Origin of the sequence: Bradyrhizobium sp. U531, from assembly GCF_051710265.1 — a bacterium.
Taxonomy (GTDB): Bacteria; Pseudomonadota; Alphaproteobacteria; order Rhizobiales; family Xanthobacteraceae; genus Bradyrhizobium.
The window spans coordinates 1-57,671 of record NZ_JASVEN010000006.1; the positions used below are offsets into that span (position 1 = coordinate 1).

The window sequence follows — 57,671 nt, forward strand, 5'->3', positions numbered from 1 at the left end:
GTCCACCGCAAGCCCGGCTCGCGATCAAGACGACCTCGAGATCGCCCCTCCTGGTGAGCCGGGATGGACGATAGATACGCCGAAACCGAATTTCGGTAAAGTGGAATATTTTTGCAAGCATGGATTGACAGAGGGCGACACAGGCCGGCGTCCGTCCCGCCATCCCCGGAACGACGGCCGCGGGGAGCGCGGTTCAGTTAAGAAGATCATGCTATGCTGCTCGCCATCGAGGCCCCGTCGAATCGTCCCATGGCTCTGTCGCGCAAGCTGCTTCTGCTGATCGCCAGCCTCATCGCAGCGGCTATCCCGGCGCGCGCGGCGGAATTCTACACCGAGGATCTGCGCATCCCCATGGCGGAGGCCGGGCCGCAGGGGCTCGAGGCCTTTCTGGTCCGCCCGGCGGGCGCGAAACGCTATCCGCTCGCGCTGCTCAGCCACGGCTCGCCGCGCAGCTTCGACGACCGCGCCACCATGTCCGCGCACCGATATTACGGCATCGCGCTCGAATACGCCCGGCGCGGCTTCGCGGCGCTGATCCTGATGCGGCGCGGCTACGGCACCTCGCCTGGTGGACGCGTCGACAGCGTCGGCGGCTGCGCGAAGGCCGCTTATCTGCCTGCGGCCGCGGTCGCGGTTGCCGATCTGCGCGCCGCGATCGACGCGATGGCGCGGCGGGCGGACGTGACGACATCGGGCATGATCGCGGCCGGCCACTCCGCCGGCGGGTTCGCGACTATCGCGCTCACCGCGCAGGCGCCGCCCGGTCTCGTCGCCGCGATCAACTTCGCCGGCGGCCGCGGCTCGCGCGACGATGACGACGTCTGCAATGCGGACGGGTTGGTGCAGGCCTTCGCCACCTTCGGCAAGACCTCGCGCGTGCCGACGCTGTGGGTCTACGCGACCAACGATTCCTATTTCGGCCCGGACCTCGCGCGCCGCCTCCATGACGGGTTTCGCGCCGGTGGCGGCAACGCGACATTCATCGCGGCGCCCCCCTTCGGCGACGACGGCCACTACCTCTATTCGGTGACGAGCCGTCCGCAATGGACGCCCTATGTCGATATGTTCCTGCGCGAGCGCGGCCTGCTCGGCCGCGACATCCTGAGCCTGCCCGATTCCCTGCCGCCGCCGCGCCAGCTCAACGAGGCCGCGCGGGCCGAGTTCGCGCGCTATCTCGCCAGCACGTTGCCGCACAAGGCTTTCGCGGTGTCGCCGAACGGCGGCTACGGCTGGCGTGCGGGGCGCGTCACGGCCGACGAGGCCCAGCGCGACTCCCTGGCCGCCTGCATGAAATGGTCGGCCATTTGCACGCTCTATGCGGTCGACGACCGCCTGGCCGGGCCTGCGCAAGGGACCTCCACCGAACAGAGCGCCCGCGCGCGCTAAAGCGAAATCGCTCCCGGTTGAATCAAGCCGCCGCCGGCTCGGTCACCTCTCCCGCTTGCGGGAGAGGTCGGCGCGCTCCGGACGATGCGAAGCATCGTCCCGCGCGCCGGGTGAGGGTTCTTTCCTCTGGGGGAGTGTCCCATTGCGGAAGCACCCCCACCCCAGCCCTCCCCCGCAAGCGGGAGAGGGAGCGCACCTCCATCGCGGCATCAATCGAGTCTGATCTCACCCCGCGCTGGTTGCCGCGCGGCGGAGGCCGTTTGTTAACTCGGGCGATCTATGACGAAGCCATGCTGTGGGATCGGACAGGCTTTCTTCCGGGCGCAACGTGGCGACATTTGGCGGTCGTCCTGTTGTTGTCGGCTCCGCTCTGCGCGCACGCCGAGGACGGAGCCCCGGACGCGCCGCGCGTGACGTCGGCAATCCCCGGCGGCGGCACGGAACTCGGCGCCGGCGAGACGCCGTCGTCCCGGGCCCTGATCCGCAAGATCATCGAACGAGAAACCGCACGTACCAATCTACCGGCCGATATCGCCGAAGCCGTCGTCTTCGTCGAAAGCGGCTACAATTCGGCCGTCATCGGCAACGCCGGCGAGATCGGCCTGATGCAGGTGCGGCCCGAGACGGCGGCGATGCTGGGCTTCCGGGGCACCGAGGCGGAACTCGCCGAGCCCGACATCAACATCCATTACGGGGTGCTTTATCTCAGCCAGGCTTGGCGGCAGGCCGGCGGCGATATCTGCCGCGCCCTGATGAAATACCGGGCCGGACATGGCGAGGAAGCGATGACCGCGCGGTCGCATGTCTATTGCAACCGGGCGCGCAACCGTCTTGCCGCGATGAATTCGAAGGCGCTGTCGACCGAAGCTACGGCCGCTCCGGAACCAGCGCCTCCGGCTGCGGCTGTTGCAGTAGCAGCGGCTCCCGCCAAATCCGTGAGCCGGCCGAAGGTGTCGGCACAGCCCAAGGCCGTCTATGCCCGCTATCGTCAGGGCACGGCCGCGGCCAGCCGCGCCTATTGGGCCGCGCACGAGGCGAAGGTCAGCCGGATCAAGGCCCGGATCGAAGCACGATGGAAGCGCGTCGCATCGCGCTGAGAATAATGCCCTACAGCCGCTCGCTGAGCGCGAGCTTGTAACCGACGCCGGTGACGGTCGCGATCACGGGTGTGCCGCTGCCGACCAGCTTGCGGCGCAGCCGCGCCACCAGCGCATCGACGGTGCGGATGTCGACCTCGGCCTGGCGATTGCTGACCACCTCGATCAGATAATCGCGGCTGAGCGGCCGCCCGTCGGCGCCGACCAGCGCGGCGAGCAGATCGAACTCGGCCCGCGTCAGCGCCACCGGCTTGCCGTCGCTGCCGAGCAATTCGCGGCGGGTCAGGTCGATGATCCAGTCGCCGAACGCGATCGAATTATGGTTGCGCGCCGCCTTGCGGTCGAGCGAGCGCCGACGCAGCACGCTGCGGGCGCGCGCCAGCAGATCGCGCAGATTGATCGGCTTGGTGACGTAATGGTCGCCGGCGATCTCGAGGCCGAGGATGCGATCGACGTCGGTGTCGCGCCGCGTGACGAAGATGATGCCGGCGTTGCTGGTCGCCTGGATCTCCTTGGCGAGCTCGAAGCCGTCGCCGTCGGGCAACTGCACGTCGAGGAAGACGAGATCGGTGCGCGCGCGCAGCGCCTGGCGGCATTCCGCGCAGGAGCCGGCCCCGACCACGTCGAAATTGTTCTCGCTGAAATAGCCGACCAGCATCGTCCGCGTCACCGGATCGTCCTCGACGACGATCAGCCGCTCGCGGCCGGCGGGACGCACTTCCCGAAGTGCGGATTCAACCACTGTCTTGGATGTCCTGTGTGCCTGCGGGCTAGCCTGAAAGTTCAGGCCATCGCGCAATGCGCTGTCATGTGAACGGACATTCACGCGTTGTTCGAGCCCCCGAATTAGCCGCTGGAATACTAGGCGCGTTGCGACGCGCAAACAATAATGCTCATGGTCTTGAAGTATTAAGTATGAATTGGCCCACAATTCTCATTCCGCGCATCAATACAAGGGACAGCCTATGGCGGCGGCCTTGCGCCCGCCGCGGGCACCCAATCCCGCACATTCTGCGCCGGACTCAACCGCCGGTTAACGTAAAAAAGGCGTTCAGCTTCGGAAAGCCCGGCGCCGCCTCTATTGTCGCACCTGCACAATGAGAACCGTGGAGCAGGCGTGATGCAGGGGCAGGCCCGGTTGGCTGCCGGTCGAACCGAACAGGGCACCACCCCGTTCGCTCGTTCGCACACGCTCGATGTGCTGCGCGGACTTGGCATCGTCGGCGTGATGGCCATTCACGTTTCGCAGGCCTTTCCTTCGAACATCTACGCGGTCGATTACGCCTTCATGTGCGGCTGGACCGGCGTGAACGTGTTCTACTTCGTCAGCGCCATGACGATGTGCCTAATGTGGACGCAGCGCAGCGGCGAGACGGATCCGACCCGCAAATTCTACATCCGGCGTTTCCTGCGCATCGCGCCGTTGTTCTGGCTGGCGATCCCGGTCTATCTCGCCATCAACGGCACCGGGCCGAACGCCAACGCGCCTTACGGCATCGGGCCGCTTCAAGTGATCCTGACCGCGACGTTCCTGCACGGCTTCTGGCCGGACAGCGTCAACAGCGTCGTGCCCGGCGACTGGTCGATCGCGGCGGAGATGACCTTCTACCTCGTCTTCCCGCTCCTGATTACCGCGTTCGGATCGCGTCGCCATCTCTATCTCGCGCTCGCGATCATGCTGCATCTCGTCAATGTCTTCCTGTTCAAGCCCTGGGCCTTCGCGCTGTTCTCGGCCTATTATGGTCCAGGCCACGAAGCGTTCGTCTGGACCACGCTGCACATCAGCTTCCTGAACCAGCTTCCGGTCTTCCTGATCGGATGCGCGCTGTTCTTTTCGCTGCGCGACGGTTTTGCCAGATCGGATGCCGCGATCTATGCCGCCTTCATCGCACTGTCGTTCGCCGCCGATCGCGCGACCAGCTCGCACGAGTTCAATTATCTCATGATCAACCTCGTGCTCGGCGCGCTGGTCGTGGGCTGCATCAAGCTTGCCATCCGCTTCCAGCCGCTCGAAGCGCTCGGCCGCAATTCCTATTCGATGTACCTGTCGCATTTCGCGGTGATCTGGGGCCTGCGTCAGCTCTGGCCGCTCGCGGACGGGCTGGTCTCGCTGCTGATCGCCTATGTCGTGACCGCCGCGCTGAGCTATCTCGTCGCGCGCGCGACATGGCATCTGGTCGAGCGGCGCGCGCAGGATCTGGCGCATCGCCTGACGAAGGCAGGAGCGGACCGGCCGAGCCTGCGGCCGGCCATCGCCGCCGCGGCCGGCCTGCGCTGAACGACTTCCCGTCACTGCCGGCCTGATGCGGCTTGCTTCGCTGCCGCCTTCGACCCTAGTGTGAAGACGCTTCACGCTGGAGAAGGCGCCATGGAGGTCATACTGCTCGGCACCGGCGGCCCACGCCCGGACCCGCGCCGGATGGCGACGACTACGCTGATCAGGCTCGGCGACGAGAACATCCTGTTCGACGCCGGCCGCGGCGTCGTGCTGCAGCTCACCAAGGCCGGCGTTCCGCTCGGCGCGATCAACACGGTTTTTCTCACGCACCATCACTTCGACCACATCGGCGATCTCTACGATGTGATGCTGAATTCGTGGATGCAGGGGCGCAAGGACGCCTTGCGCATCTACGGACCACCGGACACCGAGCGGCTCGTCGACACGCTGATCACGCAGGTCTACGACAAGGACATCACCTGGCGCGACAAGGGCGAGCCGAGTTTCGGCGGCTGGAAACCCGTGGCCGCAACGGACATCATACCAGGGCCCGTTCTCGACACCGGGCGCTGGAAGATCAGCGCCGAACTGGTGTCGCATGGCGACGGCCTCGACATGCCGCCGGCCTTCCTCGCGCGATGGATGTGCCTCGGCTACCGCTTCGAGGCGGAAGGCAAGGTCATTGCAATTTCCGGCGACACGGTGCCCTGCCCCGGGCTCGAGCGGCTGGCACAGGGAGCCGATCTCCTCGTCCAGTGCTGTTTCCTGGCAACGCCGGAGATCACCAATGACAATCTGCGCCGGCTGGCGAAATACACCATGGCCTGCGGCGACACCGTCGGCAAGGTGGCGGCCAAGGCGGGCGTCAAGAAGCTGGCACTGACCCATCATCGCCCGCGCACCGACGAGTCCATGCTGGATGCGCTGCTCGCGGATGTCAGGAAGGATTATGCGGGTCCCGTCGTGCTCGGCGAGGATCTCACGCGGATCGAGATCTGAGCCGCCGCGCGGCACGCATCGCGGTGCGCGCTGCGTGAAGCTTACGTCGATCCGACCTCGATCCGGTACGACAATTGCTCTTCCGCGCCGGCTGCGATGTGCATCAGGCCGGGCTTGTCGCTGAACTCGCCGTCGAAACCGGCTGGACTGGCATAACCGCGCCAGGGCTCGATGCAGAGGAACGGCGCGCCTGACGGTTTCGACCACACGCCGAGTTCGCGGAAGCCGCGCCATGACATGTTGAGCCAGGGCCCGCTGGAGGCGGCATAGCGGACCGCGTTGCTCGCGATCCGGTCGAAGATGACGGCATCGTCGGTGAACAGGGATTCGGACAACGGGAGCTCGCTGCCCTCGACCGGGCTCGGCTCCGTTGCCGGGCGCAGCAATCCGCCGTCGAGACGTCGGACGGGATGCACCTCCGCGCTTGCGAAGGCCAGCGCATAGCTCTCCTTGGCGAGTCCTGCCTGGAGCGGCCAGTTGAACGCGGGATGACCGCCGAACGACGCCGGCAGCGTCTCCTTGCCGGTGTTGGCAATCGTGATTGTAAAATCGAGGCCGGAGGCGTCGAGCGCATAGACCGCGGTCAGCCGGAACGCGAACGGATAGAGAGCCCGCGTGGTCTCGCTGTCCTCGAGCACCAGCACGCAGCGGCGTTCGCCGCGTTCCGTCCACTTGAAACGACTGTCGCGCGCGAAACCGTGCTGGGTCATCCGGTAGGTCTTGCCCCGGTGCCGCAGCGCGTCTCCGGCGAGACGCCCGACGATCGGAAACAGCAACGGCGCATGGCGCGGCCATTCCGGCCCCGCCTGCCAGACGAATTCGGTGCTGCCGTCCTTCAGTGAGCACAGCTCGGCGCCGTGCGCCTTGATGGTCGCGGTGAGCCCGTCGCTGCGGAGAGTGTGGGTGTCGTCACTCATGGCCGACATCTACACCCCGCACTCACATGCAGCAAGGCGGCCCCGGGGCACACAACCCAGGCGTTTCTGCGCCAAGCGGAGCTGCGTCATATTTCCGTACCGAACAATTGCTCCTGTGGCGTTGTCCATCATTTGTTTCCCGCGCCCGACCCGGCCTGACGGCCGATGAACCCTATGGTAGCCAATTGAAGTTCTTCATCAACGGCCGCTTCCTGTCGCAAAAGATCACCGGCGTTCAGCGCTATGCCGCCGAAATGGTCAAGGCGATCGACGCGCTGCTGGCGTCGGAGCAGACGCCTGCCAGCTTGCGGAACGCAGACTGGCAATTGCTGACGCCGCCCGATGCGAGCGAGAGCCTCGATCTCACCCGAATCAAAATCCGCGCCGTCGGCTCCCTGCACGGCCACGCCTGGGATCAAATCGACCTGGCGCGCGCCGCTGCAGGCGGACGATTGATCAGCCTCGCCAATTCCGGCCCCGTCTTGCATCGCGACCACATTGTCGTGATCCACGACGCCCAGGTGTTTCGCCGGCCCGATTTCTTCAACTGGCGCTATCTGACCGTCCATCGGACGATGGGACGGCTGCTGGCCCGAAACGCAACCATTGCAACGGTCTCAGGCTTTTCCCGCAGCGAACTTGCGCAGGTGCTGAATCTGTCGGCAGCACGTATTCCGGTGTTTCCCAACAGCGCCGAACATTTCGCGGCGACGACGCCCGATCCCGGCATTCTCGTAAGGCTCGGCGTTCAGCCGCAGAAATTCTTCCTCTTCGTGGGATCCAGGACCAAGAACAAGAACCTCTCCGTCGCAATCCGTGCGGTCCAGCTGCTCGACCGGGCCGACGTCCCGCTGGTCATCGTCGGAGGAGATAACAGCAAGGTCTTTCAGGACAATTCTGGCGACGGGGTGTCCGGCCTGGTGCTGGCCGGACGATTGACCGACAGCGAGATCGCCGCGCTTTATGCGCACGCGTCGGCCTTCGTGTTTCCCTCGCTCTATGAAGGTTTTGGCGTGCCGCCGCTCGAAGCCATGATCTTCGGCTGCCCGGTGATCGCCTCGACGGCCGATGCGGTCGTGGAGACCTGCGGCGATGCTGCTGCATATTTTGACGCCAATGATTCCGACGCGTTGAAGCAGCTCATGCTCGAAAGATTGGCGATCGGCGCCATCTCGGATCAGGAACGCCGGCGGCAGCAAGCGCGCGTTGCGTTCTTTTCATGGCGAAAGTCGGCGACATCGTTGCTCGATCATCTCGCTCTGAAGGCAGACATTGCCAGCGCTGCTTGAAGTCGGGAGCATTTCGCCTATTGCGCGCATCGGTTTTCGCACAAACAATTTGCAACTGGCTGTAATTCGCGCGCCTACGCTTGGTTCCACGATTCTTTTGCGCGTCATGTGACAATCGCGCGCGCAAATGTGCGGGCGCAACATCACCACATCGCTGCCCCATTATCGCTACGTATTCGAGGAACTGTGCTTCGCAACTCACGAACTCAGAACAGGGATACACGATGTCCAGCTCTCCGATGCAAGCCTTTGCTAGGCAACCGATGAAAGTGCTGCACATCGCCGAAACGATTCGAGGCGGGATTGCGAGCTATTTGAACGAGCTGCATCCGCAGCAGCAGGCGAGCTTCGGCGCGGACAACGTCCATTATGTCGTGCCGGCGGATCATCGTCGCGATCTCCCCGCAATTGATGACAACCAGATTACGACATTCGAGCGTCCGAGCCGCGGCGTCGCCGGACTGTTTCAGATGCTGCGCGCGAGCATGCAGGCGCTGGATGCCTTCCGCCCCGATGTCGTGCATTTGCATTCCTCGTTCGCGGGCCTCGTCCTGCGCCCCGCGCTTGCCGCCCGCTCGGACGGGCCGCGCGTCGTCTATTGCCCGCACGGCTGGGCGTTTTCGCGCGAGACCGGCCGCCTCAGCCATCTCGTGACGAAGGCGGCGGAGAACCTGCTCGCGCGCACGGCGGACCGGATCATCTGCATCTCCGGCGACGAGTTCAACGAAGCGGTCCGCGCGGGCATTCCCGCCGAACGCCTCACCCTCGTCCATAACGGCATCTCGAAGACCCGTTCGCCGCAGCCCGTCGCGGCGGACTGGACGTCCGAGAAGGTCAAGGTCCTGTTCATCGGACGCCTGGACCGGCAGAAAGGCTTCGATCTCCTGATGGAGGCCGCGCGCACGCTGGAGGATGTGCTCGACATTCGCATGATCGGCGCCTCCGTCGTCAACAAATACGAAGGCCCGAGCGTCCCGTCCAACGTGACCCTGCTGGGCTGGCTCGACCGGCCGACCATCGAGACCCAGCTGGAAGCTGCCGATCTCGTCGTGATTCCGTCACGATGGGAAGCCTTTGGCCTCGTGGCGCTGGAAGCGATGCGCGCGGCAAAGCCCATTCTTGCGTTCCGCAGCGGTGCGCTGCCCGAGATCGTCGTCGATGGCGTCACCGGCGTGCTGTGCGAGCCCGTCGCCGTCCAGCCGCTCGTGGACGGCTTTCGGCGCGCGCTCGATTTCGATCTGAAGGTGTTGGGACAGCGCGGCTACGACCGGTTCAAGCAGCTTTATGACGTTCAGAAGACGCATGGACAGCTGCAGCAGGTCTATCTCGAGCTCCTGCAGGACGACCGCGCACCGGTCGCGGCGAAGACGGCGCTGCAATCGGATCTCTCCAAGAACTTCTGATGGCTCCGCCGCTCTCACGCACCTTGGTTCGCGATAGCCTCCGCCTCGCGAGCCTGATCGCATCCGTTCTCCTGTCGGTGCCCGCCTCTGCTCAGCACGCCCAGCCGCTCGATGCCCGATTCCTGCTGGGTGTCGGCACCCATCAGGGGCTGGGTGGAGCGGTGAGCGCGCGCGGCTACGCGCCCGCGGAGAACGTCAACCAGATCAAGCAGCTCGGCCTCAACGCCTTCCGCGACGATTTTCCATGGTCCGATTTCGAGCTGGCCGGGCGACGCATGGGTTTTACGCCGAGGCTCGGCAGGCTCGAGACGCAGGTCAGATCCGGCGTCGCCCGTCCCCTCCTGATCCTGGCGTTCGGTCATCATCTGGTGCCGAACTCTTCGCCGCCGACCACAGACGACGCGCGGCAGCGCTTTGCCGACTATGCCGCGGCGGCGGCGCAATCGGTCGTGGCGCAGCATCCGCTGTTCGAACTCTGGAACGAATGGAATCTGGCGTCCAAGAAGGATGCCGCGTTCTCGCCTGAGAACTATCTGGCGCTTGCCCAAGCTGCGCGGCCGGCGGTCAAACGGGTTGCGCCAAATGCGCCGTTCCTGGTCGGCGCGCTCGGCGACGATCCGGGCTGGACCTGGACGGAGAAGATGCTGCGGACCGGCATCCTGCAATATGCGGACGGCGCATCGATCCATCTCTACAATTTCTGCATGGGCCCGAGCAAACGCACCTCGGCCGAGATCATCGAGCGCCTCACGGCGTTTCACCGCCTCGTCGGCCAGGCGAGCGGAAGCCCCGACTTCCCGATCTATGTGACGGAGACGGGCTGGACCACGGCCAGCAACAAATGCGGCGTCAACGAGCAGGCCCAGGCCGACAATACGGCGCAGCTCATCCTGTGGGCGTCGACCGCTGCGCACTGGCTCAAGGGCATGTGGCTCTACGAGCTCAAGGACAGCGGAAAGAACCCGTCGGAGCTGGAGGACAATTTCGGACTCTATCGCTTCGACAATTCGCCAAAGCCGGTCGCCTGCGCGGCCCAGGACTCGTGGGCCTTCATTCGCTCCAGCCTGAGCGCCGAGCGGCGCGAGCTCGCCAGCGGCGTCGTATCGATCAATGCCGCGACGGCCTCCGGCGGCAGGGTTGCGGTCTGGTCCGAGTCTCCTGACCGGCGGTACGAAATTCGGCTCAAGGGCGATCCACAAGGCGCAAGCTTCGCGATGCCGTGCGACCAGGCGGCCAAGCCTGCGTCCGGAGTCTGGATCCCCGTCTCGAGCACACCTGTTCTGATTGCAGCCAATGACAGTGCCGTTCCCGCCCTGGAGATCAGGCCGGCGCGGTAGCGGCGATTTTGCGAGACATGAGGTTGACGCGATGAAAGTTCTTTTGACGTCCACGCTTTATCCGACGCCTCAGGCATCCAAGATCGTCGGCGGCGCGGAGATCTTTGCCCGCCGTTTCGCCGAAGGCCTGGTGCAACGAGGTGACGAGGTGGAAGTCATCCGGGCCGCATCCACGCCCGGGCAGGCCCCGGAGACATGCGACGGCATCAACGTCTATTCGGCGCCGGTGCAGAACATCTACCTGCCCTTCACCGAGCAGAAGAACGTCGCGCTCCGCAGCATCTGGCACGCGGTCGATGACTGGCAGATGCAAGCCCCCCTGATCGCGGAGCGCATAAAGGCGTTCAAGCCCGACGTGCTGCATTCCAACAATTTGTCGGGGCTCACCACCGCGGTCTGGCGCGTGGCGGCGCAACTCGGCGTTCCCGTGCTCCACACGCTCCACGACTATTATCTGACCTGCCCGCGCTGCTCCCGCTTCGACAAGGGGTGCTCCTGCGAGCACACCTGCACGAGCTGCAAAATCCTGACCTTCCATCGCAAGCGCGCCACCCACTGGCTCAGCGCCGTGGTCGGCGTCAGTGAGCGCGTCCTGTCCATTCACACCGACATGGGCATGTTCGCGGAGACGCCGATCCGCACCGTGATCCGCAACGCCTCGACCGAGCCGCCGCACGCGCCCTATCCCCGCCCGATCTGCACCACGGAGGTGACGTTCGGGTTCATCGGCCGCCTCACCGAGGAAAAGGGCATCGAGAACCTGATGCGGGCTCTGGCCCTGCTGCCGCGAGATCGCATCCGCATGATGATCGCCGGCCGTGTCAGCGACGAGGAGCAACGACGCCTCAGGACGCTCGCGCCCGATGCGCGCATCGAGTTCATGGGTTTCGTCGCGCCGGACGATTTCTACAAGCAGGTCGACGTCGTGGTCGCGCCCTCGATCTGGCATGACCCCGGCCCGCTGGTCGTCGCGGACGCCAAGGCCGCCGGCAGGCCGTTGCTCGGAACGCGCTTTGGCGGCATGCCCGAAGTCATCCAGCACGGCGTGACGGGCTGGCTGACCGAAGCCGATCCGCAATCCCTGGCCAAGAGCATGCTGGCGGTCGCGGCCGATCCGCACAAGATCGACGAGATCAGCCGGCGCCTCGTCGCCGATACCAACAAGTGGATCTTCGCCGACGTGCTGTCGTCGTACAAAACCCTGTACGAGCAATTGCGCGAGCAGCGAATGTCGCACTTGCGCGCGGCGACCGCTGAAGCGCCACAAGGTTCGGCAGTGGTCGGCAAGGAGCGCCTCATTCCGCGATGACACGCCTTCTCGCGATGGCGGGCTACGTCTATCAGAGCGCCGCGGCGATCATCCTGATCTTCGCGATCAGCCATCTGTTGCCCGCCGCCGACTACACCAATTTCTCCCTTGCGCTGGCCTCGAGCCAGTTGCTCTGCGTCCTGATGTTCGAATGGCTGCAACTGGCGGGGCTGCGCTTTCTGGCGGCCGCCGGGGAGAACGAGGCGGCCCGGCTGAGATGGTCGCTGTTTGCGGCAGGCCTGTCGAGCGCGGTCGCGCTCATCGTGGTCGGAAGTTGCGCGTCCCTGGCAAGCTCGCTCCCGACCGCGATCATCGCGCTGGGCATCGGCATCTCCGTCCTCCAGGGCCTGACAGACCTCTATTTCCTCTCGGTCCGTCTGTCCGACCGGCTCGGCATCGCCTCTTTTCTGCTCGCGCTGCGCGCCACCGCCCTGCTCGCCGGAGCCGTCGCGGGAGGCGTGATTTCGGGAACGGCCGAGGCGACGCTGCTGGGTATTGCGACGGGCCACGCTCTTGGCCTTCTTGCCGGCCTCGCCGCCTATCGCACGCCGATGGAGCGCACCTCGTTCCAGACGATGCTGGCCGACTGGAAGGAGTTCTCCCGCTACGGCATGCTGGCCGCGGGCGCATCCGTCATTCATCTGTCGGTGCCGGTCCTGCTCCGTGTCATCGTCATCGGCCGGCTGGGTGCGACCGGAGCCGGGGCCGGATTTTCGATCGCACTCGATCTCCTGCAGCGTCCGTTCTGGGTCCTCAATGCCGCGATCCACACCGTGAGCTATCCCGAGGTCGTCAACGACTTCGAAAACGGCAGCAGCGCGAAATCGGTCCAGTCGGCGCGGCGGATGTTCGAATTCATGATCTGCACGACCGTCGTGCTGCTCGGCGGGCTGATCGGGTTCATTCCGGATGCAGCCCGTATCCTGGTGCCGCAGGCGAGCCTGGATGGATTCCTGGAGACGGCGCCAATTGTTGCCGCCTTCTACTTCCTGCACGCCCATTTGCAGGCGACGGTCGCGGTCGTCCCCCACCTCGAAAAGCTGGCGACCAGGCTCGTCGTCGTCGCGGCCGGTCAGCTCGCCCTCGTCGTCTGCTTCGCGGCGATCGCGACATCGGTCGGCGTCTCGCCCCGAGGGGCGGTCGGTTGTGCCGCGGCCGCCACGCTCGCAACCATTCTGGTCGCAATAGGTCCGACCCTGCGGTTCGAGGCATTTCCGCGCTGGCCCCTGGTCGTGCAGGCCTTCCTGGCCGCGATCCTGATCGCTTCGCTCGGCTCGATGCCGACGGAGCCCGCCGCATGGCTCGCCGGCAAGATCGTGCTCGCCGCGATTGCAACGGCGATCATCGGATGGCGCGGTGACTTCCTGATGCTGTCCCGCCGCGGCTGATTTGTCGCGCCGGTCGTTTGTGACAGTGCATCAGTTCCGATGCGGAACTCTCCCGTGCCGGTCATCCCTAGCCACGAGCGCCTGCTTCATTCATAAGCACATACAACCAAGAGCTGTAAATCGTTTGAACTAACCGCCCATGGAAGCAGCATCGAGCACTTCCCGTGTAGAAAAGGAAGTAAGCTGCACGAATGAGCGAGACGAAGATACGTCGAACGGTGGACAGCGGCGCCACGGCGCGCTCTTCGACAGCCGACAGACAAATGCAGATCCGCGCAGCCTGCGCATACATTCAGCAGCGCAAGTCGAGAATATCTCGAAAGCGCCTTCCTCACGCCACGCTGGCCCGGCATTGCATTCCTATTCGCTGCAACCGAGCGCGTCTGTTCCTGCACAAGGAACCCAAGTTCGCTCACGATTTGTAGCTTCGATTTTTATCTGAAATTCACACTCGACAGAGAAGCTTGAACGCAAATCCTGCGAGCAATTTCGTTCGCGTTGAAATTCGAGTGTGAAATGCCAGACCAGACCATCCTTTCCGCCAGCGGCTTCATCAACTCCATTGGCGTCAACACGCATGCCGGCTTCGGATGGACCGGCTACAACAATCTCGCGCTGATGGTCGACGACCTCAAATATCTCGGCGTCACGCATCTGCGCGACGCGATGGGGACGAGCCCGGCCGCGCAACCCGTCGTCGATGGCCTCGCCGCCGCCGGCTACAAGTTCGACTTCCTGGTGTCGTCGGCCCTGCCCCAGACGGGCACGACCGGGCTGCAGAACTACATCGCCTCGCTCCAGAAGTTCGCGACGAGCCATCCAGGCAGCATCAGCGCCATCGAGGGTCTCAACGAAGCCAACCATCAGCCCTTCAGCTACAATGGCAGCTCGAGCCTTGCTGCCGCGGCCCAGTTCCAGAGCGCGCTCTATCAGGCCGTCAATGCCAACGCCACGCTCGGCAGCATCCCCGTCTACAATCTGTCATTGGCCTACAACGACCCGCAAGGCTACAGCCAGCTCGGCAACATGTCGGGCTCGGTCGACTACGCCAACGCCCACGCCTATGTCAGCACGAGCCTGACGACCGGCAGCTCGATCTCGGCCACGCTGAGCGCGGTGATGGCCGCGGCCCCGGGCAAGCCCGTCGTCATCACCGAGACCGGCTACACCACACAGGCCAACACCCAATATCTCGGCGTCAACGAGACGGTGCAGGCCAAATCCATCCTGAACACCCTGGTCGACGCCTACAAGGCCGGCGTCAGCGCGACCTATCTCTACGAGCTGTTCGACCGCGATTCCGCGGCCAGCAACACCAACCCCGAAGCCAATTTCGGCCTGTTCAATTCCGACGGCACGCCGAAGCTGGCTGCAACGGCGATCCACAATCTGACGACCATCCTGGCCGACGACGGCAAGGGCGGCCTGCAGCCGACTGATCCGTTGAACTACACGCTGGGCAACATGCCGGCCACCGGCAACAGCATGGTGCTCGGCAAGAGCAACGGCGCTTATGAGCTCGTGGTGTGGGCGGAGCCGAAGCTCTGGAACGATCCCACCGATACGGAGGTGTCCAATCCGGCCCAGACCGTCACGGTGAACCTCGGCGCCGTGCATCATTCGGTCAAGGTCTACGACACCCTGACCGGAACCACGGCGATCGCCAGCTATACCGACGTCAGCACGATCACCATTCCGGTCAGTGATCACCCGCTGATCATCGAGATCGACGCGCCCACGACCAACCCGACGCCGCCGGACACCCGCACCGCCGTCAGCGGATCGGCCGCCGAGATCGTACCGCAATTGTCCGACCTCTCGACCTCGACCGCGCTGCAGACCATCAGCCTGACCGACCCCCACGTCCTGCCGGTCGCCTCCAAGGCGACCATGGACTACATCATCGCCCATTACGGCAGCGCCCTCGCCAAGATCCAGGGCGGCTATTCCTTCTCGGTGACGAACTCGGCCGCGACCTGGATCAACACGAAGACCTATAATGCCAGCGGCGCGCTCGTGTCGAAGTCGGACACCGGCCTGAATTCGAGCGGCCAGCCGACCTCGACCACCGTTGTCTTCACCGACGGCTCCCAGGACCTGATCAGCTACACCAATGGCGTGAAGACGAAATCCGTTCACGTCGGCACCGACGCGACCCGGACCACCGACACCTACAACACGGCCGGGACCCTGCAGAGCGAAGTTGTGCAGAAGTCCAGCGGCTATTACGCCACGACGCTCTATACGAACGGCGTGAAGACCGCCGCCTACGTCAAGAACGCCGACGGATCGCAGGACAATTACACCTACGGCATCACGGGCAAGAGCTTCACCACCCAGGTTCAGCATCTCGACGCCTCCGGGAAGGTCACCTCGGTGACCCGCAGCCATGCCGATGGCTCGCTCGACTCCACACAGGTCTACAACAGCGACGGCAGCAGCGTGATCACCACCTATAGCGCCACGGGCGTCAAGCTGGTCGAGACCGCCTACCATGCCGATCACAGCAAGGACGTCTGGACCTACAACATCACGGGCCAGAACTACACCACCGAGCACGACGTCTACAGCGCCACCGGCTTCCTCACCAGCCTGACGCGCCTGCACGCCGACGGCAGCCCCGCCTTCAAGCTCACCCAGACCACCGACGGCACCAAGACGACGGACTGGTACAACGCCGCCGGTAGCCTCACCAGCGAGGTGATTCAGAAGGCAGACGGCTTCACCTCGACCACGCTCTACAGCAACGGCGTCAAGACCAACGCCTATGTGAAGAATGCCGATGGCAGCCAGGACAATTATGCCTACGGCATCACCGGACAGAGCTACACCACGCTGATCCAGCACGTCGATCCCGCAGGCAAGGTCACCGCCGTTACCCGCAAGCATGCCGACGGCACGCTCGACTACACCCAGGTGATCAACAGCGACGGCAGTAGCGTCGTCACCAATTACGATGCCGCGGGCACGCGGACCAAGGAAACCGACTTCCATGCCGACGGCAGCAAGGACGTCTTCCTGTTCAACATCACCGGCCAGGACTACACGATCGAGCACGACATCTATGATGCGACCGGCTTCCTCACCACGCTGATCCGCAAGCACGTCGACGGCAGCATGGCGTTCAAGCTGGTGCAGAGCGCCGACGGGACCAAGACCACCGACTGGTACGACGCCAGCGGCGTTCTCACCAACGAGGTGTTCCAGAAGCCGAGCGGCTACAACTCGACCACGGTGTACACCAACGGCGTGAAGACGGCGGCCTACATCACCAATGCCGACCAGAGCCACGACAATTACAGCTACAACATCACCGGCCAGAGCTACACCACGCAGTACCAGCACCTCGATCCGGCCGGACGGACGACGGAAGTGACCCGCTGGCATGCGGACAACTCGCTCGACTACACCCAGGTCATCAACGGCGACGGCAGCAGCGTGGTCACCAACTACGATGCATCAGGCGTCAAGAAGACCGAAACCGACTACCACGCCAACGGGTCGAAGGACGTCTTCCAGTTCAACGTCGTGGGCCAGACCTATACCAACGAGCACGACACCTACGATACGACGGGCTTCCTCACCCACATCGTGCGCACCCACGCCGACAACAGCCTGGCCTTCACCCTGGTGCAGGGCACTGACGGCACCAAGACCTCCGACTGGTACGACGCCAATGGCGTCATCACCAGTGAGGTAACGACCAAGACCGACGGCTACAGCTCCACCACCGTCTATACCAGCGGGGTGAAGACCGCGGCCTATATCAACAATGCCGATGGCACCTCGGACAATTGGAACTACAACGTCACCGGCCAGTCCTACACCACCCAGCATCAGCACCTCGACGCCGCTGGCAAGCTGGTCGAGCTCACCCGCACCCATGCCGACGGCACCCTGGACTATACCCAGGTCATCCACGCCGACGGCAGCAAGCTCACCGACATCTACAACAGCGCCGGGACCAAGACCCAGGAGATCGCCAACAACACCGACGGCTCGAAGGACGTCTTCCTGTTCAACTTCAACGGACAGGCCGGCACCACCCAGCACGAGAACTACAACAGCGCCAGCGCGCTGCAGTTCTTCGATCAAACCAAGACCGACGGCACCCACAACGTCACCGCCGTCGCCAGCGGCGTGACGATCCAGGGCGGCGCGGGCAACGACGTGTTCTCGGCGGCGCCGAACTCGACGACCATCGCCTACTACCATGGCCAGGACCAGATTCTCAACTTCCAGGCCGGCGATGCGACGACGCATGATACGATCGCGATCTCGAAACTGCTGGCGGCGGACTACAGCCATCTGCAGATCTCTCAGTCCGGCACGAACGCGATCATCACCTTTTCGGCAACCGATTCGATCCTGCTGAAGAACGTCTATGTCTCCAGCCTGACGAGCCACGACTTCGTATTCGTCTGAGCCAGGCGAACCAGCGGACGCACCATTAAGTTGAACGGGCCGGGACTAATCGAAGTCCCGGCCCATTTCATTTGGCGTCTGCCTCATCGAGAGGCAGAATTGGCACGACGAAGATGTTCGTTTCTTCGGCAGGATGACCTGAGGGAACCGTGATCTGCGATCCGCTTCGAACTCCATCCAGCGAACTTGCGTCACAATTCGTCTCTAGAACGGCGACACACCGCGCAAGGACTCCGAGGCCCGATGGAAGCCAGTGAAGCAAGACGTTTTGTCGTTCTCGACTTCTACCGCTTCGTCGCCGCGCTCGGGGTCTTCATCTTTCACCTGAAGCTGATCGACACCGGCATCTCGCCGGCCTGGAACGGGTCCTATGGCCTGTTCGTGGACATGTTCTTCATCCTGTCCGGCTTCGTGATCTCCTATTCCTACCCGTCGGATGCGCGCGGCGTGGCCGCCTATTCGCGCTTCATGATCCGCCGGATCGCGCGGATCTATCCGTTGCACCTCTTGAGCCTGCTCGTTTTCGTGGTGCTGATCGGCGCCGGCCTGGAGCGGACGGCCCGCTCGACCTCGCTGGACTTCGTCTACAATCTGCTGCTGCTGCAGGCCTGGGGCGTCACCGACCATCTCAGCTTCAACTCGCCGTCCTGGTCGATCAGCGCCGAGTTCTTCTGCTATCTGATCTTCCCGCTGCTGATGCTGCTGGCCCGCAAGGTCCAGCCGATCGTGCTCGGCGCGATCGTGGCCGCGCTCTATTTGCTGCTGGCCCACGGCCATCTGCCGATCTGGCAGGAACGGTCGCAGATGTACGGCGCCAATTTCGACTACGGGATGCTGCGCGCGCTGCCGAGCTTCCTGAACGGCATCCTGCTCGCCATTCTATTCCGGATGTCGCATCCCTACCGCCACAAGGCGATGATCTTCGCCGGCATCGGCACGTTCGGTCTCTCCTTGCTGGTCCTCAACGTCTTCGCCAAGCCGGATCTGGCGATCGTGCTGTTCTCCTGTGCGATCCTGCTCACGGCGGTCGGCGAAAGCGCCTTCAAGGAATTTCCGGGCGCCCGCCTGTTCGGCCGGCTCGGCAACACCTCATATGCGATCTACATGCTGCACGATGCGATCCTCATCGCCGTGTTCAAGCCGCTGTGGGCCTGGCTCGGCCTGCGCCCCGATCAGTTCGGCCTGTACGCCTTGGCCTGCTGCGCAGTCCTGACCGTCGTCGCGGACCGCACCTATACCTATTTCGAGAATCCGGCGCGGCGCCTGATCAACCGCTGGGCGGATGCCGGTGCGCCCGCTCCGCGAAAGGTCCAGACCGCCCCCGCGGAGGCATCCATGCGTTTCGACAACACCGAGCGGGCGGTCAACTGACCGCCCTGCCGATGATCTGAGGCGGTTCAGGCGACCTTGCCGCCCGCCTCCGGCGCGATCCGCAGCGCGCTCTCGCCCAGCAGGGGCGCGATGTTGGCGCGGGACAATTCCATGACTCCAGGCAGTGCCTGGCGAACCTGTGCGCCGACGGTTTCGTGCGCGCCGAGGAAGTGCAGCAGAAACTCCTCGAAGCTGTCGCCGACAAGGAACTGCGACGGCGACAGCAACAGGGATTCGCTGACGCCGAAATGCGCGAACAGGCCCTGGAACTTGTCCTGATAGGTGATCGCCGCAACCGGCGTCCCCTGCCCCAGCGCCGCGATCGCCAGATGCATGCGGCCGGTGATCACGCCGTCGACCAGACCGACAACGGCCTTGATCTCGCCCGCCGACAGCGGCTGGTCGACATGATGCACGCAATCGCCCAGCAGGGGCTCGAGCCGCTCGGCGAGCGGTCGCAGGCAGTTGTCGTCGGCGATCTCCGGGCGGTAGTCGTGCGCCAGCAGCAACCAGCTCGCATTGTGCTCGCGCGACAGCCGCTCCATGGCGCCCGCCGCAAGCTCGATCATCTGCCGCAGCTTGGCCGGCTCGGGCTTCTTGAACAGCATCGGGTGGATGTTGAAGACGAAGACCTTGCGACCCCTGGCGCGCTGCTCCGCGATCCCTGCCGCGATCCGCTTCACGGCGGCCGTGTCCGGTTGCGGCGTCAGCATGAACGCCGCATCCGCGACGAGATGGGCACGCTTGCGGGCGAAATCGTCGAACCGTTGCAGCGATATCGCATCGCGCAGGTTCAGGACCACGCCCGGATCGAGCAGCCGGAATACTTCACGCAGCGCCTTCGCCGGGCGGGAGTTGAAGCTGAAGCCGAGCACGCTGACCTTGGCGCCGAACGCAGCCATCAGGTCGGCGACCAGCAGCATGCGCGCGGCATCCACCGGAGAATAATAGCCATCGAGCACGTCGGCGCCGAGAACCAGCCCGAAATCGGGCCTGGTGAGCGACAGCTCCTGCGCCACCGTCTCGTAGGAGAACGGCTGCCTCCAGAGCTCGAGCGGCTTGAAACCCATCGCGCGCACATCCGCGCTGGCGGAGGCGGTCGCGGTGATGATGTAGACCTCGAGATCCGGATAGGCCCGCTTCACCTCCCCCGTGGCCGCCTCGATCATGGCCTCGTCCCCGCGCGATTGACGGACGCTCCAGGGATCGGACGGGAGCACGACCAGCCGGCGCGGATTGTTGCGCGGCGCGCCGTTGACGCCGACGTCCTTGCGCGCGATCTGCCACCTGCGCAGCTCGAGCAGATCGAGCGCCAACGGCGTGTTCTTCGCGCTGTTGAGCCAGCCTCTGAGCTGCCTGCGTACGGGCACAGGGATCAATTGTTTCACGACATCCTCCTCGTCTTCATCAAGCAGTCGCACCACGCTTCACGACGAAATCAATCAAGGACAGAACCTGCTTGCGCCAGAACAGCAGTATGCCCGTCAGATAGGTCGCGCCAAAGCAGGACGACAGCAGTCCGATCCGCAGATAGGGGTTCATTCCCGGCGTTGCCTCCCGGCACAGCACCACCGCGCCGTAGGCGAGAACGATGGCACAGAGGCAGCCCGCGATGGGGCGCAGGAACTGGCTCCAGCTCAGGCCAAGCAAGCGGAGCGCCAGCGCGAAAGTCACCGGGGTCACCACGAGCTGCGAGAAGGCGAAGATCGTAGCGAGCTGGCCGATGTCGCGCGACGGCAGCAGGAACATGGCCGGCACGACCGTGCAGAATTTCAGGATGTTGAGCAGGAAGACGTAGTTCGGCTTGCCCAGCGCGCCGAAATAGGCGCTGTTGACGAACTGCACGGTCTGGACCGCGCCGATCAGCATCAGCGGCCGCATGACCGCTTCGCTGCCGCCCCACTTCGCGCCGAACAGCAGCAGCGAGAATTCCGGCGCGATCGCCGCGAGCAGCACGAAGACCGGAGATCCGATCAGGGCGCCGAGGCTGACGCTGCGCAAATAGGCACCTGCGATGCGGTCCCGCTCATGCGCGATCTTGGACAATGCGCTCAGCGCGACGTCCATCACCGCCTGGGTGAGCAACTGCATCAGGATGAGGTAAACGCGCGCGCCAACCGTGTAGATGCCGAGCGCCGCCACGCCATACAGCGACAGGATGATCATGTCGATCGTCCGCACGATGGCGAAGTCCAGCAGCCGGTTCAGCACGACATGGATGCTGTAGCCGGACAGCTCGCGAAAGCTCTTGCGATCGTAGCCGCGCATCGGCAGCCATCGCGGCTGGCTCCAGAGCCACAGGCCGCTGATCGCGCTCTGAACCACCACCTGGATCACGAGGCTGAGGGCGCCAAACCCGGCATAGGCGCAAGCGATGCCCACGACGCCGGACGCAGCAGTCGCCACCATGGTCCTGACCGCAAGCACGCGAAAGTCCATCTGACGCTTGTAGAGCGCCTCCTGAAACAGGGTCGCGGTGCCGATCGGAAGCGAGAGGCTGGCGGCGGTGAGCAGCGGTGCGAGGCCCTTCACGTCCAGCCAATGTTCGATAGGCGTCGCCAGCAGCGCAATCAGGACGGCGAGGAGCACCGAGGCTGCGAATGAGCAAAAGAAGGGCAGCGTCACGTCAGCAGGCTCGAGCGTCCGCCGCTGAATCAGCGCGTCACCGAAGCCGAATTCCGCGATCGAGCTCAACAGCAACAGGACGAAGGCGACGAGCGCAGCAAGGCCGAAATCCGCTGGGTCCAGCAGCCGGGCCAAAACCAGAAACAGCACGAATGACAGCGCCCGGCCGCCCCAATTCTGGGCAAGCGACCAGAACAGAGCCACCACGACCTGATGTTGCTTGCCCTGCGTGACGTTCATCAACAATTCGACCCAATTCCGACAAATCCAACCACAATCGCAGACTAGACGATGTGGCACGCGACACTGCCACGACGTCACCATCTCCAATCACTGAGAGCAGTGATTGCTCGCGACACTACGGCAGAGTGATGGCAACCAGATGAGAGCCGTCACGATTCCGATTTAGAGTGGAAGTGAGTTCAAATCGTGGACTACACTTCGATCGACATTTGCGATGTGATGCAAAATGGATGCCTTGATGACTTCGCCCGCCCAGCGTTCTCTCCGTAACTCCAAGCGTTTGCGTGTGGCGATCTATGCACCGCATTTTGCGGAATATTCCTACCGGCTCGCCGCAGGACTCGCGCATCATTGCGACGTTCGGCTCGTGCTCAACCGCAAGGACGCCAACCAGCAGTGGGAACTGAGCGATATCGCCGTCACTGCGCCATTCGAGACACGAATCCGCGACCTCAGCCTGCGCCGCGGCGGCGCGATCGGAATCCCGGCCTCTTTTCTCGACATAATTTCGTTTCGTCCGGACGTGATTCATTGTCACGAAGTTCCGGAGATTTACACGTCCAGGCTGATTCAGTTCCTTCGTCCGCTCGGCATCCCCATCGCGCTGACGGTGCACGATGCAATTCCGCATTCGGAAGGCGGCTCCGGCACCTCGGCGCGCGAAGACGGCTGGCGAGAACGCATGCGCGCATCCGCCTCGATCGTCACGACGCATGGCGATAGCTGCATCGCCGATTTTCGCCATGCTTCACCGGGCTTCGGCGGCGAAACGGTCTCCAGCATGCATGGCGTGCTGATGGTTCCCCCCGCCGGGGGCGCGGTCACCGCGCCCGAACCCGCTCGCATCCTGTTTTTCGGACGGATGTGGGCCTACAAGGGCCTCGACGTCTTCATCGATGCGATCGACATGCTGGCCCAGCGCGGCGTGGCGCACGAGGCGATCGTCGCCGGCCGCGGCCCCGAGATGACCCGGCTAGGCGCACGCATGGAGGCGATGCCGACGGTCAAGACCATCAATGCCTACATTTCACCTGCGGACACCGGCCAGCTGTTTCAATCCGCCACCGTGGTCGCGCTGCCCTACAAGGACGCAACACAGAGCGGCGTGCTCGCATCGGCCTACGGGAATGCTCGCCCCGTCGTCGCCAGCGCCACCGGCGGCATTCCCGACGTCGTCACCGACGGCGTCAACGGGCTGCTGGTGCCTCCGGGCGACGCGACGGCATTGGCCGACGCTCTCGAACGCGTGCTGACCTCGAAGCCGCTTGCCGCGACTTTGACCGATGGCGCACGGCAAACCGCGGCCGGCATCTTGAACTGGGACCGCATCGCCGAGGGGCTGCTCGGCTCCTATCAAAAAGTGGCCGGTCGCACCGTGGGCTGACCGCGACGGGCGAGATCTCAAACCGACTGCTCGATCTGCCGCCGAAATAACGTGCCGCGGATCGCGCCATCCAGCAGGCGCCTCAGCCGCACCTCGATCAATTCATAGCTGATCGCACTTGCGATCAGCGACATCACCAGCCCGAGGCTGATGAAGGCCCCCCACAGCAGCCAGCGATCGACGCCGACCGCAACCAGCTTCAGGCCGATCACCTGCAAGGGGAAAAGCACGAAGGGATGCACCAAATAAAGGCTGTAGCTGATCTTGCCGACATATTGCAGGGCCGGCGCACTCAGCACCCGGCCGAAGCCCGTCTCCGGGGCCAGCACCATGCCGAACAGGAGAAATCCGGGAAGCAGCGCGACGAACGGGTGAAACAGCACCAGGCTCGCATACATCGCCGCGCCGCAGGCAAGGCCCGCGATCAGGCCGAGACGTCCGGGAATCCGGATGCGAAAGCCGGTAGCGCTGTAGAGCATGCCGATGCAGAAAAAGGCCGTGATCGGCCAATGTAGCAGGCAGGCGACGCCCAGCAGGATCAGCGGCGCGGCCAGCATCCTGCCGCCGATGCGCAGCATCGAGAACGTCGCGGCAAACCAGATGTAGAACGCCCACTCATAGGTCAGCGTCCAGGCATTCTGCTGGGCAATGGGCAGGCCGAGCGCGTCCTGCACGAAGAACAGATTGGCGGCGAAAATCCCGAGATAGCTGGTCAGGTCGATGCCACGAAAGAATTTGTAGGCGACGATCGGACCGATCGCGAACAGCGCAAGATGCAGGACGACGAACACCGGCATGATGCGCAGGACGCGGTCGAAGAAGAACCGCGGCAGCGACCCGTGCCGCACCAGGCTCGCCGGGATCAGGAAGCCGCTGATCATGAAGAACAGCTCGACCCCATGCCCGCCGACATTGATCAATGATTGCAGCCAGGGCCAGAGCGGCGGCAGGAAGCCGGGATCCGGAATGTCGTACATGCCGCCCTTCGGCATGTCGTAGAAATGATCCATCAGCACGCTGAGCGCCGCAATGCCGCGCAGCCCCTGCACCGACGGAACGAACGATCCGTCATAGGCGACGCCCGGCTGGTGCGGGGTCCCGCTCACTCCGCAGCACCCTGGGTGCTGAGCGCGGGATCGAGAACGACCTTCTTCCGGCGCTCCGAGCGGAACCGCTGTCCAAAGGCGATGCTGGGCTTCTCGACGAATGTGAACGTCATCCAGCTTACGAGCAGCGACAGCGCCAGGATCACCGTCAGGAAGATCGACCACCCAACCGGCCCATCGCCGAACCAGACGAGGCGATGGATGAAGACGATTACGAACGGCGACATCAGGTAGACCGAATAGCTGATCACGCCGACGAACGCCATCGGGCGCCACGCCATCCTCTCGCCGAACAGGGCAAAGCCGATGAAGACCAGGGCGGCGCAGACATAGGCCGATCCGATCGAATAGCTGTAGAAGAAGTTCTCGTGATAGACGCCCCCGAACCGCCGATCGGACAGGGTGACGGCGAAGATCGCGTACAGGAGCGTGCAGACGGCCACGTGGGTCCATCGCAGCTTTCCGCCGATGACGGTGTCGCGGATGATCTTGCCGAGGAACATCGCCGACAGGTTCAACCCGACCTCCATCAGCGAGGACACGGTCCTGTTCTCGACGAACAGCGCAGCGGTGGTCCCGACCAAAGCGGCCGCGACGACGATCGTCACCGCCGTGAAGCGCTGATTCAGTAGCCCCATCGCGAAGAGAAGAGTGCAACCGACATAGAACAGAAGCTCGATCGCCAGCGTCCAGTAGAACACCCAGAGGTTCGGGACGTTCACGAAGGTCTGCAGCATCGTGACGTTCGCGGCGACCTGCCCCAGCGGATAGACCTTCGAGTCCATCAGTTGCATCGTCACGAGACCGATCACGAGCGATGTCCAGTAGGCCGGATAGAGCCGGAAGAAGCGGCTGATCGCAAAATCGCGCACGGGGGTTGCACTGTCGGGAAAGCTGAACGGAATAACGAAGCCGCTGACGAAGAAGAACAGCACGACGCCGAACCGGCCGAAGTTCATGTAGTAGCCGAACACATCGTGGATCGGCCAGTAAAAGGCGCCCGTCGGGTGCTTCTCGACGATGATCTCGAAGACGTGCTGGACCAGGACCGACAACACGGCAATGCCGCGCAGCGTGTCGATGAAAGCGAGCCGTTTATGCATCATTCGTTCTCACCTGCTTCCGCTCGCCGCCGGCATATCCGGGCGAAAGCCTTCCAATGACGGCATCGGCGGCCGCATGACGATGGGCACGGTCTCCCCTGCCCGTGCGGAGGCCGCACGTCGAGAGAACACCTCGCTGAAGCTCAACGCGATGATCAGGAGGCCCGAAGCCGGGCCGTAGTTCAGCACCGTGATGGTGAACATGTTGACGACGAAGATCAGCGTCAGCTTGTAGACGTCGGTCGCGCCGAATGTCGCCCGGAACACCATCACCATGAATGCGACGAACGGGAGGCCGAACATCAGGTAAGTCCCGATGTAGAAATTGTCGACCGGCACCCAGAAATGCGCGAGCGGCGAGAACAGCTTCTGCGGATAGTTGAAGCAGCCCGCGCCGCAGCCCGTCACCAGGCCGACCGGCATGAGCTGGTTCATGTAGACGAAGGGCAGCTGCCAGCTGTTGTTGATGCGATCCACGATGCTGAACAGGGTCGAATGCGGCACGGCCGCGGTGCCGGATGCGACCACGATCATGAAGAAGGGCACGAAGATCGCCGCAAACGACCACTGTGCGATGGTCCTAATCGCGGGAAAGCGCGACTTCTCCGGCAGCATCCGAACGAGCACGAGCAGGATCAAGTAGAGGACGAGGACGATCATGGTCGTCTTGCTCGTGGTCAGCTTGATGGCATAGATCGCGATGGAACCGCATATGAGACACCAAATGGTGCTCATGCGGATCGACGTGATCGCGAACGAGATCAGAATGAAGAACGCCGCCATGGTGTTGTCGGCGGCAAACCCCATCAGACGCTGGTCGTCGCCGCCATAGGCCCACCACAGCCGGCCTGCCTCGCGGACGGCGCCGAAGGATTCGTATTTGTAGCCTACCCAGGGCATCAAATAGAATTTCGTCAGGAAGACGCCGATGACCGACAGATAGAAGGTCACCGCGATGACCGACAGCAGCTTTCGGTAGGAGCCGAGGCTGGAATCGCAGAAGCAGAATCCGACGAACACCGGCAACATCATCTTGAACGACGAGATCGCGGCGTTCATCGTTCCCATGAAGAAGTAGCCGAGCGCAAGCGACAGCATGATCTGGACCAGCACCAACAGCGCCAGGGTGCTGCGATTGCGCAAGATGCAGTGCACGAAGAACTGGGCCAGGCACAGCAGCGCGACGCCATCGGGCAGGTACCAAAGCGGGTCGACGTGATAGATGCTGGTGTAATAGCGGATCACGCCGCCGAAGGCGTCGCGGACCAGGTAGACGCCGAGGGCGATCGCCTCGATGTTGAGGCTGATCAGCGTGATTCGGGGTCGGTTCAGCGCAAGGATCGTCATATCAGGCTCAATTCGCCTGCCGCGCAGGGGACGCCGAGAAATCGGACCGGCTTCCAAGCGCATTCCGCATCAGCTTGCCGCCGGGGATCTCGACGTAGAGATAGGTGAAGTGGGAGACCGCGAGCACGGCGGCCAGGGAGACCACGAGATTCAACGAGGCCGGCAGACCGGGCCAGAGCGAATCCAGTGCGGCGATCCGCCCCGCCCCGATGGCCCGCACGAAATATTCGGCGAGCAGCACCACGAGCGCGTGCACCATGTAGATCGAGTAGGAACGCTTCCCCAGCCAGACCAGCGGCTTGGCCACCAGCATCCGCGGCACCAGCAGCGCATTCGGGAAGGCCAGCAGGCTGCCGAGGAAGATCGCAAACGTCACGGGCGCGAGGAAAGTCGACGCAGGACTGGTCTCCGCCAGGGACACCAGGACGACACTGGCGATCATGGCGGCGAATTGCAGCGCGCCCTGCACGGCCGGGCCCGGCTTTGCCGGCAGGCGGTCGACGATCCTGACCGTAAGCACGCCGAGGAAGAAGCTCACGAAGCAGCGCAGGATGCCGAAGTCGGTCTGAAGCCCGAGGCTCCTCTTGTCGAGCACGAAGATGATGAAGACCAGGCTTGCGACCGCAAGTGCCCCGCAGAGCACGTAGAACCACAACAGCGAGCGCATGCGCTGGGCAAAGAGGACGATCAGGCCGAACACCAGATAGGTGTAGAACTCGACACTGATGCTCCAGCTCGGCGCATTCCAGCTGAGATAGTCGATGAACCCCATCGAATGCAGCAGCAGCACGTTGAGCACGAAGGAATAGGCGTTGTTCACCTCGAACGCCGCCGGCGCAGCTACGACGACCCCCGCCATGACCAGGCTGATGCGCAGGAGGCGAAACAGGAGATTCGCAAGCAGCATGACGATGTGCAGCGGATAGACCCGCGCCAGACGCCGCACCATGAACTCGCGCAGCGAAAAGCGCCCGAAATCGCTCTCGACATAGCTCAGCGACATGACGATGCCACTGAGAACGAAGAACAGATCGACCAGCAGCCACGAGCTTCTGAAGAACGAGCAGTTGATCCAGGCATTGTGCGGAAACGCCGCGAGAAACGTCGGCATCAGCAGCAGATGGTGAATCACCACCGATGTCGCAGCGATGCCCCGAATGCTGTCGAGCGGCAGGACATGCGCCTTCTCACGATGAACCAACTCCGTCACATCAACATTCCCAACTATTGCACCGCAGCAGTGTGTATCAGGACTCGCGCGCGTTCAATCTCTGCGATCGCGGAGCAGCATTCGACGCATGACGATCGACGATAATTTCAACACTCGCAGTTCATTCGGACATGCGAGCGCCAAGTTCACGCCACTTTTTGCTTGAGACCGCCGTGCGTCGGCGCGCAAATCAATTCGCGCGCGATGATCGCGAGTATTTACGTGCAAAGTGTGCGCGAATTTCGACGCTGTTGCGATCAGCTCAGCTTGATTTTCGCATCTTATGCCGCGCGGATAATTTTTGACTCGCGGGAACCAATGTCCCGATGACGACTTGTGTCGGTTTTGCGACGTCCGTCTGCGACGCGCGGCCGTGCAAACGCCTCATATGTTTTCAAGTTGCAACATTACTAGGCGAGAGATGCCAATCTCGCATGCATTGCATATCCTCATTTTACAACCCACTCGAAGTGACACTGGCTTATTGCTGCGAACTCAACTTTTGCGTCGCACAAAAATTGACACAGTTAACTGTCAGGTTTCGCGTGTTCTCCTATTGCAACAGGAGGAAGGGACACGGATGGACTTCGCACGAACACGTCGCCTTACAAGGCAACGATGGCTACCGATCGTCTTGGCAGGCTCTGCCTTGATCGTGTCGAGCATCGATGCCTGCCGCGCGCAGTGCGTCGAATTCTCGGATCGTGCCTCGCAGCTCGAACTCGACACATTCGTCAAGTCGCCTTCCTCGCTTCTGGAACGGCTGCGCAATGACAAGGAGAAGCTAAGATACCGGCTCTCCACCTATATCGCCACGAATCCGTCGGTCTTGCCGTCCGTGCAGACGTTGATCACCGCCTCGTCTTCGACCGATCGTTCCGCCATCGGCGCCGCGCTGAAGATTGCCGAAGGACGATGCACGTCGACCAAGCCGGAGGCCGCGCGCAAGATCAGGGATTTCACGCAGCGGATCGGCGATCTCAACGTGCAAGCAGGCTACTCCGCCGCGGGAGACGACAGCTCCGGCGCCCCGGCTCTATCGCAAGCCAAGGGACCGCCACAGCCGGCCCGAGGCGGGGCACTGCTCGAGGGCGAGTGGAAGACCAAGCTGGCCAATCCGTTCAAACCCGTCCCCCTTCCGAATTGATCCCCGACCGTCAAAAGGCAGCGAATTAGATAATGTACCAACCCAGAGAACATTTTCAGTCGGGACATCGTTTCGGCATCGAATTCGGCGGAGCGGTCCTCAGCTTCGAGCGCGTGGCCGACGTCCTGCGCCGGCAATGGCCGATCATCGCGGCGTGCACCGGTGCTGCGCTGGCCCTGGTGTTCGTCTATCTGGTCATGGCGCAGCCCATGTACACGGCGAATGCCCGCATCATGATGGATACGCGTCAGGCGCAGGTGCTGGACAAGGACAGCAACGCCAACAGCGCCCTCATCGACACCGGCTACGTCGACAGCCAGGTCGAAGTCATCAATTCGGACGACCTGATTCTCTCGGTTGTCCGCCGCCTGAAGCTGACGGACGATCCGGAGTTCAATGGCTCCAACCCGGGCCTTCTGTCCATCGTCCTCGGCAAGGTCATGTCGCTGTTCAGATCCGGCGAAGCCGCGTCCCAGGAGCGTCTCGAACACGCCGTGGTCGAGCAGGTTCAGAAGAACCTGAGAACGGAACGCGTCCTGACGACGTATGTCTTGTCGATGAACTATCGCTCGCGAAGCCCCGACAAGGCCGCCAAGATCGTCAACGCCATCGCCAATGCCTACCTCGTCGGCGCCCTGGAAGCCAAATATCAGTCCACCAAGCGCGCAACCGAATGGCTTCAGCAGCGCAGCGTCGAGCTGAGCGAGCAGGCAACGGCCAGCGACCGCGCCGTGCAGACCTTCAAGGCCGCAAACAATATCGTCGGAACCAGCCGCGGCCTGATGTCCGAGCAGCAATTGTCGGACCTGAATACGCAGCTGGTTCAGGCGCGAGCGGCGACGGCCGAAGCCAAGGCTCGTCTCGACCGGATCGACGCGATCTCCGACCAGGATGTTGCGCAGTCAACCGTGACGGACGCTCTCAACAACTCGGTCATCACCCGCCTGCGCGCCCAATATCTCGACCTTCAGGCCCAATATGCGGATTGGTCGCGACGCTACGGCAAGCAGCATCTTGCGGCGGTCAATCTGGCCAACAAGATGGAGGAGCTGCGCAAGAACATCGCCGACGAGCTGCATCGGATCGGAGATGCCTATCGCAGCGATTACGAGATCGCAAAAAGCCGGGAGGCATCGCTCGAGAAAAGCGTGAAGGAGCTCGTCGCCCAGGCCGGCGATACCGGCCAGGCCGCCGTCAAGCTGCGCGACCTCGAAAGCGCCGCCGACACCTACCGCAACCTCTACAACAACTTCCTCGAGAAGCTGCAGAGCGCGACGCAAAATCAGAGCTTTCCGCTCAGCGAGGCGCGCCTGATCAGCACCGCCACCAAGCCGGATCGCAAGAGCTCGCCGCGCACGGTGCTGGCGCTGGTAGGAGGCCTGGTGGGCGGTCTCTGCCTCGGCTTTGGCGTCGCATTCGGGCGTGAGCTGCTGAGCGATGTCCTGCGAACCCCAGGCGAAGTCGAGGACGAGCTTGGCGTCAAATGCCTCGGAGTCCTGCCCGACATCGGTCCGGCAACGAGGACCGGCGCGCTGCTTTCGACCTCAGCCAAGACGAGCCCGGCCGATCTGTCCCGCTACGTCGTCGACCATCCGTTCTCGCGGTTTGCCGAAACGTTGCGCAACATCAAGGTGTCGATCGACGTCGCGCGCCTGACCCGCGAGATCAAGGTGATCGGCATCGTCTCGTCCCTGCCCAAGGAAGGCAAGACGACGGTGGCCGCCAACTTCGCGCAGCTGATCGCGCTCACCGGACATCGCGTGGTCCTGATCGACGGCGACCTCCACACGCGCTCGCTGACCCGGGAACTCGCACCCGACGCCAAGAGCGGCCTGGTGGAAGCCCTCAGCGACCCCGCCAGCCTCGGCTATCACGTGCAGCGAAGCAAGGAGACGGGCCTGGATTTCCTACCGTCGGTCGTGGCCTCCCGCATGGTCAATTCGGCCGACGTCATCGGATCGAAGGCGATGGCCGAGCTGCTCAAGGTGCTGAGGGAGCACTACGAGTACATCGTGATCGACCTCGCCCCTGTCATGCCGGTGGCGGATTCCAAGGCCGTCAGCCTCCTGATCGACGCCATGGTCTATGTGATCGAATGGGGGCAGACGACGCGAAGCGCGCTTCAGGAGTCGGTTTCCGGATCCGAAGTCCTGCAGAAGAAGCTGCTCGGCGCCGTCCTCAATCGCGCCAACCCGAAGATGCTCAAGCGCATCGAGGCGTACAAGGGCAAGCATCACAACAGCTATTACGTCGAGCACGCCTAGACGGACGCGGGCGCAATACACCCGTCGAACTGAAAGAAAGGCCCGTTGCCAATTGGCAGCGGGCCTTTTTTGCGCCTTGCGGAACTGTCGCCTGAAGGCAATCGAATGCGCCTGCGCTCTTGAAGCCGGGGATCGCGCCAACCTGCCTCGACCGCTCAGGTCTCCGTATTCGTCCGGAATCCACAACTTGCAGTTAATGGCCTAGCCAAAAGCAAGGATTGACGACGACGGTGATGGCTACGACACTGCCTCAATTGGCAACCATTCATCGATACGAAGAGACAAACCGATCTTCGATGCTTCCAATGCCGAAACTTTGGGCATCTTCCCTTATGGGTTCCCTGAGGCTAACCTCGGCTCATATTTGTAGTTCTTTTCCGGCGGGCTCGGAATGCTGATCGTCCTGACGATTTTGACTATTTGGGTCCTGCTCAACATCCTGTTCGTGTTGATCGTGGTTCCCCCGCGCAAGGCTCGTCGCCAGACGATGGCCACGACCCTTTCCCCCGCGCCCATCGATCCGAGCCGGCGAGACATCGAGCAGGACGAACCCTTTTCGGTTCGTCAGGTCATCGTCTCCGTTGCGATGGGAGCCTTCTTCGTGCTGGTGCCGCCGTTGCTCGCCTTGCGCGATGCGATCATGCGGCTCTTCGGCAGGTCGTCGCGGGATGGAACCTGATCTCTCGATCCTGCGGCTCCGGATCGTGAGGGGCTAGTAAGCTTCCTGGAACATGACGGCGGACGCCGTGCGGGCCATGATCTTGAGATCGAGCCAGATGCTCCAGTTGCTGACGTACCAGACGTCATACTCGACCCGCTTCTCCATCAGATCGATCGTCGGCGTTTCGCCCCTGAAGCCGTTCACCTGGGCCCAGCCGGTGAGACCCGGCTTCATGTGATGCCGGTAGACGTATTTGCTGATGAGCTCGTCATAGTAGTTGTCATGGGCCAGCGCATGCGGACGCGGGCCGACCAGTGACATATCCCCGCGCAGAACGTTCCAGAGCTGCGGCAACTCGTCGATGCTGGTCATGCGCAGGAAGCGACCGATCTTGGTGACCCGAGCATCCCGCTTGGTCGCCTGGGCAATCGTTTCGCCGTTCTCGGAAACGGTCATGCTACGGAACTTCCAGATCTCGAACGGCCTGCCGTTGAAGCCGCGGCGCGACTGTCGGAATATGACGTTTCCCGGCGAATCCAGCTTGATCAGCAGGGCCACGGTCAGCAGCAGCGGGGTCAGCATCACGAGGGCGAACACGGCCACGCCGACGTCCAGGCAGCGCTTCTGCAGGCGCTCGAGGATGGTGAGCGGCGGCCGCTGGATTTCGACCGCGACGGTCCCGGAGACCGGCAGAAACGGGCGGGCCACCAGATCGGCGACGGAATCGTCCGGCAGCAGGCGTATCGGCTGCGGGACGGCGCGCAGATATGGCCTGAGCTTGCGGAGCATCGGCAATTCGTTCCAGTCGATCGCGAGCAGATATTCATCGACGTCGGCCGAGCGCGACTGACGGATCACATCGCGTATCTGGCGCTCCCAATGGCCATCGTCCCGTTCGTCGCCGAGCACGAAATGGCGCATCACGTCGAACCCATTCCTGCGCAAATCCTTGAAGCGGCTCGAGGTGAAGTCGAGCGGCTTGAGGCTGAGCAGTATCACCTTGCGATCGACCAGCCGGCTTCTCGCGAAGGTGGTGCCGAACACCGCCTGCCAGACGAAGCGCAGGCTGATCAGGCCAAGTCCGCCGATCAGCGCGAAGACGAGGACGGTGCCGCGGGACAGGTTGTCCGTCGATTTCAGCAGGAACGCCGCAACGGCCAGGATCGTCAGCGACGTCAGCCAGATCAGCACCGCCTTGCGAAGCTGCCAGACGACGTTGAGCAGACGGTGCGTGGCATAGACGTCCCGGAAATAGGCGACAGCGACGAACACCACGCCGACGAACAACCCGGCTCCCACCGAAGCGCCGTCGGTGGGCGAGGCGACGGCCGCACCGTATATCGAAGCCCCGGCGGCATAGCTCAACAGGATCAGCAGAAAGTCAGCCGCCATGACGACGATCTGGAATGGCCTCTGAAGCGAGCTGCCGCGCGTCGACGACAGCGTATGAGCGTTTTCAGAACCATAAGTTGCAACAGCCATTCTAACCTCTGCTTGTCGAGAGAGTGTCTGACGCTCATCGTGATGCTGAAGACTCGTCAATTCCCCGCACGGAAAGTGTTGTTTGATCGCAGCGAGATTGTGGCGCTGCACGCAAAACTTTTGCGGCGCACGGATCGTGTGCGAGTCTGAAATGCGAGGCGAATTTCAATGCGCAAAAATTATCGTCACAGTGATGACATATCAGCGAACGCGTTGCCCTATTTTGACTCAAGTTCCACGTCGAGAGCGATGTCTCGTGCTCGCGCGAGTGCTTGTTCGCTCATCTTTCAGGCGAAGAATTGCATCGATGACTCGCATTGAGTCATTTACGAGAATTTCGATGAATTTCTATCTGGGCGTGCGCGAGAAAAATTCTCTCAAGGCATGCATCTTTGCTGCGCTCTCGCAGTGAGCGATGCAATTGCCGCGGGAGCGATCAATCGCCCTCCCACGGCATCACGAGGTGGGCAAGAATTGCCGTGCCCTTCTTTTGGCGTGATCGAGCCGGAGAACAGGACGCTCCCTTCACCGCTCATTCGTTCGCGTGAAATGGAAGCTCTCCGGTGCCGGCGACTTGGGGAAATTCTTTTCGACCACCCGATCGATTGAGCGCCATGATATCTCTTGCCCGACCACGTCCGCCGACTCCCAAGCCGCAATTGCCGGAGGGAGTCCGCATCTATGCGATCTCGGATATTCACGGATGCGCACACTTGCTCCAGCCCATGCTGCGGGTGATCGACGCCGACGTCGCCCAAAGCCGGCCGCGCTATGCGATCGAGGTGTTCATGGGCGATTACATCGACCGTGGACCCGATACGCGCTCCACCCTCGACGTCCTGGTCGAACGCAGCCGCCGGGGCAACGCGGTCTTTCTCAAGGGAAACCACGAGGCATTCCTCGTCAGGGTGTTCGAAGATCCCTCATTGTTCGAGAACTGGATTGCCGTCGGCGGGACTCAGACCCTGATGTCCTACGGGCTCGCCCCGCCGGACCTGAAGCGCAGCGAGCCGGCGTCGATCCTGCGCGATCTGATCCGGGCGATGCCGACCGAACATCTGGAATTCCTGGACAATCTGCGGCTGAGCTTCAGTTGCGGAGACTTCTTCTTCGTTCACGCCGGCGTCCGCCCGGGCGTGCCGCTGGCCGAGCAGACGGAGCGCGACCTGCTCTGGATTCGCGAAGAATTCCTGCAGAGCGAAGAGCAGTTCGGCAAATATATCGTGCACGGCCATACGCCGGTCCGCAGCGCCGAATTCATGACGAACCGCGTCAACATCGACACCGGCGCCTATGCCACGGGCAATCTGACCCTGATGAGCATCCAGGGCAGCAGGATGCTCGCGGTGTGAGGCGCGGAGGCCTGACCGCGATCGCTAAAGCGCGATGACATTCGGATGAATCATCATCGCGCTTTAGGTTATTGTTTGCGCATGATCTTTCCGGAAAACCGCTTCGCACTTTTCCGGATCATGCTTTAGTTGAGCAAGCAGGGCTTTTCCGGCCGCGCGCGCGTCTTGGCCATCCAATCGTGCCAGGCGCGCTCGTGCTTGACGTAGAGCTCGAGCCACCGCTCCCCGTGTCCGTCCTGACGGACAGGACGCCCCTCGAGCCAATCGGCGCCGAGGCGAACGCCCGGATTGTCGATGGCTTCGAACTCGATCGTCTCCGAGATCGTCAGTCCGACCAGCACGCGCTGTCCGGCACCATCCACGATGTAGCGCCGCGGCGCATCCTTCTTCGGTTCGCTCATCTCGTCACGCCCCATCGCATCAGTGAGATCCGGCGGATACCGCCGACGAATTGGACCTTGTCTAAAAAGCCCGACGGGCGTGGCCGAAGGTCGAGGTGGGAGCTTCCCTGCCCGCATGCCGCGAGACGCCACAAGATGAGCTCGCAGGACTTCGCTGGATGCGCCAGGCACGCAGCGTGTAGCCCAGGATGAGGCCAGCACTGAAGATCGAAGCGGACACGAAGGTAGAAGTCATGAGAGTCGTCCTGGATAGTCCGGGACTCATGAAGAGCGAGCAGTGTGTCGACATCATGATTCAAGCCGACTCCCGGCGCTGAAAGATTGTTCAGGCCGATCGCGCGTGTGCATAGAGCGCAATCACGTTTGCATCGACCACAACGTTCGCGATTATTTCATGGGACTTACTCTTTATATATAGATGCCCTCGCAGGCGAGCGCTTCCCGGCCTGTTGCCATCGGGCGCAGCTGTCGCGCCTGTCCTTGAAATTTCGGGTCCGCCGGCCAGCCCGTGCCCTTGCAACCAATCGGGACCCATCGCATTATTTCACATCTCATTTGACGAGGGATTCAATCCAATGAACTTCCGCGCTGTTATTCCATCCATTGCCCTGTCCGCTCTCGGCCTCGCCTTGACCGCCTCCGTCGCGCCAGCGGCCGAGCTCGCGCTTGCACCGGCGCATCATCGGGCGGCCTACGTCCATACCGGGGTCGTGCTGTGGGATGACGTCTACCCGCCCGCGATCTATGGCCCGCAGGTTCGCTCCGTCGAGGAAGTTGCGGCGATGAAATCGCAGGCGCGTCCTGTGTCCCAGCGCTGGTGGGGCTATTGGTACGCCCGCTAAGCGCGGGAGCGCTGGTCCGGACCGAGGCCTGAGCGCCTCGCAGCCTTCGACCACAGACCGCCGATCCACCGATGAGGTGGCGGCGGTCTTTTTTTGGGGACCGCACGCCAATTCCGCGCGGCGGATCAATCCGATGCAAAGCCGGCAGCGGCTCCGGAGACAGGCGTTGCGCCATCTCCGAAGCCGGCCTTCTTTCTCAGGTCAGGAAGTTGCCATTGTGGAGCGCGCCGCTGGCGTTCAGCAGGCTCACGTCCATGTCGCTCGTTCCGTCACCATCGATATCGATCTGGAGATAGTCGTTGCCCGGCCCGATGTTCTGAAGATGAGCCGAAGCCTGGTTGCCGCCGAGCAGAGTCGCCCCATCCACATATTCGATGTGACCGCCGGCGACGCTGATGCCGGAGAACGTGAAACTATCGTTGGCCGCGTCGAAATTGTGGATGGTATCGGCAGCACCGGCGGCGGAATCCGCGGTGCTGAGGAAGCGGAAGTTGTCATGTCCTCCGCTCGCGAAGATCTCGTCCGCCCCCGCCCCGGCTGTGATCGTGGTGTTACCCGAGGTGTTGCCGATCGTGATCCGGTCGAAATTCGCGGAACCGTTGATGGTTTCGACGTTCGTCACCGTGATGTCGAAGACATTCATGTTGATGTTCAGGGTGTCATTGCCGTCGCCGAGATCGATCACGTTCGCCGGGCTGCCCTGCAGCGTCAGGACGTCGTCCGACGAGCTGCCGTTCAGCTGATTCACGTTCCACAGATTGTCGAACGAGTTGCTCCCTGCGGCGAGATTGAGGACGTTGGCCGTTCCCTCTCCGAGATTGACGCTGACGCCCGACACGGTGTTCAGCAGCGTGAGCGTGTCGTCGGACGGAAAGAGATTGCCGGTGAAGTCGCTGCCGTTGAGGTTCTCGACGCCGCTGATGCTGAGCGAGTTGACGCCGTTGGCGAGCCACACCCAGTCGCTTCCGCCGCCCATGTCGATGGCGACACCGTTGCTGTCACTCGTCAAGGTGAGCTGATTGTCGCCCGAATTGCCGTTGATGTGTTCGACACCGGTCGCGGCGAAGGTAGCGAAGTTTCCGCCAAGGACGATCGTGTCCTGGCCGTCGCCGAGATCGATCGCGACGCCGTTGGCCGCCCCGATCGAGCCGGTGACGGTCAGGGTGTCGTCGCTCGCCGTTCCGTTGACGTGGTTGACGTCGTAGATGTTCGTGAACGAGTTCGCGCCGGCAGCGAGGTACATCGTATTGTCGCCGTTGCCGAGGCTGATGTTCAGGCCCGTGACCGTCGTCGACAAGGTCAGCACGTCGTTGACGCCGGGCGTCGGACCGAAATCGGACCCGCCGATATTCTCGACGCCGATCAGGCTGAGCGTATTGGCACCGCCCGCGAGGCTGAGCTGATCGTTGCCGTCGCCGAGATCGACGACCAGCCCGTTGGCGTTCGCCGTCAGATTGACGAATTCGTCGGCGCCGGTGCCGATCACGTTCTCGACGCCGGCCAGATTGAGCGTGTAGCCGTTGCCGAAGGTGCCGTTGAGCAGGACGGTGTCGCCCGTCCCCGCACCCAGATTGAGCGCGTGCCCGAAGATGTTGGACCCGACGCGGAGATAATCGTCCCCGGCGGTTCCGATCACGGTCGCCGAGTTGGAGAATTGCTGCGTCGAGAGATCGATCGGGCTTCCCAACGTGCCCGACGACTGCAACAGGATGCCATCGCTGAACTGCAGCACCTCGACGTTACTCAGCGTGTCGGTGCCGTCGCGGTTCGCGACTGTGTCTTGAACCTGGATCGTCCCTGACGTCGTGACGTTGTATTGCGCTTGTAACCCTGAGAAGATCGCCATGTCGGTACCGGCGCCACCGTCGATCGCGTCATCGCCGCCCTGGCCGGTAATGCCGTCGTTTCCGCCGCCGGCGTTGATGGTGTCGCCACCGCCACCGCCGAAGAAGAACTCGTTGTTCGAGCCACCGACCAAGAGGTCGACCTGGTTCGAGCCCTGGACGCTGTTGACGCCGCCCGTGATGACGTCGGCACCCGCCGCACCGCTCACATGCCCGGTCGAAAGGTCGACGGAAACTCCGCCCCCGCTCGCCTGCGAATAGGAGACCCTTGTATTGCCGTTACCCGTGATGGTGTCGTTACCGAGCAGACCTTCGAACAGGTTGAAGGTGCCGAACGATCCGGCCGAGGTGACACCGGTGAAGCCGGTGGCATTGTAAGTGTCGTCCAGATTGCTGCCGGTCGCACTGTTGACGCCCACATAGGTGTCGGTCCCGATCGAGCCGCCGCCGGTTGCTGTGCCGGCCTGCAGGTTGACGGTCACGGCATCGGTCGCGCTGGAATAGATGATTCGGGTGTTGCCGTTGCCGGTGATCGTATCGTTGCCGGCCAGACCTTCGAACTGGTTGAAATTGCCGTTGTTGCCGACGTTGTTGGTCGCGCCGTTCTGGAAGCCGACGGCGCCGAAATTCGTGGCCGTGAAGACGTCGTTGAAGGTGGTGCCCTGAGCCCCCTCGATCCCGCGGAGCGTATCGTTGCCGATCGAGGCGTCTCCGGTCGCGGTGCCTGCCGTGAAGTCGATGGTGACAGGGCCGGTGGAGAAGTAGATGTTGTTGTAGCTGACGACGTCGAAGCCGCCGCGGCCGTCGATGAAATCGTCGCCGGCAAGGCCGGTGAACGTCTCCGTCGCCGTCGTAATGTTGCTGCCGCGGATGATGTCGTTGTACATCGACGCCATCACGGCGTTGACGCCGCTGAACGTATCGTTGCCCGTGGATGCGTCGCCGCTTGCGGTGCCGGCCAGCAGATCAACGACCACGGCGCCGGTTGCGTTGGTGAAGGAAACGCGGGTGTTGCCGTTGCCGGTGATGCTGTCGTTGCCTCCCATGCCGATGAATTCGTTGAAGGTCCCGTTGGAACCTGCATTTTGGCTGAGCTGGCTGAAGCCGCCGGCGTTGAAGGTGTCGGCGGCGTTCGAGCCGCGCACGGATTCGACCGATCGCAGCGTGTCTGTGCCGACCGTCGTGGCATCGCCCGTTACGGTACCCACGGCCAGCTGAACGTTGATCCCGCCGACCGCGGCCGGATCGAGCGCATAGTCCGCCCGGTCGAAGCCGCCTCGGCCGTCGATGAAGTCGTCGCCGGCTCGACCTTCGAAGATTTCCACGGTGCCGGGGCCGTTGGCGCTGCCGAGCAGTTGGTCGGCAAACCCTGAGCCGACAACGCCTCCGAAGCCCGAACCCACCAGGGTATCAGTGCCGACCGAGCCGTCTCCGACCGCCGAATGGGCCGCCAGATCGACGGTCACGCTGCCCGTTGCGCTGACGTAGGAGATGCGCGTCAAGAGCGCACCCAGGCTGTTCATTCCTCCCGTGATGCTGTCGTTGCCGCCGCGGCCTTCGAACTCGTTGAAGCCCACATTGGTGCCGGCAATGCCGGTATCGCCGGTAAAGCCGGTCGCGTTGAACGTGTCGGCATAGTCGCTGCCTACGATGCCTTCGATATTCACCAGGGCGTCCGTGCCGACGCCTGGACCCGTCACGGAGCCTGCCGCGAGATTTGCGGTGATGCCGCCCGTTGCCGCGACATAGTCGGCACGGTCGAAGCCGAGGCCGCCATCGAGCAGATCGTTGCCGTCGAGGCCCTTGAGGCGATCGTTGCCCGCAAGGCCACTCAGATTGTCCGCGTAGGCGGTCCCGACCAGCGTATTTGCGTTGGCGTCGCCGACGAGATGCACGCCCTGCCCGAGGACGAAGTCGGCAGCCGTAAGGTTCGACAGCGTCACGTTCAGCAGCGTGAGGGTGTCGCCATTGCCGAAGTCGATGACCGTGTTCGACCCCTGTTGGGTCGCAAGCGCCTGAATGTCGGCAAGGCTCGAGACACCGGGGACGCCCGTGAGGTCGATCTTGTCCGCGTCCGCATGCAGGAAGTCGACGATAGTGTCGGCGCCTCCGCCGACGGCATAGATGAAGGTGTCAGCGCCAGTGCCGCCGTTCAGGCTATCGTTGCCGGCACCGCCGCCGAGCAGGTCGTTGCCGCTGTTGCCGAGCAGCTGATCGTTGCCGGCAGAACCGGTGATGGTGTCGTCGAAGTTCGAGCCCGAAACGCTGGTTACCCCTCCCGTGATGGTGTCGTGCCCCACAGAACCATCGCCATCCACGGTGCCGTTCGCGAGGTTGACGATCACGCCAGAGGTCGCGTTGGCGAACATCAGCTGCGTGCTGCCGTTGCCGGTGATGAGGTCGTTGCCGCCCTGGCCCTGGAAGGAATTGAACCCAATGAAGCCCGTCGCATTGTACGTGTCGGCATAATTGCTGCCATAGGCGCTGTTGACGCCCGTGAAGCTGTCATGTCCGACCGACGCATCGCCCGTGACCGAACCCGCGTTCAGGTTGACGGTGACGCCTCCCGTGGCATTCGAGTAGATCAGTCGCGTGTTGTTGTTGCCGGTGATCTGGTCGTCGCCACCGAGGCCTTCGAACTGGTTGAAATTGCCGAACGAGCCGGCGTTGGCGCTCACACCGCCAAAGCCGGTCGCCACATAGGTGTCGGCATAGCCGGTTCCCTGAATGCCCTCGATCGAGCGCAGCGTATCCGTTCCGATCGACGCATCACCGGTCGCCGTGCCAGCGGCCATATCAACGGTCACGCCACTCGTGACCGTGCTCAGGCTGTTGTAGATCGCGGTGTCAAAACCGCCGCGGCCGTCGATGTAATCGTCGCCGCCGAGCCCGGTGAAGTTGTTGTTGAAGCTGCTTCCGAGCATTGAATCGGAGAAGGTCGAGCCCTGCACGGCGTTGACGCCGGTGAAGGTATCGGTACCCTCCGTCGCACCCGTGGCGCTACCGGCCACCGTGACCGCATTCGTGGTCCCGATGACGCTGGTCTCGAGGTCAACGCTGACGCTCGCGGCCGCGATCTGGTAATTCAGGCGGGTAGAGCCGTTGCCGATGATGGTGTCGTTGCCGCCGGCGCCGGCGAAATCGTTGAAGGTCCCGGAGGAGCCGACATTGGTCGCACCAAGCTGGCCGAAGCCCGTCGCATCGAACGTGTCGTCGAAATTGGTGCCGCGCGCGGCTTCGACGCTGCGAATCGTGTCGGTGCCGACAGTCGCATCACCGTTCACCGTACCCGCGGCAAGGTGAACGTAAATGCCCGACGTGGTCGTCGTGTCCGAATTATAGGTGACCTGGTCGTAGCCGCCGCGGCCGTCGATATAGTCGTCACCGCCGCGACCTTCATAGGTCTCGTAAGTGAAGGACGCATTGTCGCTGCCGTAGATCGTGTCGTTATAGGCCGAGCCCCAGATCGTCGAGACGTTGGAGAAGGTGTCGTGGCCGACGGAGGCATCGCCATCCGCGGTGCCTGCCCCGATGTCCGCCGTGACAGCGCCGGTTGCTCCCAGATAGGACATCCGGGTCACGGCCTGCCCCAGGGCGTTGATGTTGCCGACGACGATGTCGTCACCGCCGCGCCCCTCGAATTCACTTTGGCCGGTGGCGACGCCGGGCAGGCCGGTCGAGCCGATGAAGCCGGCCGCATTGAACGTGTCGGCGAAATCGCTGCCGATCACCCCCTCGATGTTGACGAGCGTGTCCGCTCCGACGCCGGCGCCCGAGGCGGTGCCAGCGGCGAGGTTGGCGGTGATGCCGCCCGTTGCCGCGGCATAGATGGCTCGGTCGAAGCCAGATCCACCGTCGAGAAGGTCGAGACCGCCGCCGCCCTCAAGCATGTCGTTACCCCCGAGGGCAACGATCGTGTCATTGTGCGACGTACCGACCAGCGTATTGGGATTGTCGTCTCCAACGATCGGCGTCCCGAACACGAAGTCGCTCGCGGTGAGGGAGCCGAGATTGACGTTCTGCAAATACAGGGTATTGCCGCCCCCGAAGTCCAGGCTGGTGTCTAAACCATTTTGCGTCGCGTGAGCCTGCACGTCGGCAAGGCTGAACACTCCGTTGACGCCGGTCAGATCTATCTTGTCTCCATCGCCATGGAGGAAGTCCTGGACGTAGTCCGCACCATCGCCGGTCGCGTAGATGAAGGTATCGGCACCGGTACCACCGCTCAAATAGTCGTTCCCGGCACCGCCATCGAGAACATCGCTGCCGGCATTGCCGAACAGGGTGTTGTCGCCATCGCCACTGGTGAGGCTGTCATTGAATATCGTGCCCTGGACAGCCCTGACGCCGCCCGTGATCGTGTCGTGCCCCACCGACGCATCGCCGTCGACGGTTCCTGCCGCAAGGTTGACGATAACGCCACCTGTCGGATTGCCGAATGTGATCTGCGTATCGCCGTTACCGGTGATGGTGTCGTTGCCGGCACCGCCCATGAAGTTGTTGAACGTTCCGTAGACGCTGTTGAAGCCGGTTGCGTCGTAGACGTCGGCAAAGTTGCTGCCGACAACCTGGTTGACGCCGGTGAAGGTGTCATGGCCGACGCTCCCGTCACCGCTCGCGGTGCCCGCCGCCAAATTGACCGTCACGCCCGAGGTCGTGGCATTGCCATACTGAATTTGAGTGTTGCCGTTGCCGATGATCTGATCGTCGCCACCCACGCCCTGGAATATATTGAAATTGTTGTTCGGGCCGACAAATCCGGTCGCGTCGTAAAGATCGGCGAAATTACTGCCGTTGACGGCGTTGATGTTGGTGAAGCTATCATGGCCGACGGACACATCACCCGTGACCGTGCCGGCACTCATGCTGATGGTCACACCACCCGTAGCGTTGCCGTAGATTAGCCTCGTGCTGCCATTGCCGGTTACGACATCATCCCCGCCGAAGCCTTCGAAATTGTTGGAAGTGCCGTTGTTGCCGACGTTGAGTGCGCCAGCCTGACCAAAGCCTGTCGCATCATAGGTATCGGCGAATATCGTGCCCTGAACGCCCTCGATCGAGCGCAGAGTATCGGTCCCCGTCGAGGCATCGCCGGTGACCGTGCCGCTCGCCATATTGACGTTGACGCCACCCGTGACGAAGGTCAGGTTGCTGTATTGAGCGGTGTCGAACCCGGCGCCACCGTTGATCTGATCGTTTCCGGCGAGCCCCATAAAGACTTCGCTGGCACTGCTTCCGTTGATGACGTCGCCAAACAGCGATCCCATCACCGCATTGACACCCGTGAAATGATCGGTGCCGACCTGCGCGATGTCGCCAGCCGCGGTACCGTGGGCCGTTCCCAGGGCAAGATCGACCGTCACGCCGTCGAGCGCCAGGGTGTACTGGACCCGGGTCGCGCCGTTTCCGGTGATCGTATCGTCGCCGCCCATACCTTCGAAGTTATTGAAGGTGCCGAACGAGCCGGCATTGGTGCTCGCGCCGCTGAATCCGATGGCGCTGTAGGTGTCGGCGAAATTGGTGCCGCGCACTGCCTCGACCGAACGCAACGTGTCGGTACCGACCGAGCTATCACCCGTGACGATGCCGGCGGCGAGGTTGACCGTAAGGCCGGATGTCGTCGACGCGTCGTTATTATAGCTCGCAAAATCGTAGCCGCCGCGGCCGTCGATCAGATCATCGCCGCCGCGTGCATCGTACTGCTCGTAAGTGCCGCTGGGATTATCGCTGCCGAGCAGAGTGTCGGCATAGGCGGAGCCGACGATCGCGTTGATGGCGCTGAACGTATCGTGTCCGACCGAAGCATCGCCGTCGGCGATTCCCGCAGCAATGTCGACCGTCACGGCCGCCGTGGCACTGGCATAGGAAACCCGACCCAGGATTTCACCGGAAGCATTGACTGAGCCGACGATGGTGTCGTTCCCGCCCCTGCCCTCGAACTCGGCCAAGCCGATCGCGGCTCCCGGGATTCCGCTGTCACCCGTAAACCCGGTAGCATCAAACGTATCAGCAAAGTCGCTGCCGACCGCGCCTTCGATGTTGACGAGCGTGTCCGTTCCGACGCCCGGTCCAGATGCCGTACCTGCTGTAAGATTGATGGAAACACCACCGGTCGCGTCGGTATAGACCGCTCGGTCGAAGCCCAGACCGCCATCCAGATAATCACTGCCGCCCAGACCCTGAAGCCGATCATTGCCGCCGAGGCCGCTGATCGTTTCGGAGTTCGCCGTGCCGACGAGCGTATTCGCGTTGCCGTCGCCGACGATCGGCGCCGCGGGCGTGCCGAACAGGAAGTCGCTCGCCGTCAAGCTGCTCAGATTGACGTTCTGAAGCGTGAGGCCCTCGCTCGCGCTGAAGGTGATGACGGTGTTGGGGCCGGCCTGCACGGCATGCGATTGCAGATCGGCAAGGCTGTAGATGCCGTAAAGGCCGGTCAGATCGATCTTGTCCTGGCCATGGACGAAGTCCTGGACGAAGTCGAAGCCGCCGCCTGTCGCATAGACGAAAGTGTCCGTGCCGGCGCCGCCGTTGAGGGAGTCGTTGCCGGCGCGACCATCCAGGATGTCGTTGCCTACATTGCCCGAGAGACTGTCATTGCCCGCGCTGCCGATGATGGTGTCGCTGAAGTTGGACCCCGCCACGTTGAACACGCCACCGGTGATGGTGTCGTGGCCGACCGAGCCGTCGCCGTCGACCGTGCCGGCGGTGAGATTGACGCTCACGCCGCCGGTCGCATTGCCGAACTGGATCTGTGTATTGCCGTTGCCGGTGATGATGTCGCTCCCGGCATTGCCCTGGAACGAATTGAAGCTCGCGTTGGGACCGGTGAAGCCCGTTGCATCGTAAATGTCGGCAAAATTGCTGCCGAACGCACTGTTGACGCCCGTGAAGCTGTCGTGGCCCGTCGAGCCGTCGCCGGTGGCGGTGCCGCCGGCGAGATTGATGGTCACCCCGCCGGTCGCGTTGACGAAGATCAGGCGCGTGTTGCCGTTGCCGGTGATCTGGTCGTCGCCGCCAAGGCCTTCGAACTGGTTGAAGGTCCCGTTGTTTCCGATATTGGCCCCGGTCGTGCCATAGCCGGTCGCATTGTATGTGTCGTCGAAGCTGGTGCCCTGAATGCCTTCGATCGACAAAAGCGTGTCGACGCCGTTCGACGCGTCTCCGGTGACGATGCCGGCCGCCATATCGACGGTGATGCTGCCCGTGACGAAGAAGATGTTGTTGTAGGACGAGACGTCGAAGCCGCCACGGCCGTCGATATAGTCGTTGCCCGCAAGGCCGGTGAACGTGTCGTTGGTCGCACCGCCCAGCAGCGTGTCGTTGAACATCGATGCCTGAACGGCGTTGACGCCGGTGAATTGATCGCGTCCGACGGACAAATCGCCGGTGGCGATGCCGGTCACGAAGTCGACCTGGACCCCGCCGGTCGCGTTGTTGAAGCCGAGCCGCGTGAAGCCGTTGCCGGTGATGAAGTCGTCGCCACCGTTGCCGGTGAACTCGTTGAACGTCCCGTTCGAGCCGGCATTGACGCTGCCCGAGCCGAAGCCGGTGGCATTGTAGGTATCGACAAAGTTGGTGCCGCGGATCGCCTCGATGCCGCGCAGCGTATCGGTTCCGACGGTCGAATCGCCGGTCACGACGCCGCCGGCCAGATTGACCGTGATTCCCGTCGTGGTGTTCGGATCGACGTTGTAGTCCACGCGATCAAAGCCACCGCGACCGTCGATGTAGTCGTTGCCCGCAAAGCCCGAATACACCTCCGCGGTGAACATCGGATTGTTGCTGCCGAGAATCGTATCGTTGTAGGCCGAGCCCCAGGCACCGTTGAAGCCGGAGCCGACGAGAGTGTCATGGCCCACCGACGCATCACCCTGCGCATAACCGGCCGCGAGATCCACCGTCACCGCCCCGGTGGCGCTGACATAGGAGACGCGCGTCAGCTCCGCTCCCTGGCTGTTGGTGTTGCTGATGATGGTGTCGTCGCCGCCCTTGCCTTCGAACTCGTTGTAGCCGACCGGACTGCCGGGGACATGAGCGTCGCCGGTAAAGCCGGCTGCGTTGAACGTATCGGCGAAGTTGCTGCCGATGGCAGCTTCGATGTTGACGAGCGTGTCCGTATCCACGCCTGCGCCGGACGCCGTTCCCGCCGCGAGGTTGATCGTGACGCCGCCGGTCGCGTCGGTATAGACGGCGCGGTCGAAGCCCGGGCCGCCGTCGAGAATGTCGTCGCCGGCGCCGCCGGTCAGATAGTCCTTGCCGGCCCCGCCGAACAGGATGTCGTTCCCGTCGCCGCCGCTGATGCGATCGTTGCCGTCCTGGCCATCGATCAGATCGTTGCCGCTTCCGCCGGCCAGCACGTCATCGCCGAGCGAACCGAACAGGGTGCTCCCGATCGGGGTCAGCACGGCGTTCGCGACCTCGGTGTCGAGATGATCGACAAATTGGTCGGTCAGTTGGTCGATGGAACTTTGATCCGTAAAGTCGGTCGTCGCCAATTTATCGGCGGCTGCGCCTTGGGCGACCTGACCGGCTTGCGCCAGCTCGGTGACGTTCGTGGCGGTCTGGATGCTGTCGTTCGCGGCAGCAACGACCTCGATCACCGTCGCGGCAGCGGCCGTGCTGACACCGGACGCCGTGACGACACTCTGAACCGTATCCGAAGACGAAAGATCGAAGGCCGGCGCATTGGGAACGGTCTGAGATGCCGTGATGGCCCCTGCAATCGCTGAAATGACGGCATCGGGCGCCACGCCGACCGCCGACACCTGAGCGACCGTGCTTTGGACCTGGATGGCCGCCGCAAGCACGGCGGTCGCGGTCGCATCGCCGCTCACCGCAGCAGGTACCGGATCGTACGACAATAGGTCGATGGGGTTTTGGGGATCGGAGGCGAGATTTACGTTGAACGCAGCCGCAATGGCGCCGATGGCCTGGTCCACCGTCAGCGGATGCTCGTCTCCTGCCGTGCTGTCGACCAGCGCGACGATCAAGGTCGTCAGCGGCGTGATGACGGTGGAGCCCTCCGGCGCCCTCAGCACGCCCGCGACCTGCAAGCCCGTCGAGATATCGACACCGCCGATGCTCACGAGCGGACCGGATCCGCCCGCCAGCGTGAAGCTGCCGTCGGCCCTCGTCGTCGTGTAGGCCTCGCCCGCGTCGAGTATTCCGTTGTTGTTGGCGTCGGCAAAGACGGTCGCGCCGCCGATATAGCCGTCGATATCCAGCGCGTTGATCTCGTTGACGCCGGATTGCACGGTCAGTTGAAGGGAGCCCGTGCTCACCGCCTGATGAACACCGTCGTCGGAGATGGCGGTGACGTGCAGGGTGAACGGAGTGGGGTTGCCGACGGCTTGGTTCGGGATCAGGACGACGCTCTGGACCGAGTCGCCCGTCACCAGCCAGGTGCCGTCGCCGACCGACGCGCCATTCTGGACCGTGAAGCTCGACGGCACGCCCTCGATCTTCACCGACAGGGTGCTGCTCAGGTCGATCTTGCTCGCTGCGATGTGCAGCGTGATGTTCTGATCGGCGTGACCCGAGGAGTCCTGAACGCTGAGATTCGGCGCATCCTGGGCGCCATGGATATTGAAGCTGATGTTCTTGGTCGTGCCGTCGACGGAGCTGACCGTAAACGTCTCCGTCTTGACGTCGTTGGCGCCGAGATACTGAACAGCCGCATTCCCGACCGAATAGGTGTAATGGCCGTCGGCCTGCAGCGTCACCGTGCCGAGATTCCCGGATGCCGTGATCTGGCCGGCCTGGAACGCGGCCTGGTTCTGGTCGGCATCGCTGATGGTCAGCTGGCCGGATGCCGTCAGCTGGCCATCCTCGGTGACGTCGTGCTGGCTGGGATCGCCGATGGCGGCGGCGTCGTTGACGCCATGGATCGTGAACGTCACGTTCTTCGCCGTGCCGTCTACGGCCTTGACGGTGAAGGTCTCGTCGCGGGTCTCACCCTGGCCGAGATATTGAACGAGGTTGTTGGCGACCGAATAGCTGTAGGCACCGTTGGCGCCGATCGTCAGCGTCCCGAGATTGCCAGCCGAGGCGACGACGGTCTGGAACGCATTCTGATTCAAATCGACATCGTTGATCGACAACGTGCCGGACGCCGTCAGGACGCCGTCCTCGGTGACGTCGTGCTGACCGAGATTGCCGATCACGGCTGCATCGTTGGTGCCCGTGATGTTCACCACGATATTGCGGCTGGCGGTGCCGTCGGCTGAAGTGACCGTCAGGGTGTCGGTGACCTGCTGCCCTGCGGTGAGCGGGTTCGACTTCACGGGATCGAGCGTGTAGGTCCAGGCGCCCGTCGCCGCATTGAAGGTGAAATCGCCGTAGGTGCCGGCGAGCGAGGCCGGGACTGCGAAATGGTCCTGGCCGGTGTCGGCATCAACCACCGCAAGCTTGCCCGACGCGCTGGGATCGCCGGCCACGGTTCCGGCCTCGGTCACGGAGATGTCCTGGCTCCCCGACACCGTGATCGTAGCCGTGTCGTTGTTGCCGGTGACGGTCACCGCAAGCGTCGACGAGCCCGTTCCACCGTGGTTGTCGGCATTCGTGTAGGTGAACTGCTCCGTCACCTGCTGGCCTGCGGCGAGCGCTTGCACGGAGGCGCTGGAATTGTTGAGCGTGTAGGTGTAGGCGCCGGTCGCCTTGGTGACCACCAGCGTTCCATAGGTCCCGGCGACGGTGATCGTGGTGCCGTTGTCCGTGCCCCCCGCCACGGCGGACACGGTGTGGGTATCACCGGCATCGGCGTCCGTGTCGTTTGCGAGCAGATTGCCGCTGGCAAGCGTCGTCACGTCCTCCTTGACGGAGGCGGTGTCCGCGACTGCAACCGGCGCGTGATTGGTCGGGCCTTCGATGACGATTTCGACCTTTTCGATCGAGATGACGGCGAGGTCGAAGCTCCTGAATGCATAATCCGCGCTGCCATAGCGCGCGATAAGGGCCTGGATGGCCGCAACATCAGACCTGAACGAGGCCGAGTTCGCCATCGTTTGCGTCACGACGAGGCGGAGCGTGTCCTGGCCCTTGCCGCCGTCGTAGATATCGACCGAGCCCACGTTCTCCGAGGCACGATAGATCAGGATGTCGTTGCCGTTGCCGCCGCTGACGATGTCGGTGCCGGCGCCGCCGTCGATGACATCGTCGCCGTTGTCGCCGGAGATCAGGTCATTGCCCGCCCCGCCGAGCAGCGTATCGTTGCCGTTGCCGCCGAAAATGATGTCGTTGCCGGTGCCGCCATCCACCGTGTCGTTGCCATTGCCGGCGTCGATGATGTCGTTGCCCGTGCCCGCATTGATGGTGTCGTTGCCGTTGCCGCCCTGGATGAGATCATTGCCCGCCCCGGCGCCGACGGCATCGTCGCCGTTCTTCGCATTGATGATGTCGGACGAGCTGGTGCCGGTGATCTGATCGTTCGCGTTGGTGCCGTTAATGATCATGGCGATTCATCTTTCTCAATGGGGCAACAGGCATTGTTCGCGAGCGCGCGGAGGCAGCGTCGCGTTGTGCGGATGGAGAAATGCTCAGTCGTCGAAAGCGGAACGCGGTATGGACGCGACGCGTGACATCATGCGGTCGCTCATGGTGAGCCCCTCCCGTTATGTTCTTGATTTCTTGGGTTCGCCGTCAGCCCAACGGCGTGAGTTTGAAATGATGTGGTCTTGTTATTGTTCGACCTGGTGTTCGACGCTTGGCCCCGTTGCCCGGCGTCGACCGGAGTCTCGAAATTGCAATTCCCGACCGTCGAAAAGACTTTTCTGATAATTGCAAATTGTTTCCACTGTTGCGTGACTGCGTCAAGACAGCACAGCGGCTAACCTTAAGCAGGGTGTGGACTGAACGGCGCAGCCGATACGGCGCGTGCCTCCGGTCTGCGGTCACGCCGGATCCCGGCAAATCACGTGATCGAAGCTTTGCAGGACTGCAGCCCAATAAGGGCTGGAACGAAGCAATCGCGCTGCGCCTCGAGTCCGGCGTGACGGGATCGCCCAGGCTGCCAATCCGGCGAGCTACCACCACTGATGGCGCAGGCAGGCCATTTACGGCTCTCCCCGCAGGGGTCACTGCGACACTCTGCCGCACCTCAACTCTGCCGAGAATCCACGGGCGCAGGACAGCAGCACCGAAACCCAACTGGCTTACGCAGAGCAACGTCATCCCGATTCCCGAAATGAAAACTATTCCTCTTCCATGGAATAGCGCCGGCAGGTCTCGACGCATGACCCGAATGGGTCATCCGGCGCCTGCCGACGACGCTCCAAAGGGCCTTATCCGTTAGACTTTGGTCTATCGCCGCTTTTCAGGAAAAAACGGCAAAGGGCTTGCGTCGAGCCGCCTCCTCACGAAGCATGACCGGTCAGGGAAACGTACCAAAAGGCCCGACGTAAGGGAGCGTCTGCACGGCATGCCGCGGGATTGGCACGCCGGCGAGCAGCGAATGACCAGGGCTCAGCGGAGGGAGGACCGCTCGTGAAAGCCAATCGAATCGACCATGAGGAGCTGTCGAAAGTTCTCAATCGACTTGGCGAGGCCGCCGTGAATCCGGCGGCCTGGCACGGCATCATGGACGACATCTGCAAGGCGGTCGGGGCGTCGGCGGCCCTGCTGCTTCAGAGCGATGTCCGGACCCCGGACGTTCCCCGCACGGCATCGATCGCGGAAGCGACCGAACTCTATTTCAGGAATAACTGGCATTTGAGGGACCCCCGCGCCAAGGGCTTCCCGCGCATGATGGCCGGCGAGGTCGTGACCGATCTCGACGTCATGAGCCCGGAGCAGATCCGCGCCGATCCCATGTACAACGAGCTGCTGTTTCCATCGGGCTACCGATGGTTCGCCGGCATCGGCTTCTGGGCCGACAGCGCGGCGTGGGCATTGACGATCCAGCGAACGGGGCGCGAAGGCGCATTCGAGGCCCGCGACAAGGAGCTGCTGGCCCAATTGGCGCCGCGCCTGACCGAGACGGCCACGCTCGCCACGGCGATCGGGCGGGCCGTGCTGACTTCGATGACCGACGTCCTCGACCGGGTCCGCCAACCTGCGCTGGCGCTGGATCGGGAAGGAATGGTTCTGCGGACGAACCAGGCGGCCGACCGCGGCTTCGACGATGAGATCCGCATCAGGGACCGGCGCCTGCTGCTCCGCGACAAGCAGGCGATGGCAAGATTCGATCAGCTGATCGGCATGATCCGCTCGACACCGGACGCCGTCGCGATCCCCGCCTCTCCGATCCTCGTCCGCCGCTCGGCCAAGCCCCCGGTCGTGCTGCGGCTGCTGCCGGTGGACGGCGCGGCGCGCTCGGTCTTCCTCGGTGCGCGCGCCATGCTGATCCTGTCCAACCTCACGCCGCGCCCGGCGCCGAACCCCGCGCTGATCGGCCAGGCCTTCGACCTCACCCCGGCGGAATCCCGACTGGCCGCCCTGCTCGTCACCGGCACATCGATCGCCGGCGCCGCCGAACAGCTGCATATCTCGCGCGAAACGGCGCGCAATCACCTGAAGTCGATCTTCTCGAAGACGGGAGTTCATCGCCAGTCGGAGCTGGTGACGCTGATTTCCCAGTTGGGGTGATGTTTGGCTTGTCCACAGCAGTGGTCGCAAGTTTCGCTTAAGCGACAACGCTAGATGTTTTCTTCGACGTCAGCTGGATGGCGCAGCCTCACGCTCCGCGCGCCGCCTTCAATTTCGGTTCCGGCCCGCTGTGGGTACGTTCATCAGCAAGAGAAACAAAGCGCTCGTCGCCTGATACCTCGCCACCACGCGCTTTCTCGCGCGTCCGCGCATGATGGCCTTTCCGCCGCGAGAGCCAATACGCCACTCCCAGCTCCGCGAACGCTTGCGCATCTCGAGCTCGAAGAACGAGAAGCCGTCCAAACCCACCAGATTGCTCCCCAACGCGTTTGACGTCATTTCGCCACTGAACGACCTGCAGGCACGCCATCCCGACGAACGCAAAAGAACGCCGCCGGGACATGGACTGTCGTCCAAGGCGATAGGCCACCTCCGCCGGACGCGCCTCCCCCAAATGGGTTAGGCCGGGAAAAAGATGGACGAGGTCGGCTCGAAGACCATCCCAGCGAATAATCTGCGCCAGCATGGTCACCATGACTCGTCGGAGAGACGAGACCGCGCTTGCTCCACAATTGGGCATAGATTGCCTCACAATTGTCATAGCGCTTCCACCGCATCGCCAAACGGGAAGGGCCGTCAAGCAAATGCTGCGTCCTCTTCGGACAGCTGCGCAGAACGAACCCAAATTTTGCAATAATGCGCTTCAACACGTTGACACCTCGAAGCAAATGCCCTTCTGCACTACTCCTTTTCCCACGCCAACTTGGACCGGGTTCGCTGCAAATAGCGGTCCAAAACAGCAAGTCTGTTGAGCTGCTCGAACATGAGCTCGGAGGATTGGGACGCCATTAGCTCTTCGATGGAGCTGGCCAGCTTAAGTCGCTCGCACTCGATCTGATTGATGCGAGCGAAGATCTCGGCGGAAGTGGCGGAAGACTGCTGTTCCCAGGTCTGATCTGAGCCACCAATCTTGACCGCCAGTCCGTGGCGAAGCGCGTTCATGCGCGAGCGCGCTTTGCCCTGTTGGGTCCGCGGCCCGGTGCTCCGGGCCGCGTTGCGTCGGTTGGCGGCGATCTGCTTACGGCTCGCCATTCTCGGCCGCTTTCTGGGATTCTTTGAGCAAACGCTCCTCTCGGACGAGCTTCCTATCTTCCGCCACCTCCTTCCAGAAGCGGCGCTCTGCCGACGCACTGAGCGGCATGCGCTCCTCGGGATCGCGGAGAGCGTAGGCCTCTTTAAGAACCTTCAGCGCCTGTTCGTACTCCTTGATCGCGGATTTGCGCATGCGCTCAGTCACCGCGAGCGAAGGAATCGCGCGCCTGAAAGCCTCGGCTTCGACGGCTTCGGCACCCAGACCACCGCGCTCGAGGCTTTCGATGAATTTGGTGCGGTAGGCCGGATCGGCGAAATAGTCCATCGCTCCCTCCTTCGCATGGCGCTCGAGATCTTCCTTGTACTTCTTCGTCGGAGGCACCACCGCTTGCAGGCTCAGATGCAGAGCTTCCGCCGCGGGACGCTCGTGCAGTTTCACGAGGTTGGCCATCTGACGATCAAGCCAAGCCGCGCGAAAATACGCAACCGTGGCATTCAAAGCCGCTTCAAATTCCGCGTCCGACTTCGGACGATGCGGCGGCATGCAGTTACAGATGTCGTCGAACATCCTGCGAAAGGTAGACGAGTTCACGCCGAGGCGCGGGGGCGGATTGTTCAAAAACTGCTCGATGTGGTCAGGCATGTAATCGCGCTCCTCCTCGTCTTCCTGAAGAACCGCGTAGTAGTCAAACTCTTCCTCTTCCTCTTCCTCTTCCTCTTTTTCTTTTTCTTCCTCTTCCTCTTCCTGGTCGTGCTCGTCCGCGTCCTCCTCTTTGGCCGCCTCATCCTCCAACAGCTCCTGCTGAATCTGCTGCTCGGCATCCTCTGAAACAGGAGGCTGCAAAACCGCCGTGTCGTTTGCCTTCTCTTCCATATTGATCGAGGAGACCGCCTCGTTGCTCGCGGTCGGGATTTCGCAGTCGTGCTCTGACAGGTTGTTGTCAGGGGTAACCGCTTTGGTCGACTCTGTCGCAGCCTCAGAATAATGCTCGTAGCTCATGATCTGGGTCCTTTCGTTAAACAGGAATCCAGATCACGCTAAGAAGCTTACACGGGAGAATCGATATCCAATCCGTTGGAATAATCGGGTGTGCATAACGGGTGGGCTGCCCAGCTATCTTTAATGAACGCGTGAGCAGCCTCCACAATTGCGTCCTTGTTGACGGGCAACAAGCGGCGTTCGCTGAGGAACTTGCGCAGAGGCGGGAGGACCATTTCAAGGAAATCGATGAAGGGGACGCGCCCCTTGCCCATTATCGGGTGGGGCGATCCGGCGGAGCCCTGCCTGTTTGTTGCGAAGATGGGTGCCAACCTTCGCCCGAGTTCGGGGTGCGCAGGGTGGTCAGGACGACCAGGTGACCGCATGCGCTGAATGCGTGCTCTTGCGCGACCGGCGGCGAGCGCAATCGCGTCGTTGCTCGGGGCAAGGCGCTTGTAAGAGACCGCCGTTTGATCGCTGCCCCATATGTCCATGCTGAAGGTGCCGGGCGGCTCTGAGTCGCGTTGATAATCCTGAGCTAGCTCCCACACGACCATCGCCGGCAGCGCGTCATTACAAAAAAGTTCAGGCTCTTTGTGCAGGCGTGCCAGTGTAGACACAAGCGAACCTGGCTTTATTTCTTCGCTACGAACCGCGGCTATGGTCAGGGCTGTGATCACCTGGCCAAGCTCTTCCTTCTCCTCCTCAGAAAGAGGCTCCTCAGGAGCGGCGGCTTGGATGCCTCGCTCCTCGTAGAACTCGAGTTTCCCAAGAATCTGGCGCGCGACCGGGTCCAAGCCCCTGCGCATGAACTCCCACACCTCCCGAAAGGGGGTGGACGTCTCAGTGAGCTGCGGCTTGTAGTAGGTTGGCATTGGCCTGCTCAAACGGCGAATCGCACGCCCTCTTTAACGTAACTTGCCACGCCCAATCACCTTGACATTCCCCGAATCCACAAGGAATTCCGTTGAGAGGTAGCCGTTCGCGTTCTTCTCTCAACAAATTTGCAGTTGCAGCTCGCGCCACTTATCAGCGGTTGTAGAATTGAGGATTATCAGCACCGAGCCTGGCGAAAGTAACGGGACCCGGCGAAAGCCGGCTGGATGCAAGAACCAAGAAGGGCTGCGTCCACCACAGGACACACCACCTCTTCCGCGAGTTGCGCACTGTCAGGCGCCAGAATGTACTGACGGGCCGCCGCTGGTTGAAGCAGACGTTCTAGATCCGCTACCGGATGGCGCGGCAGCTCCGCCCGCACCACCGCCGGCGGCGCCGCCGCCTCCACCACCCTCACCTTGCGGGGAGGCAGGGCTCGCTAGAGCGAGCAACACGGCGCCTATCAGTAGAAGGAGTTTTTGGTTCATGACCTTCTTCGAAGCAAAGACGGTCAAGCACAGGAAAGTTAGGCCGGTTCCTATCTTCCACTCCCTTCAGGCGGTGGGCATTCCCGTCAAAGCAGTCGTTGGCGAGAACGCTTCGGCAAATAAAGGCGAGAGTTATCGTTAGCGGCTATACCGCTTGGAAGCACTCGGTTCGCTGATCTGTTAGCCCAGAGCCGAAAACAAACAAAAGCGGCATTGAAGCCCAGCCAGACGATACCGGCACAAAAGGCGAGACGAGCCATTGGCCAGTTCCGTTCTTGTGGTGGTTCTGGGCATCCTGTCGGCGAGTTGATGCGGATCAATTGATACGGAACTTAAACTTGGCGCGGGCTTTCGGAGGATTCTATTCGATAGGGAAAAAACGCGGCATGTCCGCCATAGCAAGGACCGCACCATTCTTGGCTTTCGCGACCGCTTGGTAGCTGTAGAAGCCGTCTTTGCAGGGTGCAAAGGTGCGGATTGATCCCGCTAGAATGATCCCGTTGGAGGGGTAAGTTACCTCTTGACCGCCGAGCTCCTGGTCTCTTGGGCCTACCAGACGGATCGCTATCTTCGCAGTCGTTGCGGGCGCATGCCTAATGTGAATCGGAGGGTTCGGGTACGTCCCCGCGCAACCCTTCGTTCCTTTGAATGAAAAGTCGATCGTCATTGGCTGTTCGGCTTCGGCGATGGATCCGACGAAAATGGTGATGGCCACCAGGACCGGGACTTTCATTTGCTGGCGCCTCCCTTGCCCATCAACTGCCGAGAATTTGCGATAGTTCCAGATGGTCCGCTTCGCCCGCTTACAGTCCATTCTACTCAGGGCGGCGGATCGCTTCGATTGAGCGGCGGCCATCGCCCCCCTGTGAGCTTTCTGATGGCTCCGGTCACGCGGGCAAGCTGCTTGGGTAATTGCCCCTTTCGCGAAGGAATGACGATAAGGACGTAGAGCACATTCAGGAGCAGCCAGACGGCCGCCCCGATCAAAATGATCTTCATGAAAAATCCGGTAAATCCGGCGCAGCAATAAAACAGGCATATCGAAACGCAGCTGCGGCCCCGGATCAAGCCCAACCTTTAGTCAAAGAGTGTAGCGCTCGCAGTTCTTCTTCACTCCCTTAGGGAGGCGGTCGCTCCCGTCAAGGTGTGGTTTGGGGGCGGCTTAAACGTCAGCTATGGGCCGCAAGCCGACTTGTCCTTTGGGGGAACGGGGCCGCTCGAGACTGCTGGCGTTTTTCGCGACGAGGGCGATTGCTCCGAAGGCCCAGAGTTCAGCTTTAGCAGTCACTGCTCCGATCTCGTCAAAATCGCTCCGGCCGCACCACCTGCACGTCACTGACTGAGACGAGGCCGACCTGCCGAGCGACGATGGGAAAGACCACTTTCAGCAAATCGTCCAGTCGCGCCGCGTCGACGATACACCACAGAGCGAACATCCCGCCAGCATCGCCGATCTGGCCATCTGCTTCCCATCGCCCGGCGCGGCCACGTCCGCCGGCGAGCGGAGCGACCGAGTAACCACTCACGCCGGTGCGCTCGAGCTCCTCGGTCAGCCGCTTCAGCAGGGCTCGTTCGATCAGGATTTCGATCCGCTTCTTGGCAAACATCTGCATGCTCTTCTCATCCTGCGATCATCTCGGCGGCAGCGATGTAGAGCGGAATGCCGAGGATGAGGTTGAAGGGAAAGGTCAGGCCGAGCGAGAGCGTCAGAGCGATGGCTGGGTTTGCCGCGGGCAGCGCCAGCCGCATCGCGGCCGGGACGGCGATGTAGGAAGCCGATGCGCCCAGCGTCATCAGGATCGCCGTGCTGCCGGCGGAAAGGCCAATCAGCCAGGCGAACAGGGCCGCGAAGGCTGCGCCGATCAACGGCATCACCCAGGCAAATCCAGCAACGGCAATAGACAGCGATCTCCAGCCGTCCCGCAGACCGCGTCCGGCGATCAGGCCCATATCGAGCAGAAAGACGCAGAGAAAGCCGGGGAAGGCATCGAGCAGGAACGGCTTGAGCGAGGTCATGCCACGCTCCCCCGTGATGCAGCCGACCGCAAATGCGCCGAGTAAGGCAACGATCGAGCCGTTGAGTGCGATCTCGCGCAGAAAACCTCCCGAGAACTCACTTTTCGTTCGTTCATGCCCGTTGCGCGCGATCACAAGCGCCGAGAAGATCGCTGGCGTCTCCATCGCGGCTGCAACCGCGATCATGTAGCCGTCAAAGGGCAGCGCCAGTTGGGTGAGCGCGCCCGTGACGGCAACGAACGTCACAGCCGAGATCGATCCATAGTGACCGGCTACAGCGGCAGGGTTGACGTGGTCGAGGCCTGCACCGTAGCGCAAGAATGCGTAGGCAAGGAATGGAAGACCGGCCGACAGTACGATTCCGGCGGCGATCGTCAACACCAGGGGCAGGGTCAGACCTTGATGGGCGACCTCCGCACCGCCTCGAAAGCCGATAGAGATCAGGAGATATAGCGAGAGAAAGCGTGCAATCGCCTCCGGCACAGAAAG

General features: G+C 62.7%; 38 protein-coding genes (1 of these 38 running past the window's edge). 19 read left to right on the forward strand and 19 right to left on the reverse strand.

Features of this window, described 5'->3' with window-relative positions:
• Positions 1-249 precede the first annotated feature (249 nt).
• Both QRQ56_RS25110 and QRQ56_RS25115 read left to right on the forward strand, forming a co-directional pair.
• Positions 250-1,386: an alpha/beta hydrolase family protein gene (locus QRQ56_RS25110; protein ID WP_438743760.1), complete on the forward strand. Its 1,137-nt coding sequence runs from the start codon at positions 250-252 to the stop codon at positions 1,384-1,386.
• 410 nt (positions 1,387-1,796) lie between these two features.
• The gene (locus tag QRQ56_RS25115) at positions 1,797-2,483 is read left to right on the forward strand and encodes a transglycosylase SLT domain-containing protein (protein ID WP_438743762.1); all 687 of its coding nucleotides are present in this window, start codon (positions 1,797-1,799) and stop codon (positions 2,481-2,483) included.
• Between the two features lie 10 nt (positions 2,484-2,493).
• Here QRQ56_RS25115 and QRQ56_RS25120 read toward each other — a convergent pair whose 3' ends face one another.
• Complete coding sequence (locus QRQ56_RS25120) at positions 2,494-3,309, reverse strand: response regulator (protein WP_438743764.1); 816 nt, start codon at positions 3,307-3,309, stop codon at positions 2,494-2,496.
• Between the two features lie 294 nt (positions 3,310-3,603).
• On the opposite strand from QRQ56_RS25120, the gene QRQ56_RS25125 reads away from it, so the two are divergent.
• Positions 3,604-4,761, forward strand: coding sequence for an acyltransferase family protein (locus QRQ56_RS25125; protein WP_438743766.1), 1,158 nt, complete (start codon positions 3,604-3,606; stop codon positions 4,759-4,761).
• A gap of 90 nt (positions 4,762-4,851) precedes the next feature.
• Positions 4,852-5,700, forward strand: coding sequence for an MBL fold metallo-hydrolase (locus QRQ56_RS25130; RefSeq protein ID WP_438743767.1), 849 nt, complete (start codon positions 4,852-4,854; stop codon positions 5,698-5,700).
• A 41-nt stretch (positions 5,701-5,741) separates the two neighbouring features.
• Here QRQ56_RS25130 and QRQ56_RS25135 read toward each other — a convergent pair whose 3' ends face one another.
• A complete protein-coding gene (locus QRQ56_RS25135; protein WP_438743768.1) occupies positions 5,742-6,617 on the reverse strand; it encodes an aldose 1-epimerase family protein in 876 nt (291 codons plus the stop codon).
• 185 nt (positions 6,618-6,802) lie between these two features.
• Between QRQ56_RS25135 and QRQ56_RS25140 the strand changes: the two genes are divergently transcribed.
• The 7 genes from QRQ56_RS25140 to QRQ56_RS25170 all read left to right on the forward strand — a co-directional run bounded on the left by QRQ56_RS25140 (position 6,803) and on the right by QRQ56_RS25170 (position 19,139).
• Positions 6,803-7,906 carry a glycosyltransferase family 4 protein gene (locus tag QRQ56_RS25140; protein WP_438744269.1) on the forward strand — a complete coding sequence of 368 codons (1,104 nt, stop codon included), beginning with the start codon at positions 6,803-6,805 and terminating at the stop codon, positions 7,904-7,906.
• A 263-nt stretch (positions 7,907-8,169) separates the two neighbouring features.
• Positions 8,170-9,309, forward strand: coding sequence for a glycosyltransferase (locus tag QRQ56_RS25145; protein ID WP_438743769.1), 1,140 nt, complete (start codon positions 8,170-8,172; stop codon positions 9,307-9,309).
• The gene (locus tag QRQ56_RS25150; protein ID WP_438743770.1) at positions 9,309-10,646 is read left to right on the forward strand and encodes a hypothetical protein; all 1,338 of its coding nucleotides are present in this window, start codon (positions 9,309-9,311) and stop codon (positions 10,644-10,646) included. Before QRQ56_RS25145 ends, QRQ56_RS25150 begins: the two co-directional genes overlap by 1 nt.
• 31 nt (positions 10,647-10,677) lie before the next feature.
• Complete coding sequence (locus QRQ56_RS25155; protein WP_438743772.1) at positions 10,678-11,955, forward strand: glycosyltransferase family 4 protein; 1,278 nt, start codon at positions 10,678-10,680, stop codon at positions 11,953-11,955.
• A complete protein-coding gene (locus tag QRQ56_RS25160; protein WP_438743773.1) occupies positions 11,952-13,343 on the forward strand; it encodes a hypothetical protein in 1,392 nt (463 codons plus the stop codon). Before QRQ56_RS25155 ends, QRQ56_RS25160 begins: the two co-directional genes overlap by 4 nt.
• A 516-nt stretch (positions 13,344-13,859) precedes the next feature.
• Positions 13,860-17,768, forward strand: coding sequence for an RHS repeat protein (locus QRQ56_RS25165; protein ID WP_438743775.1), 3,909 nt, complete (start codon positions 13,860-13,862; stop codon positions 17,766-17,768).
• A gap of 243 nt (positions 17,769-18,011) precedes the next feature.
• A complete protein-coding gene (locus QRQ56_RS25170) occupies positions 18,012-19,139 on the forward strand; it encodes an acyltransferase family protein (protein WP_438743776.1) in 1,128 nt (375 codons plus the stop codon).
• Positions 19,140-19,165: 26 nt separating this feature from the next.
• Here the strand turns inward: QRQ56_RS25170 and QRQ56_RS25175 are convergent, their stop codons facing one another.
• Together QRQ56_RS25175 and QRQ56_RS25180 are read right to left on the reverse strand one after the other, a co-directional pair.
• Positions 19,166-20,527: a polysaccharide pyruvyl transferase family protein gene (locus QRQ56_RS25175; RefSeq protein WP_438743778.1), complete on the reverse strand. Its 1,362-nt coding sequence runs from the start codon at positions 20,525-20,527 to the stop codon at positions 19,166-19,168.
• Between the two features lie 19 nt (positions 20,528-20,546).
• Positions 20,547-22,004, reverse strand: a complete 1,458-nt coding sequence (locus tag QRQ56_RS25180; RefSeq protein ID WP_438743780.1) for a lipopolysaccharide biosynthesis protein — start codon at positions 22,002-22,004, stop codon at positions 20,547-20,549.
• A 241-nt stretch (positions 22,005-22,245) separates the two neighbouring features.
• On the opposite strand from QRQ56_RS25180, the gene QRQ56_RS25185 reads away from it, so the two are divergent.
• The gene (locus QRQ56_RS25185) at positions 22,246-23,391 is read left to right on the forward strand and encodes a glycosyltransferase family 4 protein (protein ID WP_438743781.1); all 1,146 of its coding nucleotides are present in this window, start codon (positions 22,246-22,248) and stop codon (positions 23,389-23,391) included.
• A gap of 17 nt (positions 23,392-23,408) precedes the next feature.
• On the opposite strand, the gene QRQ56_RS25190 is transcribed toward QRQ56_RS25185, so the two are convergent.
• From QRQ56_RS25190 to QRQ56_RS25205, 4 genes are read right to left on the reverse strand one after another with little or no spacing between them, the layout of a single operon-like run.
• Positions 23,409-24,497, reverse strand: coding sequence for an acyltransferase family protein (locus tag QRQ56_RS25190; RefSeq protein ID WP_438743782.1), 1,089 nt, complete (start codon positions 24,495-24,497; stop codon positions 23,409-23,411).
• Complete coding sequence (locus tag QRQ56_RS25195) at positions 24,494-25,603, reverse strand: acyltransferase family protein (protein ID WP_438743783.1); 1,110 nt, start codon at positions 25,601-25,603, stop codon at positions 24,494-24,496. The genes QRQ56_RS25190 and QRQ56_RS25195 overlap by 4 nt, the downstream gene beginning before the upstream one ends.
• A gap of 6 nt (positions 25,604-25,609) precedes the next feature.
• The gene (locus QRQ56_RS25200) at positions 25,610-26,947 is read right to left on the reverse strand and encodes a hypothetical protein (protein ID WP_438743784.1); all 1,338 of its coding nucleotides are present in this window, start codon (positions 26,945-26,947) and stop codon (positions 25,610-25,612) included.
• A gap of 7 nt (positions 26,948-26,954) precedes the next feature.
• Complete coding sequence (locus QRQ56_RS25205) at positions 26,955-28,157, reverse strand: acyltransferase family protein (RefSeq protein ID WP_438743785.1); 1,203 nt, start codon at positions 28,155-28,157, stop codon at positions 26,955-26,957.
• 580 nt (positions 28,158-28,737) lie between these two features.
• Between QRQ56_RS25205 and QRQ56_RS25210 the strand changes: the two genes are divergently transcribed.
• The 3 genes from QRQ56_RS25210 (at position 28,738) to QRQ56_RS25220 (ending at position 32,247) form a co-directional block, all read left to right on the forward strand.
• Positions 28,738-29,304 (forward strand): hypothetical protein, encoded by a 567-nt coding sequence (locus tag QRQ56_RS25210; protein ID WP_438743786.1) that lies wholly within the window; start codon positions 28,738-28,740, stop codon positions 29,302-29,304.
• 32 nt (positions 29,305-29,336) lie between these two features.
• Positions 29,337-31,568, forward strand: coding sequence for a Wzz/FepE/Etk N-terminal domain-containing protein (locus QRQ56_RS25215; protein WP_438743787.1), 2,232 nt, complete (start codon positions 29,337-29,339; stop codon positions 31,566-31,568).
• 391 nt (positions 31,569-31,959) lie between these two features.
• On the forward strand, positions 31,960-32,247 hold the full coding sequence (locus tag QRQ56_RS25220) for a hypothetical protein (protein WP_438743789.1): 288 nt from the start codon (positions 31,960-31,962) through the stop codon (positions 32,245-32,247).
• Between the two features lie 33 nt (positions 32,248-32,280).
• Here the strand turns inward: QRQ56_RS25220 and QRQ56_RS25225 are convergent, their stop codons facing one another.
• A complete protein-coding gene (locus tag QRQ56_RS25225; protein ID WP_438743790.1) occupies positions 32,281-33,711 on the reverse strand; it encodes an undecaprenyl-phosphate glucose phosphotransferase in 1,431 nt (476 codons plus the stop codon).
• Between the two features lie 614 nt (positions 33,712-34,325).
• Here QRQ56_RS25225 and QRQ56_RS25230 point away from each other — a divergent pair.
• Complete coding sequence (locus tag QRQ56_RS25230) at positions 34,326-35,063, forward strand: metallophosphoesterase family protein (protein WP_438743792.1); 738 nt, start codon at positions 34,326-34,328, stop codon at positions 35,061-35,063.
• Between the two features lie 125 nt (positions 35,064-35,188).
• On the opposite strand, the gene QRQ56_RS25235 is transcribed toward QRQ56_RS25230, so the two are convergent.
• Positions 35,189-35,464 carry a hypothetical protein gene (locus tag QRQ56_RS25235; RefSeq protein WP_438743793.1) on the reverse strand — a complete coding sequence of 92 codons (276 nt, stop codon included), beginning with the start codon at positions 35,462-35,464 and terminating at the stop codon, positions 35,189-35,191.
• A gap of 575 nt (positions 35,465-36,039) precedes the next feature.
• Between QRQ56_RS25235 and QRQ56_RS25240 the strand changes: the two genes are divergently transcribed.
• Entirely contained in the window at positions 36,040-36,306 is a 267-nt protein-coding gene (locus QRQ56_RS25240; protein WP_438743794.1) for a hypothetical protein, read from the forward strand.
• Positions 36,307-36,502: 196 nt separating this feature from the next.
• Here the strand turns inward: QRQ56_RS25240 and QRQ56_RS25245 are convergent, their stop codons facing one another.
• Complete coding sequence (locus QRQ56_RS25245) at positions 36,503-49,600, reverse strand: VCBS domain-containing protein (protein WP_438743796.1); 13,098 nt, start codon at positions 49,598-49,600, stop codon at positions 36,503-36,505.
• Between the two features lie 1,030 nt (positions 49,601-50,630).
• On the opposite strand from QRQ56_RS25245, the gene QRQ56_RS25250 reads away from it, so the two are divergent.
• Positions 50,631-51,731, forward strand: a complete 1,101-nt coding sequence (locus QRQ56_RS25250; RefSeq protein ID WP_438743797.1) for a helix-turn-helix transcriptional regulator — start codon at positions 50,631-50,633, stop codon at positions 51,729-51,731.
• Between the two features lie 88 nt (positions 51,732-51,819).
• On the opposite strand, the gene QRQ56_RS25255 is transcribed toward QRQ56_RS25250, so the two are convergent.
• From QRQ56_RS25255 to QRQ56_RS25270, 4 genes are all read right to left on the reverse strand, one after another.
• A complete protein-coding gene (locus QRQ56_RS25255) occupies positions 51,820-52,266 on the reverse strand; it encodes a hypothetical protein (protein WP_438743798.1) in 447 nt (148 codons plus the stop codon).
• Positions 52,267-52,472: 206 nt separating this feature from the next.
• A complete protein-coding gene (locus tag QRQ56_RS25260) occupies positions 52,473-52,823 on the reverse strand; it encodes a hypothetical protein (RefSeq protein WP_438743799.1) in 351 nt (116 codons plus the stop codon).
• Positions 52,810-53,823, reverse strand: coding sequence for a hypothetical protein (locus tag QRQ56_RS25265; RefSeq protein WP_438743800.1), 1,014 nt, complete (start codon positions 53,821-53,823; stop codon positions 52,810-52,812). Before QRQ56_RS25265 ends, QRQ56_RS25260 begins: the two co-directional genes overlap by 14 nt.
• 47 nt (positions 53,824-53,870) lie before the next feature.
• Positions 53,871-54,677 (reverse strand): hypothetical protein, encoded by an 807-nt coding sequence (locus QRQ56_RS25270; protein ID WP_438743802.1) that lies wholly within the window; start codon positions 54,675-54,677, stop codon positions 53,871-53,873.
• A 487-nt stretch (positions 54,678-55,164) separates the two neighbouring features.
• Between QRQ56_RS25270 and QRQ56_RS25275 the strand changes: the two genes are divergently transcribed.
• Entirely contained in the window at positions 55,165-55,308 is a 144-nt protein-coding gene (locus QRQ56_RS25275) for a hypothetical protein (RefSeq protein WP_438743803.1), read from the forward strand.
• 219 nt (positions 55,309-55,527) lie between these two features.
• Here the strand turns inward: QRQ56_RS25275 and QRQ56_RS25280 are convergent, their stop codons facing one another.
• The 4 genes from QRQ56_RS25280 to QRQ56_RS25295 form a co-directional block, all read right to left on the reverse strand.
• Positions 55,528-55,899, reverse strand: coding sequence for a hypothetical protein (locus QRQ56_RS25280; protein ID WP_438743804.1), 372 nt, complete (start codon positions 55,897-55,899; stop codon positions 55,528-55,530).
• 86 nt (positions 55,900-55,985) lie between these two features.
• Positions 55,986-56,165 (reverse strand): hypothetical protein, encoded by a 180-nt coding sequence (locus QRQ56_RS25285; RefSeq protein WP_438743805.1) that lies wholly within the window; start codon positions 56,163-56,165, stop codon positions 55,986-55,988.
• A gap of 302 nt (positions 56,166-56,467) precedes the next feature.
• Positions 56,468-56,779 (reverse strand): P-II family nitrogen regulator, encoded by a 312-nt coding sequence (locus QRQ56_RS25290; protein WP_438743806.1) that lies wholly within the window; start codon positions 56,777-56,779, stop codon positions 56,468-56,470.
• A gap of 7 nt (positions 56,780-56,786) precedes the next feature.
• Positions 56,787-57,671, reverse strand: the 3' portion of a protein-coding gene (locus QRQ56_RS25295; protein ID WP_438743807.1) for a sodium-dependent bicarbonate transport family permease. 87 nt of this gene lie beyond the right edge of the window; 885 of the gene's 972 nt are visible here — the last part of the coding sequence; the start codon falls outside the window, past its right edge; the stop codon is at positions 56,787-56,789.

What these genes read in the sequence shown, in the direction of transcription:
- QRQ56_RS25155 (WP_438743772.1), top strand. Translation starts at nt 10,678, where the DNA reads ATGAAAGTTCTTTTGACGTCCACGCTTTATCCGACGCCTCAGGCATCC.
- QRQ56_RS25260 (WP_438743799.1), bottom strand. Translation starts at nt 52,823, where the DNA reads ATGGCGAGCCGTAAGCAGATCGCCGCCAACCGACGCAACGCGGCCCGG.
- QRQ56_RS25290 (WP_438743806.1), bottom strand. Translation starts at nt 56,779, where the DNA reads ATGCAGATGTTTGCCAAGAAGCGGATCGAAATCCTGATCGAACGAGCC.
- QRQ56_RS25150 (WP_438743770.1), top strand. Translation starts at nt 9,309, where the DNA reads ATGGCTCCGCCGCTCTCACGCACCTTGGTTCGCGATAGCCTCCGCCTC.
- QRQ56_RS25170 (WP_438743776.1), top strand. Translation starts at nt 18,012, where the DNA reads ATGGAAGCCAGTGAAGCAAGACGTTTTGTCGTTCTCGACTTCTACCGC.
- QRQ56_RS25145 (WP_438743769.1), top strand. Translation starts at nt 8,170, where the DNA reads ATGAAAGTGCTGCACATCGCCGAAACGATTCGAGGCGGGATTGCGAGC.
- QRQ56_RS25215 (WP_438743787.1), top strand. Translation starts at nt 29,337, where the DNA reads ATGTACCAACCCAGAGAACATTTTCAGTCGGGACATCGTTTCGGCATC.
- QRQ56_RS25180 (WP_438743780.1), bottom strand. Translation starts at nt 22,004, where the DNA reads ATGAACGTCACGCAGGGCAAGCAACATCAGGTCGTGGTGGCTCTGTTC.
- QRQ56_RS25200 (WP_438743784.1), bottom strand. Translation starts at nt 26,947, where the DNA reads ATGACGATCCTTGCGCTGAACCGACCCCGAATCACGCTGATCAGCCTC.
- QRQ56_RS25165 (WP_438743775.1), top strand. Translation starts at nt 13,860, where the DNA reads ATGCCAGACCAGACCATCCTTTCCGCCAGCGGCTTCATCAACTCCATT.
- QRQ56_RS25275 (WP_438743803.1), top strand. Translation starts at nt 55,165, where the DNA reads ATGACCTTCTTCGAAGCAAAGACGGTCAAGCACAGGAAAGTTAGGCCG.
- QRQ56_RS25270 (WP_438743802.1), bottom strand. Translation starts at nt 54,677, where the DNA reads ATGCCAACCTACTACAAGCCGCAGCTCACTGAGACGTCCACCCCCTTT.
- QRQ56_RS25195 (WP_438743783.1), bottom strand. Translation starts at nt 25,603, where the DNA reads ATGATGCATAAACGGCTCGCTTTCATCGACACGCTGCGCGGCATTGCC.
- QRQ56_RS25220 (WP_438743789.1), top strand. Translation starts at nt 31,960, where the DNA reads ATGCTGATCGTCCTGACGATTTTGACTATTTGGGTCCTGCTCAACATC.
- QRQ56_RS25235 (WP_438743793.1), bottom strand. Translation starts at nt 35,464, where the DNA reads ATGAGCGAACCGAAGAAGGATGCGCCGCGGCGCTACATCGTGGATGGT.
- QRQ56_RS25230 (WP_438743792.1), top strand. Translation starts at nt 34,326, where the DNA reads ATGATATCTCTTGCCCGACCACGTCCGCCGACTCCCAAGCCGCAATTG.
- QRQ56_RS25210 (WP_438743786.1), top strand. Translation starts at nt 28,738, where the DNA reads ATGGACTTCGCACGAACACGTCGCCTTACAAGGCAACGATGGCTACCG.
- QRQ56_RS25130 (WP_438743767.1), top strand. Translation starts at nt 4,852, where the DNA reads ATGGAGGTCATACTGCTCGGCACCGGCGGCCCACGCCCGGACCCGCGC.
- QRQ56_RS25110 (WP_438743760.1), top strand. Translation starts at nt 250, where the DNA reads ATGGCTCTGTCGCGCAAGCTGCTTCTGCTGATCGCCAGCCTCATCGCA.
- QRQ56_RS25255 (WP_438743798.1), bottom strand. Translation starts at nt 52,266, where the DNA reads ATGGTGACCATGCTGGCGCAGATTATTCGCTGGGATGGTCTTCGAGCC.
- QRQ56_RS25245 (WP_438743796.1), bottom strand. Translation starts at nt 49,600, where the DNA reads ATGATCATTAACGGCACCAACGCGAACGATCAGATCACCGGCACCAGC.
- QRQ56_RS25160 (WP_438743773.1), top strand. Translation starts at nt 11,952, where the DNA reads ATGACACGCCTTCTCGCGATGGCGGGCTACGTCTATCAGAGCGCCGCG.
- QRQ56_RS25225 (WP_438743790.1), bottom strand. Translation starts at nt 33,711, where the DNA reads ATGGCTGTTGCAACTTATGGTTCTGAAAACGCTCATACGCTGTCGTCG.
- QRQ56_RS25280 (WP_438743804.1), bottom strand. Translation starts at nt 55,899, where the DNA reads ATGAAAGTCCCGGTCCTGGTGGCCATCACCATTTTCGTCGGATCCATC.
- QRQ56_RS25135 (WP_438743768.1), bottom strand. Translation starts at nt 6,617, where the DNA reads ATGAGTGACGACACCCACACTCTCCGCAGCGACGGGCTCACCGCGACC.
- QRQ56_RS25285 (WP_438743805.1), bottom strand. Translation starts at nt 56,165, where the DNA reads ATGAAGATCATTTTGATCGGGGCGGCCGTCTGGCTGCTCCTGAATGTG.
- QRQ56_RS25125 (WP_438743766.1), top strand. Translation starts at nt 3,604, where the DNA reads ATGCAGGGGCAGGCCCGGTTGGCTGCCGGTCGAACCGAACAGGGCACC.
- QRQ56_RS25240 (WP_438743794.1), top strand. Translation starts at nt 36,040, where the DNA reads ATGAACTTCCGCGCTGTTATTCCATCCATTGCCCTGTCCGCTCTCGGC.
- QRQ56_RS25185 (WP_438743781.1), top strand. Translation starts at nt 22,246, where the DNA reads ATGACTTCGCCCGCCCAGCGTTCTCTCCGTAACTCCAAGCGTTTGCGT.
- QRQ56_RS25265 (WP_438743800.1), bottom strand. Translation starts at nt 53,823, where the DNA reads ATGAGCTACGAGCATTATTCTGAGGCTGCGACAGAGTCGACCAAAGCG.